Below are 55416 nucleotides of genomic sequence, written 5' to 3'. Positions count from 1 at the left end.
GTAAGTGGCACGGTACCAGCGTCCCGGGATCCGCCAACCGGTTATTAAGCTGCCGTGGTGGCCAGAGCGAAGTCCGACACCAGAGCACGCGCCCAGGCCGTGGCGAAGGAGTTGTTCCTCCAGCGGGGCGTGCGGCGGACGAGCCTCCAGGACATCGCGGACCGGCTGGGCGTCACCAAACCCGCGCTCTACTACCACTTCTCGTCGCGCGACGACCTGGTGCGCAGCATCGTGCAGCCGCTGGTGGAGGACGGCGACGCGTTCGTCGCCGCGGCCGAGGCCCGCCCGGCCACCGACCCGCGCGCGGTGCTGGAGGGCTACTTCGACTTCCAGTTCGAGCACCGCGAGGTGGTCTCCCTGCTGATCAGGGAGTTGGCCGAGCTGGCCGACCTCGGCCTGGTCGACCGGGTGCTGGACTGGCGGACGCGGCTGGGCGTGCTGCTGGTGGGCGAGGACCCGCCGCTGGCCGAGGCCACGCGCGCCACCATCGCCCTCGGCGGCCTGGCCGACTGCGTGCTCGTGTTCGCGGACCGGCCGGTCGAGGAGGTGCGCGCCGCCGCCGTGGACGCCGCCCTGGACGTCCTCGGCCGGTGACGCGCCACGGCTCACGTGCGCGCCGCGCGCCGCGTCCACCCGCCGCGAGCCCGGCGCGCCGCCGCCCCGGGACGGGGTCGACCACCGCCGTCACGGGCCGGCGAGGGCCTGCGCGACGAGCCCGGTGCGGGACAGGGCGCCGACCACGTGCCCCAGGGCCTCGGCGCGTTCGGCGTGCGGCCGCGCGCGGTCGAGGACGCGCCCGGCGGGCTCGGCGACGTCCTCCAGGGCGCGCACGCAGCGGAAGTGCGCCAACAGCCCCGGGTCCGCCCGGTACGAGCCGTACCCCTCGAAGAACCACAGCTGCTGCTCGCCGGTCACCGGCCGGAACGGCAGCACCCCGCCGCCCAGCACGAACACCAGGTCCTTCTCTCGCGGCGCGAGCACCGCGTCGTCGAAGTCGACGAACGCCACGCCGCCCGGACCGGTCAGCACCACGTTGCCCGCGTGGAGGTCGCCGTGGCAGGGCACCGCCGGGGCCGGCCGCACCGGCACGAGCGCCCGTTCGCGCACCGCGCGCAACCGGGACCGCCCCGCCGCCCAGCACTCGACCAGGCGGCGCGCCGGCCCGTCGGACGGCACGCACCCCGCCACCGCCCGGTCCACGCGGTCGAAGAGCGCCACCACCGGCCCGACGTCGCCGGGCTCGCGCGGCAGGCGGGCGACCTCGCCGGTCACCGGCCGGTCGTGCAGCGCCGCCAGCCCGCGCCCCCAGGCCACCCACTGGGCGCGGCTCGGCGTCGCCTCCAGCGCCGTGGGTCCGTCGAACCACGGCACCACGGTGAGCCACCGCCCGTCGTGCCCGGCCCACCGCGCGCCCTCGCACAGCACCACCCCGGGCGAGGCCGACCACTTCACCGCGTACCGGCGGCCCGCCGGGTCGACACCCAGCAGCGCCGCACCCGTCGTCCCGCCCGGCGCCGGCTCCAGCCGCAGGTCCAGCCGGAAGTCGTGCCACAGCAGCTCGCGCAGCTCCACGAACGCACTTCCTACCGGCTCCGTGCCCGAAACCGGGCACGGATTTTGGCCCGGTGGTTGGCTGGTCGCCATGCTGGAGCCCGTGGGAGACGAGGTGCCGGACGAGCTGCTCCGGCACGTGGTCCGGACGACCGGGCTGCCGCCCGCCCTCGCGCGGCGCGTCGTCTCCGACGTCATGGGCTACTTCGTCGAGACGGCGGAGGAGTACGTCCTGCGCAGGCACGCCGAGCTGCGCCGGGACGGCCTGCCCAACGCGCGGATCTGGGCGCTGCTGCGCGCGGAGCTGGACGTGCGGCCCGTCGCGGCGCCGCCGCTGTCCGAGCGCCAGCTCCGCCGGATCGTCTACGGCTGAACGAGGAGTGCGCATGTGCGGGATCGTGGGGTACGTCGGGGCCAAGGACGCCGTGCCGGTGCTGCTGGAGGGCCTGCACCGGCTGGAGTACCGGGGGTACGACTCGGCGGGCATCGCGGTCGCGGGCGACGGGCTGGAGGTGGTCAAGACCGCCGGCCGGGTCGGCGACCTGCGGCGGGCCGTGCCCGCGGGCCTGTCCGGCGGCACCGGCATCGCGCACACCCGGTGGGCCACGCACGGCGAGCCCAGCGACCGCAACGCCCACCCGCACGTGGACGCGGCGCGCCGGGTGGCGATCGTCCACAACGGCGTGTTCGAGAACTCCGACCGGTTGCGCGCGCAGCTGCGGGCCGACGGCGTCGACCTGGCCTCGGACACCGACTCGGAGGTCCTGGCCCACCTGGTCGCCCGCAGCGCCGCCGCCACCCTGGAGGACGCGGTGCGCGAGGCGTTGGCGCAGGTCGAAGGCACCTACGGGGTGATCGTGATGGACGTCGAGCGGCCCGGCGAGCTGGTCGCCGCCCGGCGCGGCAGCCCGGTCGTGCTGGGCGTCGGCGAGCAGGAGATGCTGGTCGCCTCCGACGTGACCGCCCTGGTCCGCTACACGCAGCAGGTCGTCTACCTGGAGGACGACGAGATCGCCTCGGTCACCGCCGACGGCTACCGCACCTCCACCATGGACGCCCGCGCCACCACCCGCACGCCCACGCCCGTCGAGGTCACCGGGCTCGACTACGAGCTGGGCGACCACCCCGACTTCATGCACAAGGAGATGCGCGAGCAGCCCGACGCCGTCGACCGGTGCCTGCGCGGGCGGCTCGACCACCGGTTCTCGTCGGCCCGGCTGGACGGCGTCGGCCTGACGCCGCAGGACTACCAGCGCATCCGCCGCGTGAAGCTGCTCGGCTGCGGCTCGGCGTACTACGCGGGGCAGGTGGGCGCGCAGCTGATCGAGGAGCTGGCGCGCATCCCGGCCGACGCCGAGCCCGCGTCGGAGTTCCGCTACCGCAACCCGGTGGTGGACCCGGACACGCTGTACGTGGCGATCAGCCAGTCCGGGGAGACGCTCGACACGCTGGCCGCCGTGCAGGAGCTGAAGCGCAAGGGCGGCCACGTGATCGGCGTGGTCAACGCGGTGGGCAGCACCATCGCCCGCGAGTGCGGGCACGGCGTGTTCCTGCACGCGGGGCCGGAGGTGTCGGTGGCGGCGACCAAGTCGTTCACCACCATGGCGGTCGCGCTGGCGCTGCTGGCGCTGGACCTGGGCCGGGTGCGGGACCTGTCGATCACCGAGGGGCGGCGGCTGGTCACCGGGCTGGCGGAGCTGCCGCGCACGATCGCGGGCGTCCTGGCCGACGAGGAGGCGGTGGCGGCCGTGGCGCGGAAGTACGCCGGGGCCGAGCACATGTTCTTCGTGGGCCGGGTGCGCGGCTGGCCGGTCGCGCGCGAGGGGGCGCAGAAGCTCAAGGAGATCTCCTACGTGCACGCGGAGGCGTACCAGGCGTCGGAGCTGAAGCACGGCCCCCTGGCCCTGATCAACCCGGCCATGCCCACCGTGGTCCTGCTCCCCGACGACGAGCTGCTCCCCAAGAACATCGCCACCGTCGAGGAGATCAAGGCCCGGGGCGGCCCGGTCATCGCCGTCACCGACGCCACCCTGCCCGCCGACCTGGCCACCGACGTCATCCGCGTCCCCCGCGCCCACGACTCCCTCACCCCCGTCACCCTCTCCATCCCCCTCCAGCTGTTCGCCTACCACCTGGCCCGCGCCCTGGGCCGCGACGTGGACCGCCCCCGCAACCTGGCCAAGAGCGTGACCGTCGAATAACCGCGTGTCCTCCACTCCGGCATCGCGTGTCGTCCACTCGGACATCGCGTGTCGTACGTCCAGGTCGGGCGAGTCGTACGTTCAGACCCCTTGAGTTGCACGTTCGCGCACCCCCGATCGGGGGTTGGACGTGGCGACCGGTGTGCGCGAACGTGGAACTCGGGGGTCCGGAACGTACGACACGCGATGCCTGAGTGGACGACACGCGCGGTTTGGGGGGTTTGGGTGGAGGCGTTGGCGGGGGTTGTGGAGGCCCATCGGCGGTTGGGGGAGGTGTTGGCCGGGCTGGGTGACGGGCAGGTGCGGGAGCCGTCGCTGTTGCCGGGGTGGACGCGGGGGCACGTGCTGGCCCACCTGAACGACGCCGCCCGGGCTCGGGCGCGGGTGGTCGAGCACGCGTTGCGCGGGGAGGCCGTGGCGCTGTGGGAGCCGGGGGAGCGGGACGCGATCATCGAGGCCGCCGCCGGTCGCACGGCCGACGAGCACCGCGCGGACCACGCCGAGCACTCCCGCCGGTTGGAGGAGGTGTGGGCGGGGGTCGAGGACTGGGACGCGCCCGTCCTGGGCGGCGAGGTGGACCTCGTGCCGGCCGTGTTCACCCGCTGGCGCGAGGTGTGGATCCACCTGGTCGACCTCGACCTGGGGGTGACGCCCGCCGAGTGGGGGGTGGAGTTCTCCTGCCACGTCGTCGACGTCCTGCGGCCCCGGCTGCCCGGTGGGTGGGGGTTGCGCGCCACGGATGTGGAGCGTGATTGGGGGAGGGCGGAGGAGCGGGTGGCTGAGGTGCGGGCTGCTGAGGTGCGAGGGCTGGAGGCGGGAGCGCGGGTGGTCGGGGCGGTGCGCGACCTCGCGGCGTGGCTCGCCGGGCGGGAGCCCGTGGCGCCGCTCGCCGGGCCGTTGCCGCCGCTCGGTCCCTGGCCCGCCTACCCGGCCCGCCGTCAGTAGAGTCGGGGGAGAGTGATCTCCAGTGGAGGAAGCGATGAAGAGGAACATCACCTGCCCGTGCGGTGAGCGCATCATCGGCCAGGACGAGGACGACCTCGTGGCGAAGACCCAGCAGCACCTCAAGGAGAACCACCCGGGTCACGACTACTCGCGCGACGAGATCCTGTTCATGGCCTACTGAACCCCGGGTGATCGCCTGACCGGGTGAGCGCGGACGGGCGGCGGGTGGACCAGCGCCCTATGGTCCACCCGGGAGGTCCGCCGTGGTCCATCAGGCCGAACGAACCGGGGTGAACCGGGGCGCGCGCAACGCGGTCGTCGCGGTGATCATGCTCGGGATGCTGCTCGCCGCGCTGGACCAGACCATCGTGGCGACCGCGCTGCCGACGATCGTCGGCGACCTGGGCGGCGGCGGGCACCTGTCGTGGGTGGTCACCTCGTACCTGCTCGCCGAGACGATCATGACCGCGCTGATCGGCAAGTTCGGCGACCTGTTCGGGCGCAAGCCCGCGTTCCTGGTCAGCGTCGTGCTGTTCCTGGTCGGCTCGTTCCTGTGCGGCTGGGCCGACTCGATGACGTGGCTCATCCTGGCCCGCGCGGTGCAGGGCCTGGGCGCGGGCGGGCTGATGGTGACGTCCGCGGCGGTCATCGCGGACGTGGTGCCGCTCGCCCAGCGCGGCAAGTACCAGGGGTTCATCGGCGCGGTGTTCGGCGTGGCCACGGTCGTCGGCCCGCTGCTCGGCGGCCTGTTCGTGGACCACCTGAGCTGGCGCTGGGCGTTCTACGTCAACCTGCCGCTGGGCGTGGTGGTGCTCGCGGTCGCCGCGGTCGCGCTGCCGCCCGGGCGGGGCGGGGCCCGGCCGCGCATCGACTACCTCGGCATCCTGCTGATCGCCCTGGCCGCCACCGGTCTCACGCTGGTCACGTCGTGGGGCGGCGTCGAGTACCCGTGGACCTCGCCGACGATCCTGTGGATGGCCCTGGGCTCGGTGGCCGCGCTGGTGGCGTTCGTGCTCGTCGAGCTGCGCGCCGAGGAGCCGATGCTGCCCATGCGGCTGTTCCGCAGCCGCGTGTTCACCGTGTGCACGGTCCTCAGCTTCGTCGTCGGCTTCGCCATGCTGGGCGGCGTCACGTTCCTGCCGACCTACCTCCAGTACGTGCACGGCGCGTCGGCCACGCAGTCGGGCCTGGAGATGCTGCCGCTGGTCGTCGGGCTGATGGCGGCGTCCATCACCACCGGCAACATCATCGGCAAGACCGGCCGCTACCGGGTGTTCCCGCTGGTGGGCAGCCCGCTCATGGTCCTGGGGATGCTCCTGCTGTCCCGGCTCGGCGTCGGCACGCCGTTCTGGGAGGCGTCGGCGTACATGCTGGTGCTCGGCCTGGGCGTGGGCATGTGCATGCCGGTGACGATGGTGGTCGTGCAGAGCACCACCAGCTACGAGGACCTCGGCGTGGCCACGTCCGGCGTGAGCTTCCTGCGCACCCTGGGCAGCTCGTTCGGCGTGGCGGTCTTCGGCACGATCTACGCGGGCAACCTGCCCGACCACCTGGCCACCGCGATCCCGCCCGGCGTGGACCCGCGCGCGGCCACCGACGTCCACGCCCTGCACGCCCTGCCGGCCGAGCAGAAGGCCCCGATCGTCGCCGCCTACGCCGACACGCTGCACACGGTGTTCCTGTCCGCCGCGCCGGTGGCCGCGGTCGCGTTCCTGGTGGCCCTGTTCCTGCGGGAGGTGCCGCTGCGGGACACCGCGCGCGCCGCCGCGAACGAGGTGGGCGACAACTTCGCCGAGCCCCGGGCCTGGAACTCCGAGCGGGAGCTGGAGAAGCTGGTCGCCCTGATCGTCGCCAGGGAGCGCCGCGACCCCACGCCCGACGTCCTCACCGCCTCGGACGTCCCCCTGACCCACGCGCAGGCGTGGCTGGTGGTCAGGGTGTTCCGGCAGAGCGTCGACCGCGGCGCGGCCGACCTCGACCGCCTCGCCGACGAGACCGGCGTGCCGGCGGGCGTCTTCGAGCCGGTGGCCCGCCAGCTCCAGACCCGCGGCTACCTCACCGAGGGCGGCGGGCGCTACCGCTTCACCCCGCAGGGCACCGAGGTCTTCGCCCGGCTGGTGGACGCCTGGCGGCGCTGGCTGCTGGTCAAGCTGGAGGACTGGAACTGCGACGAGCCCGAGTTCGCCGGCGCGGTGGACCGCGTGGCGACGGAGCTGACCACCACGGGCCGCGCCCTGTCCACCAGGCGGCCGGCCGCCGTGTGACCGTTTCGCGCGTGAGGCCCTCGTCCTTGTGGGACAGTGCGCTGTCGCACTGTCGCACTGTCGCACTGTCGCACGGCAAGAGGCGCCGCCACCCATGTCTTCCACCACCGGCACGGAACTGACCGCCGACGAGGCCAGGGCGATCGCCGTCAACAGCGCCCGCCTGGACCGCGCCGACGACGACCCGGGCCGGGTGCTGCGCGAACTCGGCGTCGTCCAACTGGACTCGATCAACGCCTTGGCCCGCGCGCACCAGCTGACGCTGGCGACCAGGACCGCGGGCCTCACCGCGCGCCGGGTCGACGAGGCGCTGTGGCACGGGCCCGAGCCGATCGCCTTCGACTACCCGGCGCACGCCCTGGCGCTGCTGCCGCTGTCCGACTGGCCGCTGTGGGCCTTCCGCCGCCGCGCCACCCGACGGCGCCCCGACCACCCCGACGACGCCACCGCACGGGCGCTGCTGGACCACGTCGAGCGACGCGGTCCCCTGACGATGAAAGACCTCCGCGGCGACGGCGACACCGGCGACGGCTGGAACTGGGGCCCGACCAAGACCGCGGTCGAGCTCCTGGTCTGGTCCGGTGAGCTGGTCTGCGCCCGGCGCGCCAACCGGCAGCGCCTGTTCGACCTGCCGCACCGCGTGCTGCCCACCGAGCTGCTCACCGACGCGCTCGACGACCGGCGGTGCCAGGTCGAGCTGCTCAACCGCGCGGGGCGCGTCCTGGGCGTGGCCACCGCCGACGACCTCGGCGACTACATCCGCATCCCCAAGACCCTCGCCCGGCGGTTGCTGCCCGACACGGTCCTGAGGCCGGTCGACGTGCACGGCTGGGGCGCGCCGGCCTGGGCGCACCCCGACGCCCTCGACCGCACCCGGCCGCCCGACCGGGCCGCGTTCCTCGGCCCGTTCGACAACCTCGTCTGGCACCGGCCGCGCGTCGCCCGGCTGTTCGACTTCGCCCACGTGCTGGAGGCGTACAAACCGGCGGCCCGGCGCGTCCACGGCTACTACGCCTGCCCGCTGCTGATCGGCGCCCGGCTGGTCGGGCGCGCCGACCTCGCCCGACGCGGGCGGGTCCTGACCGTCCTGCGCCTGACCCTCGACGACCTGGCGCCCGGCACCGTCGACGGCTTCGCGCGGGCCTGCCACGACCTGGCACGCGTGGTCGGGTGCGAGGAGGTCGCCATCGCCCCGGACGCCACCCGCGACCACGTCCGGCGGACGCTGCTCCGCGGCCTGGCGACGCCCCGGGGAGGGCTCGTCGGCAGCACTTAGACGTCGTCGTCCAGTTCTCCCACCAGGTCGTCCAGCCGGTCCATCTCGGTGGTGCCGGCGGCGTAGAAGCGGATCGCCTCGACCAGCGCCTTGAGGCCGCCCGGGTAGTGCGCGCACGTCCGGACGACGCTCACCGTGTCGGGTCGGTCCGCGCCGTACCGGGGGATGGACGCGGCGAACGGCAGCTCGCGCAGCACCAGGTCGCGGCCCTCGCGGCTGTCGAAGCCGGTGGTCTTGAGCAGCACGGTCACCAGCGGGCCCAGTTCGGTCAGGGTGAGCGGGCGCGCGGGGGCCGGCGTCGGCCGGGCGGTCGGCCCGGTGGTCGGGTGGCCGTCGACCAGGCGCACCCACGCGGTGCCCCGGACCTCCTTGACCTCCACCGGCACCGGTCTGTAGTCGTCGGGGTGGGTGGCCGGGTCCTGGCGGACCACCGACTCGTAGAACGGGTCGGAGACGATCAGGAGCAGGGTCGCGGTGGAGTCGCGCAGCGCCTGCTTCGCGCCCGCCGCGTCGAGGATGCGGTGCACCAGGATCAGGCCGGGGCCGTTCTGGCCGCGCGCGTCGTAGAGCAGCTCGCCCGCGTGCAGCGCCATCCGCATCCGCATCCGCGCGCCCGCGACGTGCGCGGCGTTGTGGCGGCGCAGCTCGGCCGCCAGCCTGGACGGCAACTGGTCGGCCAGGACCGACTTCGGCACCTCCGGCGGCACGATCACCAGCAGGCTGTCGCCCGCGTCGTCGACGTCGTCCTCCGACCACGGCAGGCCGCACTCGGCGAAGGCATCGCGCAGCGCCCGGTACATGCCGTCGCGCAGCACGGAGCGGTCGTGGGTGGTGCGGGTCGGGTCGCCGTAGCTCTCGACGTCCACGACCACGAAGGACCGGTGGACCGCGGCTGACCCCATGTGACCTCCCGGTGCCTGTTGTAGCCCACACAGGGCACGTCGCGGCAGCCGTGCCACTCGAAATGACCAACGCGTGAGCGGCGTCGCGCCCCCGGTGGTCTGGGTTCGCCCGGTTTGGGTAAAGGAGGGAGGTGGACGGGTACGGATTCACGCTCGCGCTGGTCGCGGTGCTGGTGCTGCTCAACGCGGTGTTCGCCGGTTCGGAGATGGCCCTGATCTCGTTGCGCGAGGGCCAGTTGCGGGCGCTGGAGCGCGACGGCAAGGCCGGCGCGAAGACCCTCGTCCGGCTGGCGCGGGACCCGAACCGGTTCCTGGCCACCATCCAGATCGGCATCACCCTGGCCGGGTTCCTGGCCTCGGCGACGGCGGCGGTGTCGCTGGCCGCGCCGCTCGTGCCGCTGCTGTCGTTCCTGGGCACCGCGGCGAACCCGGTGGCCATCGCCCTGGTCACGGTCGTGCTGACGTTCCTGACCCTGGTGTTCGGCGAGCTGGCGCCCAAGCGGCTGGCCATGCAGTACGCGCTGCGGTGGGCGCTGCTGGTGGCCCGCCCGCTGCACCTGCTCTCCACGATCTCCCGCCCGGCCGTGTGGCTGCTGAGCACGTCCACGAACGTGGTGGTGCGCGTGTTCGGCGGCAAGCCCGACGCGGAGTCCGAGCAGATGTCCGCCGAGGAGCTGCGCGAGCTGGTGCACGCCCAGCGCGGCCTCAACGCCGAGCAGCGGATGATCATGACCGGCGCGCTGGAGATCGACGAGCGGCGGTTGCGCGAGGTCCTGGTGCCGCGCCGGTCGGTGGTCACGCTGGACTCCGACCTCGACGTGCCCGCCGCCCGCGCCGAGCTGGCCGCCTCCGGGCACTCCCGCGCCCCGGTCGCCCGCGGTGGGCACCTGGACGACGTGGTGGGCATCGTGCACCTGCGCGACCTGCTGCGCGACGACGCGAAGCTGGCCGACCTGGCCAGGCCGCCGGTGGTGTTCCCGGACTCGGTGAAGGTGTCCGACGCGCTGCGCCGGTTCAAGGCCGAGCGGGAGCAGATGGGCCTCGTGGTCGACGAGCACGGCGCGGTGGACGGCATCGTCACGCTGGAGGACCTGCTGGAGGAGATCGTCGGCGAGATCCTGGACGAGACCGACCGGGACGTGATGGCCGTGCGCAACGGCGCGGACGGGTCGCTGGTGCTGCCCGGGACCTTCCCCGTGCACGACCTGGGCGACATCGGCGTGGAGGTGCCCGACGCGCCACCCGGCGACTACGCCACCATCGCGGGCCTGGTGCTGGTGCTGCTCGGGCGCATCCCGGAGCGGCCCGGCGACCGGGTCGAGGTGTCCGGCTGGACCGTCGAGGTGCTGGCCGTGGAGCACCACGCCATCACGTCGGTGCGGTTGCGGCGCAAGGGCCGCGGGAGGGGACCCGCCCCGGAGGACGGGTCCCACGCCCAGCCCCGCGCCTAGCCCCGCGCCCGGGTCCGGTGCCCCGCGCCGGGGCCGGTGCCCCGCGCCCGGGTGCGACGCCCCGCGCCGGGTCCGACGCCCGCCGCCCGGTTCAGCGGCCCGCGGCGGCCACCCACGCCTCCAGCCCGGCGGCGTCGGACGGCAGGGCCGCGGACAGCACCCGGTTGCCCTCCTCGGTCACCACCACGTTCTCCTCCAGCCGCACGCCGATGCCGCGCAGCTCCGGCGGCACGGTCTCGTCGTTCGGGTGGAAGTACAGGCCCGGCTCCACGGCGAGGGCCATGCCGACCTCCAGCGTCCCGTCGTGGTACGCCTCGGCCCGCGAGTTGGCGCAGTCGTGCACGTCCAGGCCCAGGAAGTGCCCCACGCCGCAGGCGATGTAGCGGCGGTGGTGCTGGCCGTCGGGGTCCAGCGCCTCGTCCACCGACACCGGCAGCAGGCCCCAGTCGTCCAGCCCCTCGGCGAGCACCCGCATGGCCGCGCGGTGGAAGTCCCGGTACTCCGCGCCCGGCTTGACGGCGGCCAGCGCGGCCGCCGACGCGCGCTCGATCAACTCGTGCACCCGCCGCTGGGCGGGTGAGTAGGCGCCGGACACCGGCAGCGTCCGGGTGATGTCGGCGGTGTAGAGCGTGTCCAGCTCCACGCCGGCGTCCAGCAGCAGCACCGCGTCCTCCGGCACCGGGCCGTCGTTGCGGACCCAGTGCAGCACCGGCGCGTGCGGCCCGGCGGCCACGATCGAGGCGTAACCGGGGCCGTTGCCCGCGGTCCGCGCGCGCCGGTCGAACGTGCCCTGCAACCAGCGCTCGCCACCGCCCTTGACCGCGGCGCCCAGCTCGGCCGCGACGTCGGCGAAGCCCAGGACCGTGGCGTCCACGGCGGCCTGGAGCTGGCCGATCTCCCAGTCGTCCTTGACCCGCCGCAGCTCGGCCAGCGCGGTCCGCAGCCCGGCCGCGTGGTCCGCGCCCACGAGGGCGTCCAGCAGCGGGTCCACGCCCGTCGTCGCGTGCACGGCGGGCAGCCTGCCGCGCAGCGCCGAGGGCAGCTCGTGCAGCGGGCGGCACCGCACGCCCAGTGCCTCGGACCACTCGGCCAGGCCCGGCACGGGGCCGATCCACAGCTCGCCGTCGCGGGCGTTGGCGAAGAAGTCCGGCTCGTCGGGGCCCGCGGGCGGGCGCAGGAACAGCTCGGCCTCGTGCCCGCCGCCCACCGGGTGCATGACCAGCACGGCGCCCTCGGCGGAGCAGCCGGTCAGCCACGAGAAGTCGCTGTCGGGCCGGAACCCGTAGTCGGTGTCGTTGGACCGCACGGGCGACCAGCCGGCCGCCACGGCGATGCGCGCGCCGGGCAGCGCGGCGCTGAGCCGGGCGCGGTGCGCGGCGGCGGCGTCGGCGGCCCCGGGCGCGACGCGCGCGGCGCGGTCGGCCGGGCCCCAGCCGTGCCGGACGAACTCGCGGAACCCCGAGGCGTCGACGAGGTTGCTCGGATCGCGGCGGGCGGGTTTGGTCACGGGCGGCAGCCTTTCGGGTCGGGGCTCGGTAACCCGTCCGGTCCCGATCGGCGAACGGACGAGCACGGGCATGCTCTCATCGTCACCTGTTCACCCGGCCGGGTGCCTCCCCGCGGAAATGGCATCGCCGCACCGGACGATCCGGTAGGCAACAGCCGGGAGGTGTCCGCATGAAGCCCGAGGACGTGGTCGAACTGCGGGTCCACGGCGTGTCCGGCACACCGCCGGAGCACGTGCTGGGAGACCCGTTCCCCACCCCCGTGGCAGGGGACGACGTGGCCAGGTTCCTGCGGGCCGCCCGACCCGCCGCCACCCTGCCCGGCGAGCGGCCGGCGCGGGAGCGGGTGGTCGAGGCGTTCCACTGGGGCCGGTTCACCTCGGGCGGCGCGAACCGGGCGCTGTGGCTGCTGATGGCCCCGTTCGCCGTGCTCAACCTCGCCCGGTACGCCCTGCTGGGTCCCGGCCGGTTCGCCGAGGCGGTGCTCCGGCTGCTCGGCCTGGTGCTGACCTGCATGTTCGTCACGACCGTCGGCTACGTGTCGCTGGAGCTGCTGGTGCGGCAGTGCGCGGCCGACGCGGCGTGCCGGGCCGAGCACACCTGGCTCGGCTCCTTCGCCGACTGGCCGTTCGGGGCGGTGCTGCTGCTCGGGACGGCCCCGCCGGCGCTGGTGGTCGCGGTGCTGTGGTGGTTCGGCAGGCAGACCTTCCTCTACGAGCCGCGCGGCACGCACCACCGGTGGGAGACCCACGCCGGCAGCCTCGGCGACTACGCGTTCTGGCACACCTCGCCGCGCACGCCCGTGCTGCGCGACGCGCACGTGTCGGCGTCCTGCGTGGTGCTGGGCGTGCTGCACGCGGGCGCGCTGCGGACCGCCCTGCCCGACGGCGCGCTGTCGTGGTCGGTGATCGGCCTGGGCCTGCCGCTGCTGGCGTGGGCGGTCGGCTGCGTGATCACCTCCCCGGACCGGCGCGAGGTCAACACGAGGCCGCTCAAGTGGGCGGCGGCGGTGTACCTGCTGCTCACGGCCGGGTTGTCGACCGCGTTCCTGTGGCGCCTGCCCACCGACCCCGCGCCGCGGCTGGCCGGTTTCGAGGCGGTGACCAACGTGCTGGCCGCGCTGGCGATGCTGCTGCTGGTGGCGCTGTTCGCGGCGTGCGCGCGGATGCGGCGCTCCCGGCGCGGCGCCGAGCTGCTGGCGGTCGACGCCCGGTTCCGGCCGATGTGGCACGGGTACGGCGCGGTGGTGGTCGCGGCGCTCGCGACCACGCTGGCGGTCGGGTTCAGCGGCGGGCTGGCCTACCGGGTGGTCCAGTGGCTGGGCGTCCCGGCGCCCACCGGGCGGTCCGGGCTGGAGCTGAGCACGAGCTACCTGTTCGGGGCGGGGCTGTGGGGCGTGCTGGCGATCGGCTTCGCGCTGCTGCTGGGCCCGGTCGTGGCGGCCATGGTGCGGCAGGCGTCCAGCGCGTTCCTGCTCGCGGCCGGGTCCGCGCTGGCCGGCGCCGCGGTCGTGCTGAGGTGGGCGTCCACGCCCGACTGGGTGTTCTGGGCCCTCCTGGCCGGCGCGGGCGCGCTGTACGCGGTGGGCGTGTGGTCGGGCGTGCACCACGCGGTGGGCGAGGACGTCCGCGCCGACGTGTGCGAGGACTACCCGGGCCCGCCCACCAGGCCCGGCATCGCCAAGGTCGTGCTGAGCAGGCGCCTCGCCTCGGCCAAGTACCGCTACCACTGGGTGCTCGGCGCGCTGGCCGTGCTGGGCGGGGTGCTGGTGGTGGCGAGCGGCGCGATCGCGCTGGCGCGGCTGGTGGTCCCGGGCTGGCGGGCCACCCCGCCGCCCGGACTGGCCGACTGGCTGTCGTCGGAGCCGGCGCACGAGCTGGGCGGGCTGGGCAGCCTCGTGGTGTCCGGGTTCGTGCTGGTGCTGCTGGTGCTGGGGCTCAGGTCGTGGCAGAGCGGCAGGATGCGCACGGCCGTCGGCGTGGTGTGGGACCTGGTGGCGTTCTGGCCGCGCGCGGCCCACCCCATCTGCCCGCCGCCGTACGGCGGGCGGGCCACGATCGAGCTGACCTCGCGGGCGGTGCGGCTGGCCGGGCACCACGGCGCCGGGGCGGTGGTGCTGTCCGGGCACAGCCAGGGCAGCGTGGTGTGCTTCGCCGCGCTGGCGCTGCTGCGGCGCGAGGCCGAGCGGCCCGACCCCGCCGACGGGCAGCGCTACATCGGTCAGGCGGAGGCGGCGGAGGCGTTGCGCCGGGTCGGCCTGGTGACCTACGGCTCGCAGTTGCAGTGGGCCTACTCGCGGCTGTTCCCGCACTACCTGGGGCACGCCGAGCTGTGCTCGCTGCACGCGGAGCTGGAGGGCCGGTGGTGGAACGTGCACCGGTTGACCGACCCGCTGGGCGGGCCGGTGGAGGCCTGGGAGGCCACCGAGGACGAGCGGGTGTGCGCGGGGGACAAGCTGTGGGGCGTGCGGTGCGGGTACGACGTGCGGTTGCGCGACCCGGAGTTCCTCGACCCCGACCCGGACATGGTGGCCTCGCCGTTGCGCGGGCACGGCGACTACTACCGGGACCCGGTGTTCGACGAGGTGGTGGCGCGGGTGGCGGAAGCCGTCGTGGAGCGGCGCGAGGCCGAGGTGCTGGAGGAGCTCGACCCCCACGCCTTCCCCCGCCCGCGGGGCTAGCCGGTCGGCGCGGGGCGGTGGACCTCTCGGTCGCCCCCTCGTTCGCCACCGACGGGCGTTCGGGCCCGTTGGTCGTGATGCGGTGTGACGGGCACCTCGCCGAGCGGTCAGGGGGGCGGTGCCCTCGGGGCGCGACCGCGGCGCGGGGTAGGTTGCGCGGGTAGTCCACCACCCCGGGAAGACCAGATGATCGAAGTCCTCGCGACCGCGTTGGTGGTCGTGGCGCTCGTCGCGGCCCTGTGGTCGCTCGTCCTGGCCGCCGCCAACCGGCCGATCACGCTCGCCACCAAGCCCACCCTCGGCCTGGCCGGCGTCGTCGTGCTGCTGGAGGTCGGCCTGCTGGCGCAGCTCGTCGCGGGCGTCGTCAACGTGGTCGGCACCGACCGGGAGCTCGACACGCCCACCTTCGTCGGCTACCTGGTCGGCGTCGCGGTGGTGCTGCCGCTGGGCGCGTTCTGGGCCCTGGCCGAGCGGTCGCGGTGGGGCGCCGGGGTGCTGGCCGTCGCCTGCCTGAGCGTGCCGGTGATGGTGCTGCGGCTCAACCAGCTGTGGGCCGGCCATGGGTGACGCGCTGAAGGAGACCACGCGGTCGGGTCCGGGCCGGATGCTGATCGCCGTCTACGGGATCTTCGCGCTGGCCGCCACCGCCCGGTCGGCCGTGCAGCTGGCCTCGCGCTTCGACCAGGCGCCGCTGGCCTACCTGCTGTCGGCGTTCGCGGCCGTGGTCTACGTGGTGGCGACCGCCGCGCTGGCCGGCGCGGTGCCCAGGCGGCTCGCCTACCTCGCCTGCGGGGTCGAGCTGGCCGGGGTGCTGCTGGTCGGCGCGGCGAGCCTGGTGTTCCCGGGGGCGTTCCCGGACGCCACGGTGTGGTCCGGTTTCGGCAGCGGCTACCTGTTCGTCCCGCTCGTGCTGCCGGTGCTGGGCCTGCTGTGGCTTCGGCACACCGACAGGACGCGCTGAACCGATCCGGGGTCGGGTGCGTAATGCTTGCGGCGGACGGGGGCCGGACCTCGTCCGCGGGTCCGCGGCGATGCCGAATCGACCTCGGGTGTCTGGCAGGGCACACCGTCGCGGACGTGGAGGCCGGGAACGTGACCACGTTCCCGGCCTCCGTGATGAAGATCACCCGTTCGTGTGACCGATTGGGCAACGGTGATCACCGCAGGTCACGACGATGAGGGCGTCGCGACGCTGAGCCCGTTCTCAGCAGGGGTGTGCGAGCGTTCGCGCACCGACCCGCGAACCGCGCGCGACGTGGCGCTTGCCGGTCCGCCCACCAAGGAGATGCCCAAGATGTCCGTGCTGGCTCGGCTCAGCCTGGCCAACCGAGGTCTCGTCGGGCTGCTCAGCCTCGTCGTCATCGGTTTCGGCGTGCTGACGCTGCCCTCGATCAAGCAGCAGCTGTTCCCCTCCATCGAGCTGCCCGCGGCGGTGGTGATCGCCCCGTACCCGGGCGCGTCGCCCGACCTGGTGGACAGCCAGGTCGCGGAGCCGATCCAGGCCGCCGTGCGCGGCGTCGACGGCGTCGAGGAGGTGTTCACCCGCTCGCAGGAGAGCTCCGCCACCGTCCAGGTGATGTTCACCTACGGCACGGACATCGACGCCGCCGTCACGCAGATGCAGCAGGCGGTCAACCGGCTCGGGCCGCGCCTGCCCGAGGGCATCGAGCCCACCGTCGCGCAGGGCGGCACCGACGACATCCCGGTCGTCGCGCTCGCCGCGACCTCCGGCGACGACGACATCGCCACCGCCGCGCGGCTGCGCGCCGAGGTCGTGCCCGAGCTGGAGGCCATCCCCGGCGTCCGCGAGGCCGCCGTCAGCGGCGAGCGCGAGCGCGAGATCACCGTCACCGTCGACTACGCCCGCCTGGGCGCCGCGCGCGTCGACCCGCAGGCCCTGACCGCCGCCCTCACCACCGCCGGCGCCGCGGTGCCCGCGGGCACCGTGCCCGACGCGGACAAGACGCTGACCGTCCAGGTCGGCGGCCCCGTCACCTCCGTGGACGACCTGCGCGCCCTGCCCCTCACCTCGCCCGCCGGCCCGGTCCGGCTCGGCGACGTGGCGCGGGTGGAGTCCGCGCCCGCCGCCGCGAGCGTGCTGACCCGCACCGACGGCGAACCCACCCTCGGCGTCACCGTCACCATGAACGCCGACGGCAACGCGGTCGAGATCTCCCGTGCCGTGCGCGACCGGCTCGACGAGCTGGGCGAGGCCGCCGACTCGCGGCTCACCGTCGCCTTCGACCAGGGCCCGGAGGTGGAGAAGGCGATCAGCGGCCTGACCACCGAGGGCCTGCTGGGTCTGCTGTTCGCGGTCGTGGTGATCCTGCTGTTCCTGCTGTCGGTGCGGTCCACCCTGGTCACGGCGGTGTCCATCCCGCTGTCCGTGGTGGTCGCGCTGATCGCCCTCTACACCGGCGACCTGTCGCTGAACCTGCTCACCCTCGGCGCGCTGACCATCGCGGTCGGCCGCGTGGTGGACGACTCGATCGTGGTGCTGGAGAACATCAAGCGCCACCTCGGCTACGGCGAGGAGAAGCAGCGCGCCGTGCTCGACGGCACGCGCGAGGTGGCGGGCGCGGTGACCGCGTCCACGCTCACCACGGTCGCGGTGTTCCTGCCGATCGCGTTCGTCGGCGGCATCGCGGGCGAGCTGTTCGGGCCGTTCTCCGTCACCGTCACCGTGGCGCTGCTGGCCTCGCTGCTGGTGTCGCTGACGATCGTGCCCGTGCTCGCGTACTGGTTCCTCAAGCGCCCGGCCGTGCCGGAGGACCCGGAGGCCGCCGAGCGGGCCCGGCAGCAGGCGCTGGACAAAGAGCGGCGCAGCCCGCTCCAGCGCGCCTACGTGCCGGTGCTGAAGTTCGCCACCACCCGCCGCTGGGTGACGCTGGTGATCGCGGTGTTCATCTTCGGCGGCACCCTCGGCCTGGCCGGGTCGCTGGAGACCAACTTCATCGACAACTCCGGCGGCACCGCGCTCCAGGGCAGCCAGAAGCTGCCGCCCGGCACCAGCCTGTCCGCCCGCGACGAGGCCGCCCGCAAGCTGGAGGGCGTGCTCGCCGAGACCGAGGAGGTCGAGACCTACCAGGTCACCGTCGGCACGGACAACAGCCTGGCCGCGTTCGGGTTCGGCGGCAGCGGCGACACGTCGGTCAACGCCACCGTCCGCGAGGGCACCGACCTGGAGGCGTTGCAGGACCGGCTCACCGAGCGGCTGGCGGGTGTGCCGGGCACCGGCGAGGTCACCTTCGGCGCGGCCGCCGCCGGGTTCGGCTCGGACAGCATCGACGTGCTCGTCACCGCGCCCGACGCGGAGACCCTGCGCGCCGCGGCCGACCGCGTGCGGGAGACCGTCTCGGGCGTCCCCGGCGTGGGCGAGGTGACCAACGACCTGGGCGTCAGCGCGCCTCGCGTGCAGGTGACCGTCAACCAGGACGCGGCGGCCGCGCGCGGGCTGACCAGCCAGACCATCGGCCAGTTCGCGGCGCAGGCGCTGCGCGGCGTGCCGGTGGCCGAGCTGCCCGTCGACGGGCGGCCGCAGCAGGTCGTGCTGCGCACCGGCACCGCGCCGGGCGACGTGGACGCGCTGCGCGCCCTGCCGCTGCCCGGCGGCGTCACGCTCGGCCAGGTCGCCGACGTGGCCGTGGTGGACGGTCCGGTGCAGGTCCGGCGCACCGACGGCGCGCGCAGCACCACCGTGTCGGCCAAGGCCACCGGCTCGGACCTGGGCGCGGTGACCGCCGACCTGACCGCGCGGCTGGAGGGCCTCGACCTGCCCGCCGGCGCGTCCTACGAGATCGGCGGCGTGAGCGCCGACCAGGCCGAGACGTTCGCCGACCTGGGCCTGGCCATGCTCGCGGCCATCGCGATCGTGTTCCTGATCATGGTGGCCACGTTCCGCAGCCTGGTGCAGCCGCTGATCCTGCTGGTGTCGATCCCGTTCGCGGCGACCGGCGCGATCGGCCTGCTGCTGCTCACCGGCACCCCGCTCGGCCTGCCGGCGCTGATCGGCATGCTGATGCTCGTCGGCATCGTGGTGACCAACGCGATCGTGCTGATCGACCTGGTCAACCAGTACCGGCGGGACGGGATGCCGGTGCGCGAGGCGGTGGTCGAGGGCGGTCGGCGGCGGCTGCGGCCCATCCTGATGACCGCCGCGGCCACGATCTTCGCGCTGCTGCCGATGGCGCTGGGCATCACCGGCGAGGGCGCGTTCATCGGCAAGCCGCTGGCGATCGTGGTGATCGGCGGCCTGATCAGCTCCACGCTGCTGACGCTCGTGCTGGTGCCGACGCTGTACTCCATGGTCGAGGGCCGCAGGGAGCGCAAGGCGGCCGAGCGGGCGGAGCCGCGGGTCGAGGAGCGCGAGCCGGTCTCGGTCTGAGGTCGTTCGGGCGTCGGGGCCCCGTCCGGGAAACCGGGCGGGGCCCTTCGCCGTGGAGGACGGCTCACCCGGGCAGCGCGGCGGCCCAGGCGCGGACCGCCGCGACGTGGTCCGCACCCAGGCCGCGGCGGGGATCGACGTGGCACAGCAGGGTCGGCGCGTCCCCGCGCGCCCGGAGGAAGCGATCGCGGGCCGCGCGGTGGGCCACCTCGTCCAGCTCGTCGTCGAACCAGGCGAGCGGGCGGTCCCCGGCGAACTCCGCGACGGCCGACCACTTCCACGAGCCACCGGGCAGCCAGCCGCGCTCCGGGTCGAGGTCGCGCGCCCCGAACTCGACCACCGGCAACTCCGGCACCCCGATCGAAGGGGCGACGAGCCGGTTGGCCTCGCCCTGCCACGTCGTCGCCCACACCAGGTCCAGGCCGGTGTCGGCGGCGAGGTCGCGCAGCAGCGCGCCGTGGCCGGGGTGCAGCCACACCCGCAGGCCCTTGCGCTTGCGCGCGTCGCGCCCGGTCAGCCAGGCGCCCTTCGCGGTGAGGCGGAAGGTCTGGTAGCCCTCGGGGCGGCGTTCCCGCCGGGCCGCGTAGGGGTTGAGGGGCCCGTCGACGTCGAGCAGCAGGATCCCTCGTGCCACGGCCCCTCCTCGCGCTCCGCGGGTGATCGGGAGCAGCATCCACCGGTCGAAGGGGGCGCGGAAGCGATTTACCGGCCGGGAAACCGGGTGAGGACCGTCGCCGCGGCAGGCAGGATGTGGGCGTGGTCAGGCTGATCCCGGTGCTGGAGCGCTCCTTCGCGGACTGCCCCTTCTGGCCGGCGGAAGGGGACGGGTTCCACCTGGTCGTGCCGCGCCGGCCCTCGTCCGGGCAGGTCGGTGCGCTGGTGTGGGCGCTGGTCACGTGGGCCGCCACCGACGACGACGGCGAGGTGGTCGCGGGCGACGCGGCCGAGGCCGTGGCGCGGTGCCTGGCGGTGGAGGGGGAGGACGACTTCGCCGCCGGCGGCTTGCGGGTCGTCGCGGGCGACCTCGTGCTGGACCCCGGGTGCTGCGTCGGGCTGGACGAGTGGCGCGGGTGGCTGGAGGTCGCGGCCGGTGGCCAGGCCGACCTCGGGCACGACCCGGCCGTGTGGGTCGAGCACCGCGGCCAGGTGGTCCACCTGTCCTGGTGCCACGACGACGACCGGCCCACCGGGGTCGGGCTGGACGTCCCCCGCGCAGACCTGCGGGCGCTGCTTGGCGAGGTCCGCGCGGACCTGCTCGGCTTTTTGGCCGCCCTCGACCCGTGGGCGCGGCGGGCCGTGCCCGGCCTGGCCGACCGGCTCGTCGCCCACGTCGACCGCCGGCTGGCGATCGGCGCGCCGCTCTAGACCTCCGGGTCGTAGGCCAGGTTCGGGCGCAGCCAGCGCTCGACCTCGGCCACCGGCGCGCCCCGGCGGCGGGCGTAGTCCTCGACCTGGTCGCGCCCGATCCGGCCGACCGTGAAGTACCGCGAGTCCGGGTGCGCGAAGATCAAGCCGCTCACGCTCGCCGCCGGCGTCATGGCGAACGAGTCGGTCAGCGAGGTCCCCAGCTCCTCGGCCCCCAGCAGCGCGAACAGCTCCCGCTTCTCGCTGTGGTCCGGGCTGGCCGGGTAGCCGAACGCGGGCCGGATGCCGCGGAACCGCTCCGCGTGCAGGTCCTCCAGCGCCGGGTCGGCGTCCGGCTCGAACCACTCGCGCCGGGCCGTCAGGTGCACGTGCTCGGCGAACGCCTCGGCCAGCCGGTCGGCCAGCGCCTTGACCATGATCGACCGGTAGTCGTCGTACTCGGCCTCGTACGTCGCCGCCAGCTCCTCCGCGCCGTGGATCGACACGGCGAACCCGCCGAGGAAGTCGCCCTCGGGCGCCACGTAGTCGGCCAGGCAGCGGTTGGGCCGGCTCTGCGGCTTGCGCGTCTGCTGGCGCAGCATCGGCAACCGGACGCCGTCCACCACGACGTCGTCGCCCTCGGAGTGCGCGGGCCAGAAGCCGTACACGCCCCGCGCGCGCAGCGACCCGTCCGCGACGATCTTGTCCAGCATCGCGTTGGCGTCGTCGAACAGCTCCCGCGCGGCCGGGTTCTCCAGGACCTTCGGGTACTTGCCCTTCAGCTCCCAGGCCAGGAAGAAGAACGTCCAGTCGATCATCCCGCGCAGCTCGGCCAGGCTCGGCTCGACCACGCGCACCCCGGTGAACGCGGGCGTCGGCAGCGCGTCGAACGACACGTCCTCGGCGTTGGCGCGGGCCTGCTCGACGGTCAGCAGGGGCGTGCTGTGCCGGTTCTCGTGCTCCTCGCGCAGCCGCTGCTGCTCGACCCGGTTGGCCTCGGCCAGCTCCTCGGCCCGGTCGCGGTCCAGCAGCGCCGACACCACGCCGGTCACGCGCGACGCGTCGAGCACGTGCACTGTGGGCTCGTCGTAGACGGGGGCGATGCGGACCGCGGTGTGCTGCCGGGACGTGGTCGCGCCGCCGATCAGCAGCGGCAGCTTCAACCCGCGCCGCTGCATCTCCGCCGCCACCGACACCATCTCGTCCAGCGACGGCGTGATCAGGCCGGACAGGCCGACCACGTCCGCGCCCTCGATCACCGCGGTGTCGAGGATCTTCGCCGCGGGCACCATCACGCCCAGGTCGACGACCTCGTAGTTGTTGCAGCCCAGCACCACGCCGACGATGTTCTTGCCGATGTCGTGCACGTCGCCCTTGACCGTGGCCAGCACCACCTTGCCGTTGCCGCGCGGCGCGCCCGTGGAGTTCCCCTCGGCGTCCTTCTCCGCGTCCATGAACGGCTCCAGGTGCGCGACCGCGCGCTTCATCACGCGCGCGCTCTTCACCACCTGCGGCAGGAACATCCGGCCCGAGCCGAACAGGTCGCCGACGACCTTCATGCCGTCCATCAGCGGGCCCTCGATGACGTCCAGCGGGCGCTTCGCCTGGAGGCGGGCCTCCTCGGTGTCGGCCTCGATGTAGTCGACGATGCCGTGCACCAGGGCGTGCTCCAGGCGCTGCGCCACCGGGCCCTCGCGCCACGACAGGTCCACGGTGCGCTTGGTGCCCTTGCCCGCCACGGTCTCGGCGAACGACACCAGCCGGTCGGTGGCGTCCGGGCGGCGGTCGAACAGCACGTCCTCGACCAGCTCCAGCAGGTCGGGCGGGATGTCCTGGTAGACCGCGAGCTGCCCGGCGTTGACGATGCCCATGTCCAGGCCCGCGCGCACGCCGTGGAACAGGAACGCCGAGTGCATGGCCTCGCGCACGGTGTCGTTGCCGCGGAAGGAGAACGACAGGTTCGAGATGCCGCCGCTGACCCGCGCGCCCGGACAGCGCCGCTTGATCAGCGGGATCGCGTCGAGGAACGCCTTGGCGTAGCCGTTGTGCTCGGCGATGCCGGTGGCGACCGCCAGCACGTTCGGGTCGAAGATGATGTCCTCGGCGGGGAAGCCGGCCTCTCGCGTGAGCAGGTCGTAGGCGCGGCCGCAGATCTCCACCTTGCGCTCGGTGGTGTCGGCCTGGCCCTTCTCGTCGAACGCCATCACCACCACGCCCGCGCCGAAGTCGCGGATGCGGCGGGCCTGGGCGAGGAACGGCTCCTCGCCCTCCTTGAGGCTGATCGAGTTGACCACGCCCTTGCCCTGCACGCACTTCAGCCCGGCTTCCAGCACGCTCCACCGGGAGCTGTCGACCATCACCGGCACGCGGGCGATCTCGGGTTCGGTGGCGATCAGGTTGAGGAACGTGGTCATCGCCCGCTCGCTGTCGAGCAGGTCGGCGTCCATGTTGACGTCCAGCAGGTTCGCGCCGCCGCGCACCTGCTCCAGCGCCACGGCCACCGCGCCCTGGTGGTCGTCGGCCTCGATCAGCCTGCGGAACTTCGCCGAGCCCGTCACGTTGGTGCGCTCGCCGATCATCACGAAACCGGTGTCCGGCCCGATCTCGAACGGCTCCAGGCCGCTGAACCGGGTCCGGTCCTCGACCCGGGGCACCGCGCGCGGCGTCGCGCCCCGGACGGCGTCCGCGATGCGCTCGACGTGCTCCGGGGTGGTGCCGCAGCACCCGCCGACGATGTTGACCACGCCCTCCTCGACGAAGCCGCGCAGCAGGTCGGCGGTCTCGTCCGGGGTCTGGTCGTAGCCGCCGAAGGCGTTGGGCAGGCCCGCGTTCGGGTGGCTGGCGGTGTAGGTGCCGGCGAGGCGGGCCAGCTCGACGACGTGTGGCCGCATCTCGGTCGCGCCCAGCGAGCAGTTCACGCCCACGACCAGCGGGTCCGCGTGGGCGATGGAGTTCCAGAACGCCTCGACGGTCTGCCCGGACAGCGTGCGGCCGCTCAGGTCGACGATGGTGACCGAGATCCACAGCGGCAGGTGCGGCGCGACCTCGCGCGCGGCGGCGACGGCGGCCTTGGCGTTGAGCGTGTCGAAGATCGTCTCGATGAGCAGCAGGTCCACGCCGCCCTCGGCGAGCGCGCCGATCTGCTCGGCGTAGGCGGCCTGGACCCGGTCGAAGTCGACGGTGCGGTAGGCCGGGTCGTCGACGCGCGGCGACAGCGAGAGGGTGACGTTGAGCGGGCCGACGGAGCCGGCGACGAACCGGCCGCCCACCTCGTCGGCGGCCTGGCGGGCTAGCTGGGCGCCGCGGAGGTTCATGTCGCGGACGTGGCGCTCCAGGCCGTAGTCGGCCTGGGCGATGCTCGTCGCGGTGAAGGTGTTGGTGGTGGTGATGTCCGCGCCCGCGGCCAGGTACCGGCGGTGCACGTCGAGGATGACGTCCGGGCGGGTGAGGTTGAGCAGGTCGGGGTCGCCGGTGACGTCGTGCGGGTGGTCGCCGATCAGGTCGCCCCGGTAGTCGGCGGGGGAGAGGCCCGCGGACTGGAGCATCGTGCCCCAGGCGCCATCGAGCACGGCGACGCGCTGGTCCAGCAGCTCCCGCAGGGTGTTTTCCGACACGCAAGCCTCCCGTGTGATCTCTGGGAGGCGCCCTTTCGTGGTTGCTCGCGACCGAGCGTGGCGGGTTCGTTCACCCGTTGCAGCGCCTCTCGACCGCACGTGCGATGGTAGCGCCATCCGCGATTACGGACACCTCCTCCCACTTCCTGGGACACCCTGGCGCAGCCAGCCGAGTTGCACTAGCCCAGCCGGGTTGCACTAAGTGCGAGACCGCCAAATCGCACTAAGTACAAGCCCAGCGCGCGCAGCCACTTACCGCAGCGCCTAGGTTCAGTCGGGTGAGTTGCACTAAGTGCGATGCCGCCGAGTCGCACTGAGCGCGAGAGACTGCCGAGCTGCACTAAGTGCGAGAAGTGACCGAATTGCACTAAGTGTGAGCCTGAAGCGCGACAACTACTCCTGTTCTTGGGAAGCCTTGGCCCGACCTGTCGAGTTGCCCGAACTGCTCCCGGAAGTCCTTGGCCCAACCGATTGAGTTGTACTAAGTGCGAGAGCGGCGAGCTGCACTAAGTTCGAGGTCGGAGCGTGATGATCACTTCCAGGGTGCGGGGGCCGTGGACGCCCTCGACGCGCTCCAGCTCGATGTCGCTGGTCGCGGACGGGCCGCTGATCCACGTCTGGGTGTCGACGCCGGCCAGGGCGGCCACCGCGTCGGGCACGCCGGCCACGACCTGGTCGGCGCGGACCACCACCAGGTGGTAGTCGGGCACGAGGGTCAGGGCGCGGGGACCCTGGTCGGCGGCGGCGTGGTCCAGGACGATCGTGCCGGTCTCGGCGATGGCGACGTGGCACGCGGTGAGCACGGCGTCGGCGCGCTCCAGGGTCTCCACGTCCACCGGCGTCCGAGTGGCGCCGGGCGCCCAGTCCGCGGGCACCCCGGGCGCGGCCACGACCAGGTCCGCGCCACGTTCGCGCAGGGCGGCGGCCAGAGCACCGACCAGGTCTTCGGCGGGCACCACGCGCACGCGGGCCCGGTAATCCCGCAGGCGCTCGGCGAACAGCTCGACGTCACCCGGGCCCCGCGAGCCCGCCACCCGGTAGTCGCGGCGCACCGGACCCGCCCCGATCCCCTTGGCCCGCCGGACCCGGGCCAGCACCTCGTCACGCGCGCTCATCGGTCCTCCCACCAGTCGCGGAACGTCTGCGCCGGCGGCTGCGGCAGGTCCCGCGCCTTCGACCACCCCGGCAACGGCACGTGCCTGCTCGCCACCCGCCCGAACCGCCCCAGCCGCGCGAACCGCCGCCACCGCCGCGCGTCCGACATCACCCACGCCAGGGCCCGCATCGCGGTCGACTCGGGAGTGGCGCGCTTGGCCTCGACCACCCTGTTCCGCAGGTGCACCAGCATCGAGGGTATGTCGATCTCCACCGGGCAGACGTCGTAGCACACACCGCACAGCGACGACGCGAACGGCAGCGTCGGGTTCCGCTCCACACCGGTCAGCTGCGGCGACAGCACCGCGCCGATCGGACCGGGGTAGGTCGAGCCGTACGCGTGGCCGCCGGTGCGCTCGTACACCGGGCACGAGTTCAGGCACGCCGAGCAGCGGATGCACCGCAGCGCGGCCCGCCCGTCGGGGTCGGCGAGCGTGGCCGTGCGGCCGTTGTCCACCAGCACCACGTGGCTCGTCTGCCCCTCGGTCGGCCCGGTCCACACCGACGTGTAAGGGTTCATCCGCTCGCCCGTGGACGACCGGGGCAGCAACTGGAGGAACACCTCCAGGTCCCGCCACGAGGGCAGCAGCTTCTCGATGCCGACCACGCTGATCAGCGTGCGCGGCAGCGTCAGGCACATCCGGCCGTTGCCCTCGGACTCGACCACCACCAGCGACCCGGTCTCCGCGATGCCGAAGTTCGCGCCGGAGATCGCCACGTCCACGGTCAGGAACTTCCGCCGCAGGTGCGCGCGGGCCGCCTCGGCGAGCGCGCGCGGGTCGGCGGTCAGGTCCGGGTCCACGCCGGGCATCTCGCGCAGGAAGATCTCCCGGATCTCCGCCCGGCCGCGGTGGATCGCGGGCACGAGGATGTGGCTCGGCCGGTCGTGTCCCAATTGGACGATCAGCTCAGCCAGGTCGGTCTCGACGGCGTGCACGCCCACTTCCGCCAGCGCCTCGTTGAGGCCGATCTCGGCGGTCGCCATGGACTTGACCTTGATCACCTCGCGGGTGCCGGTCGCGGTGACGAGGTCGGTGACGATCCGGTTGGCCTCGTCGGCGTCGCGCGCCCAGTGCACGTGCGTGCCGCGCGCGGTCAGCGCCTCCTCGAACCGCACCAGGTGCTCGTCGAGGTTGGCCAGCACCTCGTCCTTGATCGCCGCGCCCGCCGCGCGCAGCTCGGCCCAGTCCGGCAGCTCGCCCACGACGTTCGCGCGCTTGGCGCGGATCGTGGTGGTGGCCTTGGCGAGGTTGCGGCGCAGCTGCGCGTTGCCGAGCGCCTCGCGGGCGGCCTCGGGGAACGGCGCGCCGGTCAGGTTGCCGCGACCGGCGGGCATGCCCAGGAACGTGCTCATCGCGTGTGCTCCAGGATCTGGGCGAGGTGCAGCGGGCGGACGCCGCTGCGCAGCCGGCTCAGGCCGCCGCCGATGTGCATCAGGCACGACGAGTCGCCGGCGGTGAGGACGCCGGCGCGGGTGCCGATGACGTTGCTCATCTTGTCGGCCAGCATGGCGGTGGAGGTGTCGGCGTTCTTCAGCGCGAACGTGCCGCCGAAGCCGCAGCACGTCTCGGCGCCGGGCAGCTCGACCAGATCGATGCCCTCCACGGCCCGCAACAGCCGCAGCGGGCGGTCCTGGACCTTCAGCACGCGCAGCGAGTGGCACGTGGGGTGGTAGGTGACGCGGTGCGGGAAGTACGCGCCGACGTCCGTGACGCCCAGCACGTCCACCAGGAACTCGGACAGCTCGTAGGTGCGCCTCGCGGTGTCCTCGGCGGCCTCGGCGAGTCGCGCGTCGCCGTGCTCGCGGGCGACCGCGGCGTGCTGGTGGCGCACCGAGCCGGCGCACGACCCGGACGGCGCGACGACCACGTCCGCGTGCTCGAAGGCCTTCACGTGGTTGCGCACGATCGGCAGGGCCTGGGCCGCGTAGCCGGTGTTGATGTGCATCTGGCCGCAGCACGCCTGGGCCGGCGGCACGACCACCTCGTGGCCGAGCCGTTCCAGCAGCCGGACGGTGGCCTTGCCGACGTCCGGGAAGAGGCCGTCGACCAGGCACGTGACGAACAGGGCGACTCTCACGCCACGGGAGTCTAGGCTCTGTGGTCAGACCACACCAGGCTGTGGTCTGACCACAGGGAGGGGGTGCGGTGTCCGGGTACGACGCGGTGCTGCGGCACGTGGAGTCGGAGCTGACCGCGGGCAGGCTCGGCGTCGGGCAGCAGCTCCCCGCGGAGCGGCGGCTGGCCGAGGGGCTGGGCGTCAGCCGGGCGACCGTGCGCGAGGCGATCCGGGTGCTCCAGGCGATGGGCGTGGTCCGCAGCGGCGTGGGGTCCGGGCCCGACGCGGGGACGACGGTGATCGCGGACCCGGCGGGCGGGATCGGGGCCGCGCTGCGGCTGCACCTGGCCACGCGCCGGTTGCCGATGGCGGACCTGGTGGACACGCGGGTGATGATCGAGAGCCACGCGGTGCGCGCCGCGGCGGCCACGCCCGACCACCCCGAGCTGGCGCGCGCCGCCGAGCTGCTGGTGCGCATGGACGCGCCCGACCTGGGCGCGGACGCGTTCCACCAGCTCGACGCGGACTTCCACGTGGCGCTCACGGCGGCGGCGGGCAACGCCGTGAACACCGCCGTGATGGCGGCCCTGCGCGACGCGATCCACCGGACGGTGCTGGACGCCGTGCAGGCCCTGCCGGACTGGTCGCGCACGGCCGTGCGGTTGCGCCGCGAGCACCGGGGGATCCTGCGCGCCCTGAGGGCGGGTGACGCCGAGCTGGCGGCGGCCCGCGTGACCCGCCACGTCCAGGGGTTCCACCGGGAGTGGGCCCGGCACGCCGGGTCCTCGGGCTGACCTGAACGTGCAACTCGGTGGTCCTGGGCGTACGACTCGCGGGGTCTGAACGTACGACTCGCGGGGGTTGGGGGCATGACTCGCGGGGTTGAGTGGGGGTTCGTGGTGTCCGGGTGGAGGACACGTGGTGTTGGAGTGGAGGACACGCGGGTGGGGGTGGGGCCCGGTTCCCGGGAGGACCGGGGACCGGGCCCCACCGGCGTGGTCGGCCCGGCCTGCGGGTCGGTAGCGCGTACCGACGGCGCGGCCGGGCGCCACGTCCTCCATCACTGACTCGCCGATCGCGGTGGAGCAGCGCGGGGTGCGTGCCGCGCTCCGCGTGAGCCGGAGCCCCGGCGGGGGCCCGGAACGCCCTCGTCGGGGGTGGACCGCCACGACGACCTGCGTCAGCCGTGGCGGCCGCCCGGTCGGCAACACCGGCCCGGCGGACCCCGGACCGCGTCGGGCGGCCAGGGGCCTGGCCCACCCGGTGCGGTTGCCCCTGCGGGGTCCGCCGCCGGCGAGTCACCGGTGATCTCGGGCGCGCCGGGCGGTGGGTCGCCGGGCGCGCCGCCCGTTCACGTGCCCCGTCGCGGACGAGGGGTGGAGCGGGCTGTCGGCAGTGGTCGGTACGGCCGGGAACGAGCGTTTTCGCGTTGTGCCATGGAACCCCCAGGTTTGACGCTCCCGGACGAACCGGGTGCGGAGTGGACGCGCCCCCTGCGGTCACCCTCCGCCTTTACACAAGTACCAGCATTCTTGGCGGAGATACACGGGTTATTCCTGTCGATGTGATCGCGTTAATCCAGGTGGCCCGGTAATTCCCAGGTCAATGGGTGTCGGTGAGTCATGCCAATTGAGAAGGAATGACCGATCCCGGTCTTGACCTGTGCCTTGGGGGCGGGTAGCGGGCTGGGTGCATATTCATGGCGAGGAGATGTGGCGATCGATTGCGTGAGCACGGCCGATTCGCCGAACCCCGTGCCGCTCGGTCACCGGGCGGGGCGTCGGCCGGTTGAGCCGGAGGAGGTCCTGCCGCGCTGGGCGAGGTGGCGCGAGGCCGAGCCGAGGCGGTCGACCACGGTCATGTACGAGGCGGGGAACAGGCGCGCCAGGACGTCCGGGACGACGGCGCTCCACGCGATCAGCACGCGTCCCCTGCGCTGCTCCACACCGGTCAGGATCCGCTCCGCCGCCTTGTCGGCGGGGTAGGTGAGGAGCTTGGCGAAGCGGGCCTTGCCCTCCGCCGCCTCGGCCGCGTCCGCGCCGCTCGCCACGCGCGCGCTCTCGGCGATCCGGGTCCGGATGCCGCCGGGGTGGACGCTGGTCACGCCGACGCCCCGGCCGGTCAGCTCGTGCCGCAGCGCCTCGGTGAAGCCGCGCAGCGCGAACTTGCTGGCCGAGTACGCGGCCTGACCGGGCGGGGCGATCAGCCCGAACAGGCTCGACACGTTCACCACGTGGCTGCCGGGCGACTCCAGCAGGCTCGGCAGGAACAGCCGGGTGAGCGCCACCGGGGCGCGGAAGTTGACGTCCACGACCCAGTCGAACTCCTCGGCGCTCACCTGGTCGAAGGCGCCGCCCAGGGCGACGCCGGCGTTGTTGACCAGCAGCGTGGGGCGCGGGTGCCTGGACAGGACGTCGGCGGCGAGGTCGTCCAACGCGGGCACGTCGGCCAGGTCGGCCACGACCGCGTCGACCTCGACGCCCCGGATGCGGCCGGCGACCTCGGCCAGCCGGTCGGCGTCCCGGTCGATCAGGACGAGGTCGCTGCCGCGCCTGGCCAGGCCGTACGCCATCTGCTCGCCCATGCCGCTCGCCGCGCCCGTGAGGACGGCGGTGCCGCCGGCGAACCGGTAGTGGGGTAGCTGCGGGGACATGCGGCCTCCTGCGGTCGTGATGCGCACCGCGCCAGTGTGGCGCGGGTGACCGGTCCCTGGCGGCGAGGGTGGGGGCGGGGGTGAGGGGGTTGGGGGTGAGGGAGGGAGAGGGGCGGGGGTGAGGGAGGGGGCCGGGACTCGTGGCGAGAGCCGGGGCGGGGCCGGAGGTCGGGTCGTGGTGGTGGGGTCGGGACCAGCGGCGGGGGTCAGGAACGGTGGCGCAGGCCGTCGAGGACCAGGTCGAGCATGCGGCCCGGGTCGCCGAGTTGGGCCGCCGCGCCGGCGATGCCCGCGACGGTGACCAGCACGTCGGTCGGCTCCAGGTCGGTGCGGCCCATCGCCGCCAGGAGCCTGGTCATGGCGCCGACCAGGAGTTCGCGGCTCTCCGAGTACGGGTCCGCGCCGGAGGCGACGACCGCGCGCAGGGCGTCCGCCATGCCGTGCTTGGTGGCGGTGTAGTCGAGGAACCGGTCCATCCACGCCCTGGTCGCGAGGTCCGGCGGCAGGGTGTCGAGCAGTTCCGGCACGGCGTCGCACAGCTTGCCCAGCTCGTTGCGGTAGACCGCCTCCACCAGGGCCTCGCGGGTGGGGAAGTGGCGGTACAGGGTGCCGATGCCCACGCCGGCGCGCTTGGCGACCAGCTCCAGCGGCACGTCCGCGCCCTCGGTCGAGAACGCCTCCAGCGCGGTGGCCAGCAGGCGGTCCCGGTTGCGCCGGGCGTCGGCGCGCAACGGACGCGTCACGGTGCCTCCTCGTACTCCTGTGATGTGGGTCACGATGAAAGCGGAGGCTCCTCCGGTTAGCGTGGAAGTACCGGAGGGCCCTCCGCTTCAGTCTAGAGCCACGAAAGCACGGACGGAGCAGATCCATGAGCGAGCGCATCACCACGTCGTTCGACGCGGAGTCGACCGCGGCGGAGGTCATCAGGGGCGTCGACCTGACCGGCAGGCGGGCCGTCGTCACCGGCGGCTCGTCCGGCATCGGCGTCGAGACGGCTCGGGCGCTGGCCGGGGCGGGCGCGGAGGTCACCCTGGCGGTGCGCGACACCGCCGCCGGGCTGCGGGTGGCCGAGGAGATCGGCGGCGACGTGCGCGTGGCCCGGCTGGACCTGGCCGACCAGGCGTCCGTGGCCGCGTTCGTCGCCGGCTGGGACGGCCCGCTGCACCTCCTGGTCAACAACGCGGGCGTCATGGCGACGCCGGAGACCCGCACGCCGGAGGGCTGGGAACTCCAGTTCGCCACCAACCACCTGGGGCACTTCACGCTGACCACCGGGCTGCACCGCCACCTGGCCGCCGAGGGCGCCCGGGTCGTGCAGGTCAGCTCCAGCGCCCACCACCGGTCCGGCGTGGTGTTCGAGGACATCCACTTCGAGCGCCGCCCCTACGAGCCCTGGTCCGCCTACGGCCAGAGCAAGACCGCGAACATCCTGTTCGCGATCGAGGCGAGCAAGCGGTGGGCCGCCGACGGGATCACCGCCAACTCCCTGATGCCCGGCGGCATCAGGACCAACCTCCAGCGGCACGTCACCGAGGAGGCGCTGGACCGGCTGCGGGCCGAGGTCGGCGCCGTCGACCTCAAGTGGAAGACCCCCGAGCAGGGCGCGGCCACCTCGGTGCTGCTGGCCACCTCGCCGCTGCTGGAGGGCGTCGGCGGGCGGTACTTCGAGGACTGCAACGAGGCGCTGCCGGGCGCCGTCGACCCCCGGCACGGCATCGCGCCCCACGCGCTGGACGAGGACGCCGCGACCCGGCTGTGGGCGGTGACCGAGGAAACCCTCGCCCGCTGACCCCCGCGTCGGCCCCCGTGCGCGCCCGGCGGTCCGCGCGACCGCCGGGCGGGGTTGACCTTCGAGTTACCTGAAACCCCATGATGGCCGGGTGCCGAAGTCCGAACTCCTCACGATCGGCGCGTTCGCCCGCTCCAGCGGGCTGACCGCCAGCGCGCTGCGCTTCTACGCGGACTGCGGCCTGGTGGAGCCGGCCGGCGTCGACCGGTCGTCCGGTTACCGCTACTACGCGCCGCACCAGGTCGAGCGCGCGGTGGTGATCCGCCGGCTGCGCGAGATCGACATGCCCCTGGAGCTGATCGCCGAGGTCCTCGACCCGGGCTGCCGCGACGCCGCCCGGATCATCGACGACCACGTGGCCGGGCTGGCGCACCGGGCGGACCTCGCGCGGGGAACGGCGGCGGCGGTCAAGGCCCGGCTGGTCCCGGCGCCGCAGTCGCCGCCGGTGCGGCTGACCGGGCCGGTGTTCACCGCCGCGGTCGAGCAGGTCCTGACCGCGACGACCCACGAGCCGGGCCTGCCCGTGCTCAACGGCGTGCACGTCGAGGTCTCCGCCGACGGCGTCGTGCTCGCCGCGACCGACCGGTACCGGCTGGCGATCCGCACGCTGGTGCCGGCGCGGCCGGGCGGGTCCGCCTGGTCGGCCACGCTCGACGCCGACGACCTGCGGCCGCTGCTGTCGTGGACGCGCCGCCGGCACGAGCTGGGGCTGAGCGCCCGACCGGGGAGCGTCCTGTTCGAGGCCGACGACGACGCCCGCGAGTGCCGGACGCTGGTGGAGCCCTTCCCCGACCACCGGTTGGTGCTGGCGTCGCTGCCCGAGGTGCGCACCCGCGCCGTGGTGTCCCGGAACGCGCTCGTGCGGGCCTTGGAGCGGCAGGGCGGTCACCGGGTGCGGCTGGAGGTGGCCGACGGCGCGGTGGCGGTCCGCCCGGTGGTGGTCGGCCCGGTGGCGGTTGACGCGGTGGCGGTCGGCGCGGCGGCCCCCTCGCCGGGCGAAGCGGTCCCCGCCGCGGTCACCGGTCCGGCGATCGGCCTCGAGTTCGCCCTCGCCACCCTGCACCCGGCGGTCGGCACGGCCGTCGGCCCCGACGTGATGCTCGACCTCGCGCGACCGGACCAACCGGTCGTGGTCCGCTCCGCCGACGACGGCGACCTCACCACGCTGGTGATGCCCGTCCGACCCGAACACCCGGCTCAGGAAGGCCCTTCATGACCACCGCACCACCGGACCCCACGATGACCGACATCGGCGCGGCCGTCGCGCTCGCGCACCAGGGCGACGCCGCCGCGGCGCGCACCCGCCTGCAGGACCTCTGGGACCGGATCGGCCCGGTGGGCGACCCGCTGCACCGCTGCACCCTGGCCCACCACATGGCCGACCTCCACGACGACCCGGCGCGGGCGCTCGTGTGGGACGTGCGGGCGCTCGACGCGGCGGCGGTCCTCACCGACGAGCGGGTCCGACGCCACCACGACGGCCTGAGCGTCGCCGGGTTCCACCCCTCGCTGCACCTCAACCTGGCGGACGGCTTCCGCAGGCTCGGGTCGTTCGAGGCCGCGCGCGACCACATCGACGCCGCGCGGCGGCACGAGCACGCCCTCGCCGACGACGGGTACGGCGCGCTCATCCGGCGGGTGATCGGCGAGGTCGCCGAGGCGATCGACCGCCGGTCCACCGAGAAGCGGGCGAGCGCGCCCGGCTGACGCGCGGGTCGGGGCGGCCCGGCCAGGCCGGTGGTCCCGGTCGGGCCGGTCGCCCGGGTGAGGCGGTCGCCCGGGTGAGGCGGTCGCCCGGGTGAGGCGGTCGCCCGGGTCGGCCGCCCGGGTCGGGCCGGTCACCCGGAGGTCAGGGCAGGGTGACCCCGGTCAGCTCGGCGCACGCGGCCAGCAGGCGGTCCTGCACCTCCACGTCGTAGGCGGCGGGGTTGGCCCGGAGGTCCTCGCGCCACTTGAAGTAGCGGCCGGTGACCCGCGCCGCCGGGTCGTCGGAGGTGGCCAGCCAGACCTGCGTCCCCGCACCCCTGGGCAGCTCGTCGGTGGCGTCGGGACCGCCCAGCTTGGTCTTGATCCAGCCGGGGTCCACCGCGTTGCTCAGGGTGTCCGGCCACCGGCGGGCCACGGCGAACGCCAGCACGACGTCCAGGAGCTTCGAGTCCGAGTACGCCTGCATCCCGTCCCACGGCCCGCGCTCGTGCTGGAGGTCGTCGAAGTCCACGACACCCCGCTCCTCCAGGCCGGAGGTCAGGTAGACCAGGCGGGCCGGGCGCGGCATCAGGGCGGTGAGCAGGTAGGGCGCCAGGACGTTGACCTGGAACAGCAGTTCCAGGCCGTCCTCGGTGACCACCCGCTCGGGCAGGCCGCCGCCGAGCCCCGCGTTGTGCACGACCACGTCGAAGGCGCCGGCGGCCCCGGCCAGCTCCCGGGTTCGGTCCAGGGACGACAGGTCGCCGACCACGACGCCGGCCGCGCCGGGCACGGCGGCCAGCGCCTGCTCGGCCCGCCCGGCGTCGCGCGCGTGCAGCACCACGCGGTGGCCCTGGTCCACCAGCGTCGCGGCGGTCTCCCGGCCGATGCCGTCGGACGACCCCGTGATCAGAACGCTCACCATGGCCGGCAGCGTACCTGGGAGCGCTCCCATCGGCTCGGCGCGGACGTCGTGCCGGGGCGCGGCCGGGATCGCCGGCCCCGACGAGGTCGGTCGAGGTCAGTCGAGGTCGGCGAACAGGTCCGCGGCCTCGGCGGGGTGGACCAGGAAGCCCACGTGGGTGCTGTCCAGGGTGCGCACGTCGAACGGGTTGTCCGGGGTCAGCGCGTCGGCCTCGCGGATGAACCGGTCCTGGAGCGCGGGCGGGAGCGAGCGGTCCCGGGCCAGGCGGACGTAGGTGTGCGGGAGCCGGCCCCAGGTGGCGGGGTCCACGCGGTCGTCGCCCGCGTCCAGGCCCTCGTCGGGTTCGAGGGTGTTGAGCACGGCGAGGAACTCGGCCTCGGTGCCGTCCGCGTGCACCGCGGTCCTGAGCGCGGCCAGCAGGGCGGGGTCGGCGGTGCGCCAGTTCATCCGCAGGGCGCCCAGCTCCGCCGGGTCGCCGACGAGGACGCCCGCGGTGTCGTTGAGGGCGCTCGTCGCGTACTCCGGGCCCTGCGCGTAACCGTGCGCGTCGTGGTCCACGCAGCACCACGCCGAGACGTACACCACGCGGTGCAGCAGGTCCGGCACGGCGTTCGCCACGCCGGTGACGGTGAACCCGCCCCGGCTGTGCCCGATCAGTGTGACGGGACCCAGGGCGGCGGCCCTGCGCACCACGTCGATCACGTGCGCCACGTTGTCCGCGTGCGTCGCGCCCGCCAACCCCGCCGCGGCGGCGCCCAGCGCGGACGGGTCCTGGGGTGACTGGTAGGCGGTGTGGAACGTCGCACCGTAGCCGTGCCCGGGGAGGTCGACGGCCAGCGCGCGCCGCCCGCGCAACGTCAGCTCCCGCAGCAGCGGGGCGAAGGAGAACGAGTTGCTGTTGGAACCGGGGACGAAGACGAGCACGGAAGACATGAGCCGATCTTCACATGCGGTGCGCCGCCCGGGGTTTGACGGGCTCCAGCCGGGCAACACACGGGCATGGCGAACGTCCGGGAAGTGGCGCCGGCGGCACTGGTGCTGGGTCTGGGGGTCGGCGGGTTCGTCGACGGCATCGTGGTCCACCAGCTGCTGGGTTGGCACCACATGCTGTCCGGCTGGTACCCGGACGACCTCCACGCCAACATGATCGGTGACGGCCTGTTCCACCTGCTGTGCCTGCTGCTGGTGCTGACCGGGGTCGTCCTGCTCAACCGGGCCGCGCCGCTGCCCGCGCCCGTGCTGTGGGGCGGCCTGCTGGCCGGGTGGGGCGTGTTCAACCTGGTGGAGGGCGTGGTCAACCACCTGGTGCTCGGCGTGCACCACGTCCGGGCGGGGTCGCACGAACTGGCCTACGACCTGGGTTTCCTGGTCCTCGGCGCCCTGCTGGTCGTGGTGGGCGTGCTGCTGTCGCGCCGTGGGGGAGTCCGTTCGTGACGAGCGCCGTCCGCGAGTACCTCGACGCCCATCGGGAGCGGTTCACCGGGCAGCTCGTCGAGTGGTGCCGGATCCCCTCGGTGGCAGCCCTGCCCGAGCACGAGGTCGACGTGGTGCGGTCGGCGAACTGGCTGGCCGCCGCGTTCCGCGAACTCGGGTTCCCCGAGGTCGAGGTGTGGTCCGCCGGGGGCGCGCCCGCCGTGTTCGCCCGGTGGTGCGCCGCGCCCGGCGCGCCGACGGTCCTGGTCTACAGCCACCACGACGTGCGCCCGGCCGGGAGCGGGCGGTGGGAGGAGACCGCGCCGTTCGAACCCGCCGTGCGCGACGGGTTCGTCCACGGGCGCGGCGCATCGGACGCCAAGGGGCAGGTGCTGGCCCACCTGTGGGGGCTGCGCGCCCACCTGGCCGACCGGGACGCGCCTGCGGTGAACCTGGTGTTCCTCGTGGAGGGCGAGGAGGAGACCGGGTCGGCGCGCCTGCCGGACCTGCTGGGCGACCCGCGGCTGCGGGCCGACCTGGTCGTCTTCAGCGACACCATGCTGTGGCGGGCGGACCACCCGGCGGTGTGCACGAGCGTGCGCGGCACCACGTTGGCGCACGTGGAGATCCGCGGTCCGGCGCGGGACGTGCACAGCGGCGCGGTGTCCGGGCCCGCGCCCAACCCGGCGCGGGAGCTGGCCCGGGTGCTCTCGCTGCTGTGGGACGACGACGGCCGGGTGACCGTCCCCGAGTTCTACGACCGCGTGCTCGAACCGTCCGAGCGGACCCGCGCCGGGTACGCCGGGCTGGGGTTCGCCGAGGAGGACTGGGTCGAGCGCACCGAGACGCGGGCGGTGGTCGGCGAGGCCGGGTACACCGCGCCGGAGCGGCTGTGGGCGCGCCCCGCGGTCGAGGTGCTGACGATGCTCGCGGGCGACCCGGTCGGATCGCCGCTCGGGGCGGTGCCATCGGTGGCCGCCGCCGACCTGAGCATCCGCACCGTGGCCGACCAGCGCGTCGCCGAGGTGGGCGAGCAGTTGCGGCGGTGGCTCGCGAAGACCGTGGACCACCGGTACGAGCACGAGGTGTCGCTCTCCGAGGGCACCGCGCAGGAGGCTTACCGGACCCCGGACGACCTGCCCGAGCTGGAACTGCTGGCGGAGGCGATGGCCGAGGGCTTCGGCGGGCCGGTGGGCCGGATGGGCAACGCGGGCGGCGGACCGGCCGCCCGGCTGGCGGAGGGGGTGGGCGCGCCGGTGCTGTTCTTCGGCACCGGCCTGCCGGAGGACCGCTGGCACGACAGCGACGAACGGGCCTCGGTGGACGTGCTGCTCGCGGGCGCGGCCACCCTGGCGCACTTCTGGGAGCGGGTGGGTCGTGGGTGACCGGGAGCGCTTGCGCGCGGCGGCGTCCGACGTGTTCGGGTGGCCGGAGCTGCGCGACGAGCAGTTGGACGCGATGGAGCAGGTCGTCGCCGGCCGGGACGTGTTCGTCGTGCTGCCGACCGGGGCGGGCAAGTCGGCGGTGTACCAGGTGCCCGGCGTGCTGCTGGACGGCCTGGTCGTGGTGGTGTCGCCGCTGATCGCGCTCCAGCGGGACCAGGTGGCGGCGCTGCGCGAGGCGGGCGCGCCGACCGCGGTCATGGTCAACTCCGGGCAGTCCGAAGAGGACAACGAGAAGGCCTGGGAGGCGGTGCGGTGCGGCGAGGCGCGGTACCTGTTCGTGTCGCCCGAGCAGCTCGCCAACCCCGAGGTGACGGAGCGGCTGGGCCGGCCGGCGCTGTTCGTGGTCGACGAGGCGCACTGCGTCTCGGCCTGGGGCCACGACTTCCGGCCCGACTACCTGCGGCTGGCAACGGCGGTGGAGCGGGTCGGCAGGCCGCCGGTGCTGGCGCTGACCGCCACCGCGGGCGCCACCGTGCGGGAGGACGTGATCACCCACCTGGGGATGCGGGACCCGCTCGTGGTCGCGGTCGGCTTCGACCGGCCCAACCTGTCGCTGGACGTGCGGATGTTCATCTCCGACGACGACAAGCGCCGCGCCCTGCTCGACTGGGTGCGCGAGGCGCCCCGGCCGGGGCTGGTCTACGTGGCGACCCGCAAGGACGCCGACCGGTACGCGGAGGAGCTGGGCGCCGAGCCGTTCCACGCGGGCATGAAGGCCGCCGAGCGGGAACGCGTGCAGGACGCGTTCATGCGCGGGTCGGCGGACCTGGTGGTGGCCACCTCGGCGTTCGGCATGGGCATCGACAAGCCGGACGTGCGGTTCGTCGCGCACGCGTCCGCGCCGGGTTCGCTGGACGCCTACTACCAGGAGATCGGGCGGGCCGGGCGCGACGGCGAACCGGCGCGGGCCGTGCTGTTCTACCGGCCGCAGGACCTGGGGCTCCAGCGGTTCCTCCAGTCGCGGCACGTGGACCGGGACGACCTGCTGGCGCTGGCCGCGTTCGTCGGCGAGCACCCGGGGCTGCGGGTCACCGAGCTGGCGCGGGAGTTCGGCCGGTCGCGCCGCAAGGTCACCACCGGGATCAACCTGCTGGAGCGGGTCGGCGCGGTGGTCGTGGACGGGGCGCGGTTCCGGCTGGTGGCCGAGCCGGCTCGGGCCGCGGACCTCGCCGCGGAGGAGGCGGAGCGGCTCCAGCGGCTGGACAAGTCGCGCATCGAGGTGCTGCGGGCCTACGCCGAGACCAGGGCGTGCCGCCGGCAGCACCTGATCGGCTACTTCGGCGAGGTGCTGGAGCGGGCGTGCGGCAACTGCGACACGTGCTGGAGCGGCGAGGCGGGCACCGGTGTGTCGGCCAACCCGGAGTACCCGGCGCAGTCCCGGGTGCACCACTCCGAGTTCGGCCCGGGGACCGTGGTGCAGAGCGAGACCGACCGGCTGACCGTGCTGTTCGAGGAGGTCGGCTACAAGACGCTGTCGCTGGAGGCGGTGCACGCGGCCGACGTGCTGGGCAGGCACCCCTGAGGGTCGCGGCGGCCCGCCGGGCCGGGCCGCCGCCGGGTCACGGGGCGATCGCCGCCCGCCGCGACCGCACGTGGTGCGCCACCACGGCCGCCACGGCGGCGAGGAACACGACCTGGAGCAGCGTCCGGGGCACCAGCTGGTCGCCGAACGACGGCGACAGCCCGTGCCGCGCGGCGTAGACGTTCGCGGGGAACATCGCGACCAGCAGCACGCCCAACCCGGCCGCCGCCCACGGCGCGGTGCGCGCCCACAGCAGGGCCGCCGCGCCGGCCAGTTCCAGCACGCCGGTCACGGTGACCAGCAGCTCCGGCGCGGGCAGGGCCGGCGGCACCATGGCGACCAGCTCCTCGCGCAGGCCGATGAAGTGCGCGCCGCCGGTGGCGGTGAACATCGCGGCCAGGCCGCCGCGGAGGGCGACCGACCAGTGCCGGCGCGCCAGCGACAGGACCAGGAAACCACCGACCAGGAACGCGAGCGGTGCCACGACGACCTCCCCAGAAAGAACTTGTCACTGACAAGATGCCTGGCCGCCGTCAATCTTGTCAATGACTAGATAGACTCGGGGCATGAGCCCGTACCACCACGGCGACCTGAGGCGCGCGGTGCTGGCCGCCGCCGTCGAGGCGATCACCGAGCACGGCCCGGCCGCGATCAGCCTGCGCGACCTGGCCCGCCGGGTCGGCGTCTCGCACGCCGGGCCGGTGCACCACTTCAAGGACAAGGCGGGGCTGCTCACCGCGCTCGCCGCCGAGGGCTTCGGGCTGCTCGCCGACGCGCTCGTGGCGGCCCGCGACGGCGGCGCGGACTTCGCCGGGATCGGCGTCGCCTACGTGCGCTTCGCCGTCGACCACCGGGCGCACTTCGAGGTGATGTTCCGCCCCGAGCTGTACCACGCCGACGACGAACCGGTGCGCGTGGCGCAGGAGCGCGCCCGCGAGGTCCTGGTCGGCGGCGCGCGGGGGACGGGCGCGGACCCGGAGGCGGCCGGCATCGCCGCGTGGTCCCTGGTGCACGGCTTCGCCACGCTGTGGAACACCGGGGCGCTGTCCCGCCCCGGCGAGGACCCCGAACGGCTCGCGCGGGCCGCCGCCCGCCTGCTGTTCGGCTAGCCGATCCCCACGCCCACCGGCATGCCGGCCACCTCGTGCCCGGACGCGGACGCCAGGGCCGCCGCGGCGGGCGGGTAGGCCAGCTCGCCGAGCCCGCCGACCGGCGCGTCCGACGGCACGACCACCACGTCGACCTCGGGCGCCCGGTCGATGCGCAGCCACGCGTAATCGCGGAACGACGACTCCACGACCCGACCGCCCCGCACGGTGACCTGCGCGCCGAACACGGTGGACATCGCGTCCATCACGCAGCCCTCCACCTGCGCCCGCACCCCGGACGGGTGCAGCACCGGGCCCACGTCGACGGCCGCGACGACGCGCCGCACCCGGCCGTCGACCTGGTCGGCGACCACGGCGCACACCGAGCCGTAGTCCTCGTGGCAGGCCACGCCGCGCCGGGCGCCGGGCGGTGTCGCGCCCGCCCGCGCCGCCGCCGCGTCGAGCACCCGCCGCAGCCGCGAGCCGGCGGGCAGCAGCCGGCGGCGCAGCTCGACCTGGTCCAGGCCGGCCCGCTGCCCCAGCGCGCTGAGGAAGACCTCCTCCGCGTACTGGAAGTGCCCGGCGTAGACCGCGCGCCAGAAACCGGTGCGGATCGGCGCGGGCCGCGTCACCAGGTCCACCTGACCCGGCACGGCGTAGGGGAACCGGTCGCCGTTGAGCTTGATGAAGTTCGGCGGCAGGAACGGCGCGACGGTCAGCGGCCAGGCGGCCACGGCGTGCGAGCGCCACGTCGGCACGCCGGAGCTGTCGACCACGGCCGACAGCCGGTGCACCGACATCGGCCGGTACGAGTCGTGCCGCGTGTCGTCGTCACGGGTCCACAGCACGGCCACCGGCGCGCCCGCGACCCGCGAGCAGGCCACCGCCTCCAGCACCGCGTCGTTGTCGAAGCGCCGGCCGAACGCGCCGCCCATCAGCGACGTCTCCACGCGCACGTCCGCCTCGGCCAGGCCGGTCCGGCGGGCCAGGTCCGCGCGCAGGCCGCCCGGGTCCTGCGTGGGCGCCCACACGGTCAACCCGGTCGCGGTCAGGTGCGCGGTGGCGTTCATCGGCTCCATCGGCGCGTGCGCGAGCAGCGGCAGCCGGTAGGTCGCCTCGAACGCGACCGGACCGGGCGCGGTCGCCGGCGCGGGCAGCGCGGCCTCCAGCTCGTCGAGCCAGACCCGGCTGTCGGCGTCCGGCGTGCCGTCGCGCCACGTCACGCGCAGCGCCTCGCGCCCGCGCAGCGCCTCCGGCGTCGACCGGGCGATCACCGCGACACCGCCCTGGCCCGCCGCGCCCGGCTCCAGGGTGGTCACCGCGACCACGCCGGGCACCGCGCGCGTCGCGGTGTCGTCCACGGCGCCCACCCGAGCGCCGATCCACCGCGGGCGCAGCACGACGGCGACCAGCGCGTCCCGCGGCCGGGTGTCGATGCCGTACCGGGCCCGGCCGGTCACCACGTCCTTCGCGTCCGCGCGCCCCACGCGGTCCTTGCCGATCAGCCGCCACCGCTCCGGCGGCAGGGGCGCGACCGGCACCGACGCCGGGTCCAGCGCCGCCGCGTCCCGCACCAGCTCCGCGTACGACAGCCGCCGCCGGCGGTGGTGCACCGCGCCGCCGCGGGCCGCGCACTCGCCGACCGGCACGCCCCAGCGCTTCGCCGCCGCGGCGACCAGCAGGCACCGCGCCGTGGCGGCGGCGGTGCGGATGGGCTCGTGGAGCTGCCGCACGGACGTCGAGCCGCCCGTGACCTGCGAACCGTACTTCGCGGTGTCGCCGGGCGCCTGCTCCACTCGCACGTCGTCCAGCTCGACCACCAGCTCCTCGGCGACCAGCAGGGCGACGACCGTGCGCACGCCCTGCCCCGAGTCCGGCTTGGGCACGGTGGCGGTGATCCGGCCGCGGCCGTCCAGCCGCACGAACACGTTCGGCGCCAGCTCCGCCGCCGGCGCGGCCGAGGCCGGGCCGGACAGCGCCACCGGCGCGGAGACGACCAGCACGCCGCCCAGGAACGCCCTCCGGTTGATCACCGCTCGCCCCGCTCCAGCCGGGCCGCGCGCCGCACGGCCGAACGGATCCTCGAATAGGTGCCGCAGCGGCACACGTTGTCCCGCAACGCCGCGTCGATCTCCGCGTCGTCGGGGTCGGGGTTGCGCGACAGCAGCGCGACCGTCGACATGATCTGCCCCGGCTGGCAGTAGCCGCACTGGGCCACGTCCAGCTCCAGCCAGGCCCGCTGCACCGGGTGGTCGCCGTCCTCGGACAGGCCCTCGATCGTGGTGATCCGCTTGCCCTGCGCGTCGGCGACGGTCGTGACGCACGGGCGCGCCGCCTCACCGTCCACAAGGGACGTGCACGCGCCGCACGCGCCGACGCCGCAGCCGTACTTGGGTCCCAGGACGCCGAGCTGCTCGCGCAGCGCCCACAGCAGCGGTGTGTCGGCCGGGACGTCCACCACGCGTCGTTCACCGTTCACGTGCAACCGGTACCGACCCACGGTGGCCTCCTCGTTGATCTCGCCGCAGGACCATCGTGGCGTTCACCGACCCATTGGGCAATGATCCGTCTCGATCGGGGGGAGCAACGGGCAACGCGGCGAAACCGGTGCGGCGAACGGCCGCGCCCCGGCGGTCCGGGAGGAGCAGGACCGGTCGTCCGGGTGGCGCGGCGGCCGGACCGGGTGGTGCGGCGGCTGTGTTCCGGGCGCGGCTAGGCCGGGTGGTGCTGCGGTGTGCGGCAGGACTCGCGGACGGTCAGGCTCGGCCACAGCGCGACGCGGTGCACCGGGCGGTCCAGCGGGTCGGCCACCCGGGCCGGCGCCAGTTGCGCCGCCGGCGCGCCGAGCCGGTGCTTGCGCGGCCGCACGGCGGTCGGCGGCGGGTCGGCGGCCGCGGCCACCTCGTCGTCGTAGGACACCACCGCCGGCCAGTCCGCCGACCCGAACGGCGGCACCTCCACCACCGGCGCGACCAGCAGCGCCTGCACGACGCGGTCGAGCAGCTTGACCACCTGCCGCCGGTCCTCCGCCGCGTGGTAGCACGAGGTGCGCAGCGCCAGCCGGCCCCCGGCCGCCCCGACCGCGGCCTGCGCGCCCTGGATGACGGCGGGCCAGTAGTGGTCCTCCGACGGCGCGACCAGGCCGACCGGCGCGTGGCCCGCCCGCGCGGCGGCCCGCGGTTCGCCGCGGCGGGGCATGGTGACCCCGCCGTGCACGCGGGCGACCAGGCCGCGGTCGGCCAACGCGGTGACGTCCCGGCGCACGGTCACCGCCGTGACGCCCAGTTGGTCGACCAGGTCCGCGAGCCGGACCGCGCCGTTCGCGCGGACCGCCGCGAGGATCAGCGCACGCCGCTGCGCCGCCGGCTTCATCATCGGTCCCGATCGACTTCGATCGTCCCTGTTCGGTCCGTTGACCTTGAGGCTGCCACGGGCTGGAGCGGGCGACACCACTCCAGCAGGGGGATCGGCGATGACGCTGCCTTCTCGACGCACCGTGCCGCGCGCGGTCGCCACTGCGCCACCCGTGGCGGCTCGTGGGAGTGCCGGGGCCACCGCCGCCGCGTGCCGGCACCCGGAGGAGTTCCCATGGTCACCCGCAGGACGCTGCTCACCGCGGCCGGCGCCGCGATCGCGGGCAGCGCGTCGACGACCACCGCGGCCCGCGTCGACGCGACGGTCGGCGTGGAACCGGAACGCCGACGCCCGGCAGCACGCCCACCACCTGGCCGTCACCGCCCGCCGCGCCCGGGACCGGTGGGGCGTCGACTTCCGCGCGGTGGACCCGTTCAACGAGCCCTCGTCGGCCCACTGGCACGCCAACGGCACGCAGGAGGGCTGTCACGTCGACGCCGGCACCCAGCGCGGCGTGCTGGCGCACCTGCGCACCGAGCTGGACCGGCAGGGCCTGTCCGGCGTGCGGATCCCGGCCTCCGACGAGACGAGCCACGACCCGGCCCGCACCACCTGGAACAGCTTCGACGCCACCGCCAGGGGCCTCGTCGACCAGGTCAACGTGCACGGCTACCAGGGCCTCAACGGTCGGCACGACCGGCGGCACCCCGGTCTCGGTCACCTCGCCGGGCCTGGTCGTCGACCCGCTCGGCCCCGACCACGGCCTGATGAACCAGGACGCGGACGGGACGTGGACCAAGCGGGAGGTGCCCGTGCCGCCGGGCAGCACGCAGCGGACCGAGCTGGTGTTCGACCGGAACGACAACGCCTACCTGGTGATGCCGCGCGGCCGGGTGGTGTCGGCCGGCCGGGCGTCGGGGTGGACCGACTGGGCGCCGGTGTTCGACCGGCCGTCGATGAACGCCTTCGGCGAGGTGAACGTGGACCTGTCGCGGGTCGCGGTGGACGGCGTGCTGTCGTTCCAGTGCCGGCAGCGCTCCGGCGGCACGACCCCGTCGCCGATCCGCGTGGCGGACCTCGGGCTGGGCTGAACCGACGGGGGCGGCGCGGTGTCGGGTCGTGCCGCCCCCCGCCGGAGCCTCAGTAGCCCTGGTAACCGGTGCCGGCGGCCATGGAGACCAGGCCCGGGTGGTTGTGGAAGCCGCCGTAGCGCGCGTAGGTGTAGCGGACGCCGGCGATGATGTTGTCCACCGGGTTGTAGATGTCGTTGTGGCCCGGCAGCGTGTACGCCCGGAAGGTGGGGTCGATGCACTGCATCAGGCCCTTGGACGGCGTGCCGCGCATGGCGTTGGAGTCCCAGGTGTTGACGGCGTTCGGGTTGCCGTTCGACTCCTTGATGATGATCGTGTAGATCTCGTCGAGGCTGCTCTCGTCGATCGCGGTACCGTTGGCGGCGAGGATGCCGATGGCCTCGCGGATCCAGCCCTCGACCTGCCGCTGCTTGGGCGGCTTGGCGGCCTCGATGGCCTCCTTGGCGGCCTTCTCCTCGGCCGCCTTGCGGGCCGCGTACCCGTCCTGGGCGACGGTGCTGGCCTGGTTGAACGCGTGGAGCGCGGCCAGTTGCTCCTGGCGGATGAAGCGGGCGGTCTCCGACCCGAGGTTGATCGCGTGGACGGTGTCCACCTTGCCGGCCCGGACGCTGGTGTCCGGCACGCCGACGAATTCCGCGCCACCCGCGACGGGGGTGAACTGGCCGGTCATCGTGGCCGCGGCGGCACCCGCGCCGCCACCCACCACGCCGACGGCCACGGCGACGCCGGCCAGGCGCTTGGGGAGCACCCGCTCCGGCTCCGCCCGGTGCGCGCCCCGGTAACCGGGAGGGGGCGGCGGGGCCGGGAACCGGAAGGTGTCCTCACTGCTGTTCTTATGTCGGGCGTGCCGTGCATGCCGAGCCAACGGTGCAGCCTCCTGCGTCGGGGAGTTCCGGCACCGGACCTGGCGGGGGATCCAGGTGGACGGGCCCGGGTTCGGGGGTGGGCCGTGTCCGTTCGGTGACAGAACCGTGATCTGCGCGCGGAAACGTAACCGTTCGTGATTTGCGGAGGCAAGGAAGGATGCGTGATGGGTGACGCGGGTCACTTAACCTAGGGGGTATCTGTCACTCTCCGTCGATCTCGACATCACGCATATCTCAGAACGGCAACGAACGCGGGTACGGGCCCGCTTCGAGGCGCGTGAACGCCGGCTCCACGACCACGTCGCCTCCGGTCAACGGGCTGCGCGTGAGGTGGAACGCCGGTCCCAGCGCCGCGGCCTCCGCGTTCATGGCCGCCGGTCCGGCCGCGGGCCACCGGCCGGTCTCGACCCGCTCGAACAGCACGCGGAACGCGGTGATCTCCTCGGCCGCGCTGAACCGGCAGTGCCCGGCCCGGTCGACCGCGTACTGGCGCAGCCGCTCGGGCTGCCGCACCCGCTCCGCGTAGGCCGTGCCGTTGGACGGCGGCAGCAGCCCGTCACCGGCGTTGTGCACCGTCAGCACCGGCCACGGCGTGCGGCCGACCGGCAGGCTCGTCCGCGCCAGGTACGCCACCGCCGCCGGATCGGGTGCGACCCGCGGCGCGGCGGCCAGCCGGTCGAGGTCCGCGGCCAGGTCGACGCCGGCCGCCGCATAGGCCTGATCGACCAGTTCCCGCTGGTCGGAGCGCCGCAGGACGCGCCGGTAGTCCACGCCCGCGTTCCAACTCGGGTTGCCGCCCGCCCACCGCTCCAGGTCGGCCCGCCCCGGTCCCGCCGCGCCCGCCCGGAAGTACCGCAGCCACACCGCGACCCAGTCCAGCCGTTCGTCCAGGGACCCGGGCCGGGGCGCGGCGGGGTCGAACCACCCCGGTACGTCGGCCAGGGCGCCCGCCAGCGCCAGCCGGGCGCGTGCCGCGGGACCACCCGCCGCGGCCGACGTCACGGCGGCCACCAGCCGGGCCTCGTTCGCCGCCGGGTCCGCCGCCCGGACCAGGTCCACGTCCACGCCGAGCAGCACCGACAGCGCGAACACCGCGTCCAGCCCGGAGTTCCAGTAGGCCGCGCCACCCGCCGTCGCGCCGCACAGCGACAGCACCCCGTGGAACCGGTCCGGGTTGCGCTCGGCCAGCACGATCGAGGTGGCCCCGCCGATCGACTCGCCCGCCGAGACCGTGCGCCGGGGCGTGCCGACCTCGCGCTCGAACCAGTCCAGCAGCCGCACCTGGTCGCGCAGCCCGTCCTCGGCCGACCAGCCGACGGGCGTGCGGAACAGGGACGCGCCCAGCGCGTACCCGCGGTCCAGCAGGTGCTGCTCGGTCTCGGGCCGGTCGGTCACGGCGATGGTGGCGGGCTCGACCCCGTACGCGCCGTGGCTCCACAGCACCAACGTGCCGTTCCACCGGCCGGGCACCACCACCCGGTACCGGGCGCCGTCGATCTCCCCCTCGTATTGGCGGACCCCGCTCGCCTCCGCCGGCGCCACCACCGACACCAGGAGGGCCAACACCGCCGACAGCACGCCGAATCTCCGCATGACGGCGTTCTACTCCCCGAACGGGCGGGATCGGGGCGTTCCGCCCCGATCCCGGACAACGTCCGGACAACACCGGGCGACGCCGGGCCCGCCCGCGGCCGCCGGCGTCTTCGCCCGTTCGCGGCCCCCCGGCCTCTAGATTGGTCCCATGAGCGCGACGGGCAGCGGCAGGCAGCCGCACGTGGTCTCCGGGCGGCAGTCGGAGCTGCTGGCCGTGCTGCGCGACGAGGGCGCGATGTCCCGGGTGGCGCTGGGCGAGCGGCTGGAGCTGCCCAGGGCGAAGCTGACCGCCGAGCTGGCCAGGCTCATCGACGTCGGCCTGGTCCAGGTCGGCGGTCCGGCGGCGAGCCGGGGCGGGCGGCGCTCCACGCTGGTGCACCTGGCCGACGACCTGCGCGTGCTGGGCGTGGACGTGGGCGCGACGTCGGTGACGGTCGCGGTCACCGACGGCCGGTGCGAGGTGCTGGAGAGCCGCAGCGAGGAGTGCGACGTGCGGGGCGGCCCGGCGCAGGTGCTCAGCCGCGTGGTCGAGCTGGCCGACGTCGTCTACGCCAAGGCCCCGGGCCGCCTGATCGGCGCGGGCATCGGGCTGCCCGGCCCGGTGAGCTTCCGCGACGGCATGCCCGTGGCGCCGCCGATCATGCCCGGCTGGGACCGCTACCCGGTGCGCGACGAGCTGGCCGGCCGGTGGGGCTGCCCGGTGACGGTCGACAACGACGTCAACGCCATGGCGCTGGGGGAGCGGCACGCGGGCGTGGCGCGGTCGCTGGAGGACCTGATCTTCGTCAAGGTCGGCACGGGCATCGGGTGCGGCATCGTGCTCGGCGGGCGCGTCTACCGGGGCGTGGCGGGCACGGCGGGCGACATCGGGCACATCCGGCTGGACGACTTCGGGCCGGCGTGCGCCTGCGGTGAGGTCGGGTGCCTGGAGGCGTACTTCGGCGGCGCGGCCCTGGCGCGGGACGCGGCCACGCTGGCCCGCAGCGGCCGGTCGCCGGCGCTGGCCGACGCGCTGCGCGACCGGGGTTCGCTGACCGCGGCGGACGTCGGCGCGGCGGCCGCGGCGGGCGACTTCGCGGCGGCCAACCTGGTCCGCGAGGGCGGCAGGAGGCTGGGGCACGTGGTGGCGTCGCTGGTCAGCTTCCTGAACCCGGGGATGGTGGTGATCGGCGGCGGCGTGTCCCGGCTGGGGCACTCGCTGCTGGCCGAGGTGCGCAGCGCCGTGTACCGGCGGTCCCTGCCCCTGGCGACGGGCAACCTGCCGATCGTGCTGTCCGAGCTGGGCGACCTGGCCGGCGTGACCGGCGCCGCGTGGTCCGCCACGGACCGCGCCTTCTCCGCGGCGGGCTGACACCCGCAGACCTCCGATGTCCGACCCGTGGGCCGCAGCCGGCCCACGGGTCGACAGCGTGTCCGGAACCGCTCGCCGACGGTTACCGACGCACCCTCGCTTCTGTCTTGATCGAGCCAACTTTTGCAACGAACAGACAAAAGTCTGCCCGACTTCTTGTCAGGCTGCCCGATCTACTGTCAGGATCTGCCGCAACTCACGCTCGAACGTGAGCTGGACCACCTCCTTTGATCGGCTCCCTCGACGAAGTCGGAGACGTGATGCTGGCGCAGACCGAGACCAGGCGCGAGGCCAACCTCGCCCTCCTCGTGCGCACGCTCCGCGCCCACGGCCCCGTCTCCCGCGCCCAGCTCGCCGCGAGGTCGGGTCTTTCCAAGGCGACGCTGTCACCGCTGCTGGCCGACCTCGACCACCGCGGCCTCACCGAGACGGCGGGCACCACGACCACCCAGGGCCGCCCCGGCGGCCTGGTCCGGCTCCGCCCCGGCGCGGTCTGCGGCATCGGCCTCGACATCCGGCCGGGCAGCCTGGGCGCGACCGTCACCGACCTGACCGGCGAGGTCCAGCTGCGCCGCCGGCGGACCTGCGACACCACCGCCCCCGAGCACGCCCTCGACCAGCTCGCCGACCTGGCCCGCCGGGCGCTGGACGACGTCGCGGACGCCGGCTGGACCGGTGTCACCGTCGCCGTGCCCGGCCGCGCCGACCACCGCGCCGGCACCGTCACCGCCACCCCGCTGCGCTGGCGCGACGTGGCCGTGGTCGACGGGCTCGCCGCCCGCACCGGCCTGCCGATCACCCGCCTCGACGTGGACAACGAGGCCCACCTCGCGGCCCGCGCCGAGCACGACGCGGACCCCGTCGACGACCTCGTCTTCCTCAACGGCGACCACGAGGTGGAAGCGGGCGTGATCGCCAACGGCGCCCTGGTGCGCGGCGCGGACAACCGCGCGGGCGGCATCGGCCACATGGTCCTCGACCACTTCGGCCCCCACTGCGGCTGCGGCCGGCGCGGCTGCTGGAACACCCAGGTGGGCCTGGACGCGTTCCTGCACGCGTGCGCGCCGCGGCACGACCAGGTGCACGACCCGCACCTGTCCCGGGGCGAGCGCATGTGCCTCGTCCGCACCCGCGCCGAACGCGGCGACGCGCGCACCGTCGACGCCCTGCACCGCACGGCCGCGCACCTGGCCACCGGCCTGTCCGTGCTGACCGCCCTGCTCAACCCGCGGCGCGTCGTGCTCGGCGGCTACTTCGCCGCCCTCCAGGACTGGCTGGTCGCGCCGCAGCGCCAGGAGGGCACCGCGATCACCGCGTCCGCGCTCGGCTTCACCGCGGGCGCGCGGGGCGCGGCCCTGTCCGCGCTGCGCCGCGTCCTCGACGACCCGACCGTGGTGCCCGTGAGGGCGAACGGCGGACCTGGCGGCGTCGACCACGAAGGCACCCGACAGGGAGGCACCCCCGCATGACGTTGCTCAGGATGACGGGCATCGGCAAGTCCTTCCCCGGCGTCCGCGCCCTCGACGGCGTGGACCTGGAGGTCGCCGAGGGCGAGGTGCACTGCCTGCTCGGCCAGAACGGCGCGGGCAAATCGACCCTGATCAAGGTGTTGTCGGGCGCCCACCAGCCCGACCAGGGCGAGATCACCTGGCGCGGCGAACCCACGACCCTGCCCTCGCCGGTGGCCGCGCTGCGGCTCGGGGTGGCCACCATGTACCAGGAGCTGGACCTCGTGCCCGGCATCTCGGTCGCGGAGAACGTCCTGCTCGGGCACGAGCCCCACCGGTTCGGCTTCACCAGCGGCCGCGCGGCGCGGCGGCGGACCCGCGCGCTCATGGCCCGCCTCGGCCACCCCGAGATCGACCCCGACCGCGAGGTCGGCGCCCTGTCGGCCGCCGGGCAGCAGCTCGTGTCCATGGCCCGCGCGCTCGCCCACGACGCCCGGCTGATCGTGATGGACGAGCCCACCGCCGCCCTGGCCGCCGACGAGGTCGACAACCTCTTCCGCATCGTCGCCGAGCTGACCGCCGACGGCGTGGCCGTGCTCTACATCTCCCACCGGCTGGAGGAGATCCGCCGCATCGGCAGCCGGGTCACCGTCCTCAAGGACGGCCGCACGGTCGCCGCCAACCTGGCCGCCGACACCCCGACCTCCGACCTGGTCGACGTCATGTCGGGCCGCGAGGTGGACACCGTCTTCCCGCACCGCGACGTGTCCACAGTGGACACATCGCGGGAGGTGCTGACCGTCGAAGGGCTGACGCGTGAGGGCGAGTTCCGCGACATCACCTTCCACGTCCACGCGGGCGAGGTGCTGGGCATCGCGGGCCTGGTCGGCGCGGGCCGCAGCGAGATCCTGGAAACCGTGTTCGGCGCCCGCAAACCCGACGCGGGCGTGGTGAAGGTCGACGGCAGGCCGGTGAAGCCGGGCAGCGTGCCCGCCGCCGTGCGCGCCGGCATCGGCCTGGCGCCCGAGGAGCGCAAGGCCCAGGGGCTGCTGCTGGACCTCAGCGTGGCGCACAACGTCACCCTCTCCAGCCTCCCCGCCTACAGCACCGCCGGGTTCGTCGACCGCGACCGGGAGCTGCGCGACTCGCGCGCCACCCTGGAGCGCCTCGACCTGCGCCCCGCCGACCCCCGCCGGCTGGTGTCCGAGTTCTCCGGCGGCAACCAGCAGAAGGCGGTGGTGGCGCGCTGGCTGGTCCGCGGCTGCCGGGTGCTGCTGCTGGACGAGCCGACGCGCGGCGTCGACGTGGGCGCGCGCGCCGAGCTGTACCGGGTCGTCCACGAGCTGGCGGCCTCCGGCGTGGCCGTGGTCCTCGTCTCCAGCGAGGTCGCCGAGGTGCTCGGCCTGGCCGACCGGGTGCTGGTGCTGCGCGACGGCGAGGTCGTCGCGGACCGGCCGGCCGGCGAGCTCACCGAATCGGCCGTGCTGGACATCGTGCTGGCGGGCAGTGCCCTCACCGAGAGCGCCGCGACTCAGGGCGCCGTGACCGAGGAGGTCCAGTGACCGAACTGAGGGTCCTCGACCCGAAATCCGCACCACCCCGGGAGGGGCCCGAGCGACGGCGAGCCCTGGACCTGCGGCTGACCGGCCTGGTGGGCGTGCTGGTGGTGCTGTGCGCCGTCGGGTACGCCACCCGGCCCGACAGCTTCCTCACCGAGGCCAACATCTCCACCATGCTGCGCCTGGCCGCCGCCATCGGCGTGGTCAGCGTCGGCATGACGTTCGTGATCATCAGCGGCGGCATCGACCTGTCCGTCGGGTCGATCGTGGCGCTGTCGAGCGTGTGGATGACCACCGTCGCCACCCAGTCCTACGGGCCGGTCGTGATGGTGCTGTGCGCGCTGCTGGTGGGCCTGGGCTGCGGCCTGGTCAACGGCGTGCTCATCTCCTACGGGAAGATAGTGCCGTTCATCGCCACCCTGGCCATGTACGCCTCCGCCAAGGGCCTGGCCGAACGCCTCTCCGGCCGCCGCACCCAGGTGGTCACCGAGAGCGGGTTCACCACGTTCTTCCGCGGCGACCTGCTGGGCGTGCCGGTGCTGATCTGGCTGCTGGCGGCGGTGTTCGCGATCGGCTGGGTCGTGCTCAACCGCACCACGTTCGGGCGCCGCACGTTCGCCGTCGGCGGCAACGCCGAGGCCGCCCGCCTGGCCGGCATCGACGTCAAGCGGCACACCGCCCTCGTGTACGGCATCGCGGGCCTGTGCTGCGGCATCGCCGCCCTCATGGTCGTCGCCCGCACCACCTCCGGCGCCTCGACCAACGGCATGTTCTACGAGCTGGACGCCATCGCCGCGGTCGTCATCGGCGGCACCCTGCTCACCGGCGGTCGCGGCTCGCTGATCGGCACGCTCATCGGCGTCCTCATCTTCACCGTGGTGGGCAACATCTTCACCCAGAACAACCTCGACACCGACATCCAGAACATCGCCAAGGGCGTGATCATCGTCGCCGCGGTGCTCCTCCAGCGCACCACCTCCGCACGCCGCCGGGGCGCACGCACCACCTGACGCCACACCCGTCCCCCTCGCCACCCGTCACCTCGCCCGGGAGTATCGCCATGCCCTCACTCGACCGTCGCCGCTTCCTCTGGGGAACGACCGCCGTCGGCACCGCCGCCCTGCTGGCCGGCTGCACGTCCAACGAGACCGGCAACACCGTGCCCGACGCCGTCGCCGCCGGCTCCGGCGAGAACGGCCAACCCGGCAAGGCGGTGACCATCGGCTTCTCCGCGCCCGCCGCCGACCACGGCTGGATGGCCGCGATGACCAAGAACGCGCGGGCGCAGGCCGAGCGGTTCTCCGACGTGACGTTCAAGGCCACCGAGGGCACCAACGACGTCAACCAGCAGATCAGCCAGGTCGAGACGCTCATCAACGACAAGGTCGACGTGCTGGTGGTCCTGCCGTTCGACGGCAAGGCGCTCACCGAGGTCGGCCGCCAGGCCATGGACGCGGGCATCCCCGTCATCAACGTCGACCGCGTCTTCGACACCCCGCTCGCCTACCGGACGTGGATCGGCGGCGACAACTACCGCATGGGCGTCAACGCGGGCGAGTTCATCGCCTCCCAGATGAAGGCCAAGAACATCGCCAACCCCGTCATCGGCGAGGTCGCCGGCATCGACTCCCTGCCGCTGACCCAGGAACGCAGCCAGGGCTTCAAGGACGCCCTCGCGCGCAGCGGCTTCCAGGTCGGCCCGCGCGTGTCCGCGCAGTTCACCTCCGAGTCCGGCGAGCAGCAGACCGCCAACCTGCTCCAGTCCGCGACCAGGCTCGACGCCCTGTGGAACCACGACGACGACCAGGGCATCGGCGTCATGGCCGCCATCGACAGCGCCGGGCGCGACGAGTTCGTCATGGTCGGCGGCGCCGGCTCGCGCAACATGATGGACCTGATCAAGGCCGACAGCGGCGTCATGAAGGCGACCGTGCTCTACAGCCCGTCGATGGCGTCCTCGGCCATCGCGCTGGCCCGCCTGCTCGGCCAGGCCAAGGGCATCGGCGACCTCGCCGAGCACGACATCCCCGCGTCGATCACCACCTACTCCGCCGTGGTGACCAAGGAGAACGTCGACCAGTACCTGGACGTCGGCTTCGACTCCTGATTTCCCCACCCCTGCTGTCGCGGAAAGGCTGCTTGATGACGGAAGAGATCGGCGTGGGCATGGTCGGCCACGCGTTCATGGGCGCGGTGCACTCGCAGGCCTGGCGCAACGTCCACCGGTTCTTCGACGTGCCCCTGGCGCCGCGGCTGGCCGCGATCGGCGGGCGCGACGCGGCGCGCACCAAGGAGGCCGCCGCCAAGTACGGCTGGGCCGCCGCCGAGACCGACTGGCGCGCGCTCGTCGACCGGGACGACGTCCACCTCGTCGACATCTGCACGCCCGGCGACACGCACGCCGAGATCGCCATCGCCGCGCTGGCCGCCGGCAAGCACGTGCTGTGCGAGAAGCCGCTGGCCAACACGGTCGAGGAAGCCGAGGCGATGACCGCCGCCGCCGAGGAGGCCGCCCGGCGCGGCGTCCGGTCGATGGTGGCGTTCAACTACCGGCGCGTGCCCGCCCTCGCCCTGGCCCGGAAGCTCGTCGCGGACGGGCGCCTCGGCGACGTCCGGCACGTGCGCGCCGTCTACCTCCAGGACTGGCTGTCCGACCCCGAGGCCCCGATGACCTGGCGGCTGCGGCGCGAGAAGGCGGGCTCCGGCGCGCTCGGCGACCTGGGCGCCCACATCGTCGACGCCGCCCAGTTCGTCACCGGGTCGCTGATCACCGGCGTGAGCGCCACCCTGGAGACGTTCGTGCCCGAGCGCCCGGACGGCGACGGCCGCGCCGCCGTGACCGTCGACGACGCGGCGGTGTTCCTGGCGCGCTTCTCCTCCGGCGCCCTCGGCACGTTCGAGGCCACCCGGTACGCCCTGGGCCGCAAGAACGCCATGCGGCTGGAGGTCAACGGCAGCCGCGGCAGCCTGGCGTTCGACTTCGAGTCCATGAACGAGCTGTCGGTGTTCGAGGCCGACGGCCCCGACGCCGGCTTCCGCCGCGTCCTCGTCACCGAACCCGACCACCCGTACGTGGGAGCGTGGTGGCCGCCCGGCCACCTCCTCGGCTACGAGCACACGTTCACCCACGAGGCCGCCGACTTCCTCACCGCCATCGGCGAGGGCGTCGACCCCGCGCCGAGCTTCGCCGACGGCCTGCGCGTGCAGCGGGTGCTGGCCGCCGTGGAGGAGAGCGCCGGACAACAGTCCACCTGGACCGAGATCGGAGGGACCCGATGAGCCGACCCGTCACGCTGTTCACCGGCCAGTGGGCCGACCTGCCGTTCGAGGAGGTGTGCCGGCTCGCTGCCGGCTGGGGCTACGACGGCCTGGAGATCGCCTGCTCCGGCGACCACTTCGAGGTGGACAAGGCCCTGGCGGACGACGGCTACGTCACCGCCAAGCGCGAGGTGCTCGACAAGTACGGCCTCCGGGTGTGGACGATCTCCAACCACCTCGTCGGCCAGGCGGTGTGCGACGACCCGATCGACTTCCGGCACCAGGCGATCCTGCCCGCGCGGATCTGGGGCGACGGCGAGCCCGAGGGCGTGCGGCAGCGGGCGGCGGCGGAGCTGGCCGACACCGCCCGCGCGGCCGCCCGCCTGGGCGTCGACACCGTCGTCGGGTTCACCGGGTCGTCGACGTGGAAGTACGTGGCGATGTTCCCGCCCGTGCCGCAGTCGGTGATCGACGAGGGGTACGCCGACTTCGCGCGGCGCTGGAACCCGATCCTCGACGTGTTCGACGAGGTGGGCGTGAGGTTCGCGCACGAAGTTCACCCGTCCGAGATCGCCTACGACTACTGGACGACGAAGCGGGCGCTGGAGGCGGTGGGCAACCGCCCCGCGTTCGGCCTGAACTGGGACCCGTCGCACTTCATCTGGCAGGACCTCGACCCGGTCGGCTTCATCCTCGACTTCGCCGACCGGATCTACCACGTGGACTGCAAGGACACGAAGAAGCGCTTCGACGGCCGCAACGGCAGGCTCGGCTCGCACCTGGCGTGGGCCGACCCGAGGCGGGGCTGGGACTTCGTGTCGACCGGGCACGGTGACGTGCCGTGGGAGGAGTGCTTCCGCGCGCTGAACGCGATCGGGTACCGGGGGCCGATCTCGGTGGAGTGGGAGGACGCGGGGATGGACCGGTTGCGCGGGGCGGAGGAGGCGGTCGGCTTCATCCGGCGACACCTGTTCGACCCGCCGGCCGCGTCTTTCGACGCCGCGTTCAGCACGGAGAAGTAGCCGGGCGGGCGGCGTCCCGTGCC

General features: G+C 74.3%; 48 protein-coding genes. 29 read left to right on the top strand and 19 right to left on the bottom strand.

What is annotated here, in order from left to right; all coding sequences use genetic code 11:
* Window positions 1-57 precede the first annotated feature (57 nt).
* Window positions 58-594: a TetR/AcrR family transcriptional regulator gene (locus ACFV4N_RS11200; protein ID WP_499672354.1), complete on the top strand. Its 537-nt coding sequence runs from the start codon at window positions 58-60 to the stop codon at window positions 592-594.
* Window positions 595-684: 90 nt separating this feature from the next.
* Here ACFV4N_RS11200 and ACFV4N_RS11195 read toward each other — a convergent pair whose 3' ends face one another.
* Complete coding sequence (locus ACFV4N_RS11195) at window positions 685-1572, bottom strand: phosphotransferase (protein ID WP_499672353.1); 888 nt, start codon at window positions 1570-1572, stop codon at window positions 685-687.
* A gap of 70 nt (window positions 1573-1642) precedes the next feature.
* Between ACFV4N_RS11195 and ACFV4N_RS11190 the strand changes: the two genes are divergently transcribed.
* From ACFV4N_RS11190 to ACFV4N_RS11165, 6 genes are all read left to right on the top strand, one after another.
* A complete protein-coding gene (locus ACFV4N_RS11190) occupies window positions 1643-1924 on the top strand; it encodes a hypothetical protein (protein WP_499672352.1) in 282 nt (93 codons plus the stop codon).
* Between the two features lie 13 nt (window positions 1925-1937).
* Window positions 1938-3752, top strand: coding sequence for a glutamine--fructose-6-phosphate transaminase (isomerizing) (gene glmS, locus ACFV4N_RS11185; protein WP_499672351.1), 1815 nt, complete (start codon window positions 1938-1940; stop codon window positions 3750-3752).
* 186 nt (window positions 3753-3938) lie between these two features.
* Window positions 3939-4697: a maleylpyruvate isomerase family mycothiol-dependent enzyme gene (locus ACFV4N_RS11180; RefSeq protein WP_499672350.1), complete on the top strand. Its 759-nt coding sequence runs from the start codon at window positions 3939-3941 to the stop codon at window positions 4695-4697.
* Window positions 4698-4731: 34 nt separating this feature from the next.
* On the top strand, window positions 4732-4878 hold the full coding sequence (locus ACFV4N_RS11175) for a DUF1059 domain-containing protein (protein ID WP_344035543.1): 147 nt from the start codon (window positions 4732-4734) through the stop codon (window positions 4876-4878).
* Between the two features lie 148 nt (window positions 4879-5026).
* Window positions 5027-6961 (top strand): MDR family MFS transporter, encoded by a 1935-nt coding sequence (locus ACFV4N_RS11170; protein ID WP_499672356.1) that lies wholly within the window; start codon window positions 5027-5029, stop codon window positions 6959-6961.
* A gap of 94 nt (window positions 6962-7055) precedes the next feature.
* The gene (locus ACFV4N_RS11165; protein ID WP_499672349.1) at window positions 7056-8237 is read left to right on the top strand and encodes a winged helix-turn-helix domain-containing protein; all 1182 of its coding nucleotides are present in this window, start codon (window positions 7056-7058) and stop codon (window positions 8235-8237) included.
* Here ACFV4N_RS11165 and ACFV4N_RS11160 read toward each other — a convergent pair.
* Window positions 8234-9139, bottom strand: a complete 906-nt coding sequence (locus ACFV4N_RS11160; RefSeq protein ID WP_499672348.1) for an effector-associated domain 2-containing protein — start codon at window positions 9137-9139, stop codon at window positions 8234-8236. The two genes, ACFV4N_RS11165 and ACFV4N_RS11160, sit on opposite strands and share 4 nt — an antisense overlap.
* A gap of 131 nt (window positions 9140-9270) precedes the next feature.
* Between ACFV4N_RS11160 and ACFV4N_RS11155 the strand changes: the two genes are divergently transcribed.
* Window positions 9271-10590: a hemolysin family protein gene (locus ACFV4N_RS11155; protein WP_499672347.1), complete on the top strand. Its 1320-nt coding sequence runs from the start codon at window positions 9271-9273 to the stop codon at window positions 10588-10590.
* Window positions 10591-10681: 91 nt separating this feature from the next.
* Here ACFV4N_RS11155 and ACFV4N_RS11150 read toward each other — a convergent pair whose 3' ends face one another.
* Entirely contained in the window at window positions 10682-12097 is a 1416-nt protein-coding gene (locus ACFV4N_RS11150; protein ID WP_499672346.1) for an aminopeptidase P family protein, read from the bottom strand.
* Window positions 12098-12267: 170 nt separating this feature from the next.
* Between ACFV4N_RS11150 and ACFV4N_RS11145 the strand changes: the two genes are divergently transcribed.
* The 4 genes from ACFV4N_RS11145 (at window position 12268) to ACFV4N_RS11130 (ending at window position 19159) form a co-directional block, all read left to right on the top strand.
* Window positions 12268-14775, top strand: a complete 2508-nt coding sequence (locus ACFV4N_RS11145; protein WP_499672345.1) for a hypothetical protein — start codon at window positions 12268-12270, stop codon at window positions 14773-14775.
* Window positions 14776-14961: 186 nt separating this feature from the next.
* A complete protein-coding gene (locus ACFV4N_RS11140) occupies window positions 14962-15342 on the top strand; it encodes a hypothetical protein (RefSeq protein ID WP_499672344.1) in 381 nt (126 codons plus the stop codon).
* Window positions 15335-15736, top strand: a complete 402-nt coding sequence (locus ACFV4N_RS11135) for a hypothetical protein (RefSeq protein ID WP_499672343.1) — start codon at window positions 15335-15337, stop codon at window positions 15734-15736. The genes ACFV4N_RS11140 and ACFV4N_RS11135 overlap by 8 nt, the downstream gene beginning before the upstream one ends.
* A gap of 333 nt (window positions 15737-16069) precedes the next feature.
* Window positions 16070-19159 (top strand): efflux RND transporter permease subunit, encoded by a 3090-nt coding sequence (locus ACFV4N_RS11130; protein WP_499672342.1) that lies wholly within the window; start codon window positions 16070-16072, stop codon window positions 19157-19159.
* Window positions 19160-19223: 64 nt separating this feature from the next.
* Here ACFV4N_RS11130 and ACFV4N_RS11125 read toward each other — a convergent pair whose 3' ends face one another.
* On the bottom strand, window positions 19224-19793 hold the full coding sequence (locus ACFV4N_RS11125) for an HAD domain-containing protein (protein WP_499672341.1): 570 nt from the start codon (window positions 19791-19793) through the stop codon (window positions 19224-19226).
* A 122-nt stretch (window positions 19794-19915) separates the two neighbouring features.
* On the opposite strand from ACFV4N_RS11125, the gene ACFV4N_RS11120 reads away from it, so the two are divergent.
* Window positions 19916-20524, top strand: a complete 609-nt coding sequence (locus ACFV4N_RS11120) for a hypothetical protein (RefSeq protein ID WP_499672340.1) — start codon at window positions 19916-19918, stop codon at window positions 20522-20524.
* Here ACFV4N_RS11120 and metH read toward each other — a convergent pair.
* The 4 genes from metH to ACFV4N_RS11100 all read right to left on the bottom strand — a co-directional run bounded on the left by metH (window position 20521) and on the right by ACFV4N_RS11100 (window position 27351).
* Window positions 20521-24117 carry a methionine synthase gene (gene metH / locus ACFV4N_RS11115; protein WP_499672339.1) on the bottom strand — a complete coding sequence of 1199 codons (3597 nt, stop codon included), beginning with the start codon at window positions 24115-24117 and terminating at the stop codon, window positions 20521-20523. The two genes, ACFV4N_RS11120 and metH, sit on opposite strands and share 4 nt — an antisense overlap.
* A 506-nt stretch (window positions 24118-24623) precedes the next feature.
* Window positions 24624-25232: a LutC/YkgG family protein gene (locus tag ACFV4N_RS11110; protein ID WP_499672338.1), complete on the bottom strand. Its 609-nt coding sequence runs from the start codon at window positions 25230-25232 to the stop codon at window positions 24624-24626.
* Window positions 25229-26626 (bottom strand): LutB/LldF family L-lactate oxidation iron-sulfur protein, encoded by a 1398-nt coding sequence (locus ACFV4N_RS11105; RefSeq protein WP_499672337.1) that lies wholly within the window; start codon window positions 26624-26626, stop codon window positions 25229-25231. Before ACFV4N_RS11105 ends, ACFV4N_RS11110 begins: the two co-directional genes overlap by 4 nt.
* On the bottom strand, window positions 26623-27351 hold the full coding sequence (locus ACFV4N_RS11100; protein ID WP_499672336.1) for a (Fe-S)-binding protein: 729 nt from the start codon (window positions 27349-27351) through the stop codon (window positions 26623-26625). Before ACFV4N_RS11100 ends, ACFV4N_RS11105 begins: the two co-directional genes overlap by 4 nt.
* A 68-nt stretch (window positions 27352-27419) precedes the next feature.
* Here ACFV4N_RS11100 and ACFV4N_RS11095 point away from each other — a divergent pair, with 68 nt between their 5' ends.
* Window positions 27420-28124 carry a FadR/GntR family transcriptional regulator gene (locus tag ACFV4N_RS11095; protein WP_499672335.1) on the top strand — a complete coding sequence of 235 codons (705 nt, stop codon included), beginning with the start codon at window positions 27420-27422 and terminating at the stop codon, window positions 28122-28124.
* A 971-nt stretch (window positions 28125-29095) separates the two neighbouring features.
* Here the strand turns inward: ACFV4N_RS11095 and ACFV4N_RS11090 are convergent.
* Together ACFV4N_RS11090 and ACFV4N_RS11085 are read right to left on the bottom strand one after the other, a co-directional pair.
* Window positions 29096-29983, bottom strand: a complete 888-nt coding sequence (locus ACFV4N_RS11090) for an SDR family NAD(P)-dependent oxidoreductase (RefSeq protein ID WP_499672334.1) — start codon at window positions 29981-29983, stop codon at window positions 29096-29098.
* A gap of 206 nt (window positions 29984-30189) precedes the next feature.
* Complete coding sequence (locus ACFV4N_RS11085) at window positions 30190-30726, bottom strand: TetR/AcrR family transcriptional regulator (protein ID WP_499672333.1); 537 nt, start codon at window positions 30724-30726, stop codon at window positions 30190-30192.
* A gap of 125 nt (window positions 30727-30851) precedes the next feature.
* On the opposite strand from ACFV4N_RS11085, the gene ACFV4N_RS11080 reads away from it, so the two are divergent.
* The 3 genes from ACFV4N_RS11080 (at window position 30852) to ACFV4N_RS11070 (ending at window position 33479) form a co-directional block, all read left to right on the top strand.
* Window positions 30852-31772, top strand: coding sequence for an SDR family NAD(P)-dependent oxidoreductase (locus ACFV4N_RS11080; RefSeq protein WP_499672332.1), 921 nt, complete (start codon window positions 30852-30854; stop codon window positions 31770-31772).
* A 91-nt stretch (window positions 31773-31863) separates the two neighbouring features.
* Window positions 31864-32988 (top strand): DNA polymerase III subunit beta family protein, encoded by a 1125-nt coding sequence (locus ACFV4N_RS11075; protein WP_499672331.1) that lies wholly within the window; start codon window positions 31864-31866, stop codon window positions 32986-32988.
* Window positions 32985-33479 carry a hypothetical protein gene (locus ACFV4N_RS11070; protein ID WP_499672330.1) on the top strand — a complete coding sequence of 165 codons (495 nt, stop codon included), beginning with the start codon at window positions 32985-32987 and terminating at the stop codon, window positions 33477-33479. The genes ACFV4N_RS11075 and ACFV4N_RS11070 overlap by 4 nt, the downstream gene beginning before the upstream one ends.
* 142 nt (window positions 33480-33621) lie before the next feature.
* Here ACFV4N_RS11070 and ACFV4N_RS11065 read toward each other — a convergent pair whose 3' ends face one another.
* The gene (locus ACFV4N_RS11065; protein ID WP_499672329.1) at window positions 33622-34383 is read right to left on the bottom strand and encodes an SDR family NAD(P)-dependent oxidoreductase; all 762 of its coding nucleotides are present in this window, start codon (window positions 34381-34383) and stop codon (window positions 33622-33624) included.
* Window positions 34384-34479: 96 nt separating this feature from the next.
* Window positions 34480-35316, bottom strand: a complete 837-nt coding sequence (locus ACFV4N_RS11060; protein WP_499672328.1) for an alpha/beta hydrolase — start codon at window positions 35314-35316, stop codon at window positions 34480-34482.
* 66 nt (window positions 35317-35382) lie between these two features.
* Between ACFV4N_RS11060 and ACFV4N_RS11055 the strand changes: the two genes are divergently transcribed.
* From ACFV4N_RS11055 to ACFV4N_RS11045, 3 genes are read left to right on the top strand one after another with little or no spacing between them, the layout of a single operon-like run.
* Entirely contained in the window at window positions 35383-35817 is a 435-nt protein-coding gene (locus ACFV4N_RS11055) for a DUF2243 domain-containing protein (protein WP_499672327.1), read from the top strand.
* Complete coding sequence (locus ACFV4N_RS11050) at window positions 35814-37181, top strand: M20/M25/M40 family metallo-hydrolase (protein WP_499672326.1); 1368 nt, start codon at window positions 35814-35816, stop codon at window positions 37179-37181. Before ACFV4N_RS11055 ends, ACFV4N_RS11050 begins: the two co-directional genes overlap by 4 nt.
* Window positions 37174-38763 carry a RecQ family ATP-dependent DNA helicase gene (locus tag ACFV4N_RS11045; RefSeq protein WP_499672325.1) on the top strand — a complete coding sequence of 530 codons (1590 nt, stop codon included), beginning with the start codon at window positions 37174-37176 and terminating at the stop codon, window positions 38761-38763. The genes ACFV4N_RS11050 and ACFV4N_RS11045 overlap by 8 nt, the downstream gene beginning before the upstream one ends.
* A 37-nt stretch (window positions 38764-38800) precedes the next feature.
* Here ACFV4N_RS11045 and ACFV4N_RS11040 read toward each other — a convergent pair whose 3' ends face one another.
* A complete protein-coding gene (locus ACFV4N_RS11040) occupies window positions 38801-39247 on the bottom strand; it encodes a DoxX family protein (RefSeq protein ID WP_499672324.1) in 447 nt (148 codons plus the stop codon).
* An 82-nt stretch (window positions 39248-39329) separates the two neighbouring features.
* On the opposite strand from ACFV4N_RS11040, the gene ACFV4N_RS11035 reads away from it, so the two are divergent.
* On the top strand, window positions 39330-39872 hold the full coding sequence (locus ACFV4N_RS11035; RefSeq protein WP_499672323.1) for a TetR/AcrR family transcriptional regulator: 543 nt from the start codon (window positions 39330-39332) through the stop codon (window positions 39870-39872).
* On the opposite strand, the gene ACFV4N_RS11030 is transcribed toward ACFV4N_RS11035, so the two are convergent.
* The 4 genes from ACFV4N_RS11030 to ACFV4N_RS11015 all read right to left on the bottom strand — a co-directional run bounded on the left by ACFV4N_RS11030 (window position 39869) and on the right by ACFV4N_RS11015 (window position 43865).
* Entirely contained in the window at window positions 39869-41884 is a 2016-nt protein-coding gene (locus ACFV4N_RS11030) for a xanthine dehydrogenase family protein molybdopterin-binding subunit (RefSeq protein WP_499672322.1), read from the bottom strand. The genes ACFV4N_RS11035 and ACFV4N_RS11030 overlap by 4 nt on opposite strands.
* Window positions 41881-42351, bottom strand: coding sequence for a (2Fe-2S)-binding protein (locus ACFV4N_RS11025; RefSeq protein ID WP_499672321.1), 471 nt, complete (start codon window positions 42349-42351; stop codon window positions 41881-41883). Before ACFV4N_RS11025 ends, ACFV4N_RS11030 begins: the two co-directional genes overlap by 4 nt.
* A gap of 212 nt (window positions 42352-42563) precedes the next feature.
* A complete protein-coding gene (locus ACFV4N_RS11020) occupies window positions 42564-43226 on the bottom strand; it encodes a DeoR family transcriptional regulator (RefSeq protein ID WP_499672320.1) in 663 nt (220 codons plus the stop codon).
* A gap of 465 nt (window positions 43227-43691) precedes the next feature.
* A complete protein-coding gene (locus ACFV4N_RS11015; protein WP_499672319.1) occupies window positions 43692-43865 on the bottom strand; it encodes a hypothetical protein in 174 nt (57 codons plus the stop codon).
* A 107-nt stretch (window positions 43866-43972) separates the two neighbouring features.
* Between ACFV4N_RS11015 and ACFV4N_RS11010 the strand changes: the two genes are divergently transcribed.
* Window positions 43973-44296: a hypothetical protein gene (locus tag ACFV4N_RS11010; RefSeq protein WP_499672318.1), complete on the top strand. Its 324-nt coding sequence runs from the start codon at window positions 43973-43975 to the stop codon at window positions 44294-44296.
* Between the two features lie 49 nt (window positions 44297-44345).
* On the opposite strand, the gene ACFV4N_RS11005 is transcribed toward ACFV4N_RS11010, so the two are convergent.
* Complete coding sequence (locus ACFV4N_RS11005; RefSeq protein ID WP_499672317.1) at window positions 44346-45044, bottom strand: transglycosylase SLT domain-containing protein; 699 nt, start codon at window positions 45042-45044, stop codon at window positions 44346-44348.
* A gap of 352 nt (window positions 45045-45396) precedes the next feature.
* Window positions 45397-46755: an alpha/beta hydrolase-fold protein gene (locus tag ACFV4N_RS11000; protein ID WP_499672316.1), complete on the bottom strand. Its 1359-nt coding sequence runs from the start codon at window positions 46753-46755 to the stop codon at window positions 45397-45399.
* A 148-nt stretch (window positions 46756-46903) separates the two neighbouring features.
* Here ACFV4N_RS11000 and ACFV4N_RS10995 point away from each other — a divergent pair, with 148 nt between their 5' ends.
* The 7 genes from ACFV4N_RS10995 (at window position 46904) to ACFV4N_RS10965 (ending at window position 55393) form a co-directional block, all read left to right on the top strand.
* Window positions 46904-48106: an ROK family transcriptional regulator gene (locus ACFV4N_RS10995; RefSeq protein WP_499672315.1), complete on the top strand. Its 1203-nt coding sequence runs from the start codon at window positions 46904-46906 to the stop codon at window positions 48104-48106.
* A gap of 260 nt (window positions 48107-48366) precedes the next feature.
* Window positions 48367-49575 carry an ROK family protein gene (locus ACFV4N_RS10990; protein ID WP_499672314.1) on the top strand — a complete coding sequence of 403 codons (1209 nt, stop codon included), beginning with the start codon at window positions 48367-48369 and terminating at the stop codon, window positions 49573-49575.
* A complete protein-coding gene (locus ACFV4N_RS10985) occupies window positions 49572-51116 on the top strand; it encodes a sugar ABC transporter ATP-binding protein (RefSeq protein WP_499672313.1) in 1545 nt (514 codons plus the stop codon). The genes ACFV4N_RS10990 and ACFV4N_RS10985 overlap by 4 nt, the downstream gene beginning before the upstream one ends.
* Window positions 51117-51121: 5 nt before the next feature.
* Window positions 51122-52123, top strand: a complete 1002-nt coding sequence (locus tag ACFV4N_RS10980) for an ABC transporter permease (protein ID WP_499672355.1) — start codon at window positions 51122-51124, stop codon at window positions 52121-52123.
* Between the two features lie 50 nt (window positions 52124-52173).
* Complete coding sequence (locus ACFV4N_RS10975) at window positions 52174-53220, top strand: substrate-binding domain-containing protein (protein WP_499672312.1); 1047 nt, start codon at window positions 52174-52176, stop codon at window positions 53218-53220.
* A gap of 35 nt (window positions 53221-53255) precedes the next feature.
* Entirely contained in the window at window positions 53256-54392 is a 1137-nt protein-coding gene (locus ACFV4N_RS10970) for a Gfo/Idh/MocA family protein (protein ID WP_499672311.1), read from the top strand.
* The gene (locus tag ACFV4N_RS10965; RefSeq protein WP_499672310.1) at window positions 54389-55393 is read left to right on the top strand and encodes a sugar phosphate isomerase/epimerase family protein; all 1005 of its coding nucleotides are present in this window, start codon (window positions 54389-54391) and stop codon (window positions 55391-55393) included. The genes ACFV4N_RS10970 and ACFV4N_RS10965 overlap by 4 nt, the downstream gene beginning before the upstream one ends.
* The last annotated feature ends 23 nt before the right edge of the window (window positions 55394-55416 follow it).

The sequence above is a fragment of the Actinosynnema sp. NPDC059797 genome (genome assembly GCF_042732085.1).
Lineage (GTDB): Bacteria > Actinomycetota > Actinomycetes > Mycobacteriales > Pseudonocardiaceae > Actinosynnema.
The sequence above is the reverse complement of the archived record's forward strand: the minus strand, read 5'-3'. Positions and strand labels throughout refer to the sequence as shown.

Bases quoted from the DNA above. Each gene is read 5' to 3' on its own strand.
- ACFV4N_RS11190 (WP_499672352.1), top strand. From the start codon at position 1,643: ATGCTGGAGCCCGTGGGAGACGAGGTGCCGGACGAGCTGCTCCGGCAC.
- glmS (WP_499672351.1), top strand. From the start codon at position 1,938: ATGTGCGGGATCGTGGGGTACGTCGGGGCCAAGGACGCCGTGCCGGTG.
- ACFV4N_RS11180 (WP_499672350.1), top strand. From the start codon at position 3,939: ATGCCTGAGTGGACGACACGCGCGGTTTGGGGGGTTTGGGTGGAGGCG.
- ACFV4N_RS11175 (WP_344035543.1), top strand. From the start codon at position 4,732: ATGAAGAGGAACATCACCTGCCCGTGCGGTGAGCGCATCATCGGCCAG.
- ACFV4N_RS11170 (WP_499672356.1), top strand. From the start codon at position 5,027: ATGCTCGGGATGCTGCTCGCCGCGCTGGACCAGACCATCGTGGCGACC.
- ACFV4N_RS11165 (WP_499672349.1), top strand. From the start codon at position 7,056: ATGTCTTCCACCACCGGCACGGAACTGACCGCCGACGAGGCCAGGGCG.
- ACFV4N_RS11160 (WP_499672348.1), bottom strand. From the start codon at position 9,139: ATGGGGTCAGCCGCGGTCCACCGGTCCTTCGTGGTCGTGGACGTCGAG.
- ACFV4N_RS11145 (WP_499672345.1), top strand. From the start codon at position 12,268: ATGAAGCCCGAGGACGTGGTCGAACTGCGGGTCCACGGCGTGTCCGGC.
- ACFV4N_RS11140 (WP_499672344.1), top strand. From the start codon at position 14,962: ATGATCGAAGTCCTCGCGACCGCGTTGGTGGTCGTGGCGCTCGTCGCG.
- ACFV4N_RS11135 (WP_499672343.1), top strand. From the start codon at position 15,335: ATGGGTGACGCGCTGAAGGAGACCACGCGGTCGGGTCCGGGCCGGATG.
- ACFV4N_RS11130 (WP_499672342.1), top strand. From the start codon at position 16,070: ATGTCCGTGCTGGCTCGGCTCAGCCTGGCCAACCGAGGTCTCGTCGGG.
- ACFV4N_RS11110 (WP_499672338.1), bottom strand. From the start codon at position 25,232: ATGAGCGCGCGTGACGAGGTGCTGGCCCGGGTCCGGCGGGCCAAGGGG.
- ACFV4N_RS11105 (WP_499672337.1), bottom strand. From the start codon at position 26,626: ATGAGCACGTTCCTGGGCATGCCCGCCGGTCGCGGCAACCTGACCGGC.
- ACFV4N_RS11090 (WP_499672334.1), bottom strand. From the start codon at position 29,983: ATGTCCCCGCAGCTACCCCACTACCGGTTCGCCGGCGGCACCGCCGTC.
- ACFV4N_RS11080 (WP_499672332.1), top strand. From the start codon at position 30,852: ATGAGCGAGCGCATCACCACGTCGTTCGACGCGGAGTCGACCGCGGCG.
- ACFV4N_RS11070 (WP_499672330.1), top strand. From the start codon at position 32,985: ATGACCACCGCACCACCGGACCCCACGATGACCGACATCGGCGCGGCC.
- ACFV4N_RS11065 (WP_499672329.1), bottom strand. From the start codon at position 34,383: ATGGTGAGCGTTCTGATCACGGGGTCGTCCGACGGCATCGGCCGGGAG.
- ACFV4N_RS11060 (WP_499672328.1), bottom strand. From the start codon at position 35,316: ATGTCTTCCGTGCTCGTCTTCGTCCCCGGTTCCAACAGCAACTCGTTC.
- ACFV4N_RS11055 (WP_499672327.1), top strand. From the start codon at position 35,383: ATGGCGAACGTCCGGGAAGTGGCGCCGGCGGCACTGGTGCTGGGTCTG.
- ACFV4N_RS11035 (WP_499672323.1), top strand. From the start codon at position 39,330: ATGAGCCCGTACCACCACGGCGACCTGAGGCGCGCGGTGCTGGCCGCC.
- ACFV4N_RS11020 (WP_499672320.1), bottom strand. From the start codon at position 43,226: ATGATGAAGCCGGCGGCGCAGCGGCGTGCGCTGATCCTCGCGGCGGTC.
- ACFV4N_RS11010 (WP_499672318.1), top strand. From the start codon at position 43,973: ATGAACCAGGACGCGGACGGGACGTGGACCAAGCGGGAGGTGCCCGTG.
- ACFV4N_RS11000 (WP_499672316.1), bottom strand. From the start codon at position 46,755: ATGCGGAGATTCGGCGTGCTGTCGGCGGTGTTGGCCCTCCTGGTGTCG.
- ACFV4N_RS10995 (WP_499672315.1), top strand. From the start codon at position 46,904: ATGAGCGCGACGGGCAGCGGCAGGCAGCCGCACGTGGTCTCCGGGCGG.
- ACFV4N_RS10990 (WP_499672314.1), top strand. From the start codon at position 48,367: ATGCTGGCGCAGACCGAGACCAGGCGCGAGGCCAACCTCGCCCTCCTC.
- ACFV4N_RS10985 (WP_499672313.1), top strand. From the start codon at position 49,572: ATGACGTTGCTCAGGATGACGGGCATCGGCAAGTCCTTCCCCGGCGTC.
- ACFV4N_RS10975 (WP_499672312.1), top strand. From the start codon at position 52,174: ATGCCCTCACTCGACCGTCGCCGCTTCCTCTGGGGAACGACCGCCGTC.
- ACFV4N_RS10970 (WP_499672311.1), top strand. From the start codon at position 53,256: ATGACGGAAGAGATCGGCGTGGGCATGGTCGGCCACGCGTTCATGGGC.
- ACFV4N_RS10965 (WP_499672310.1), top strand. From the start codon at position 54,389: ATGAGCCGACCCGTCACGCTGTTCACCGGCCAGTGGGCCGACCTGCCG.